This window comes from Pantoea sp. FN0302, assembly GCF_050113775.1.
Lineage (GTDB): Bacteria > Pseudomonadota > Gammaproteobacteria > Enterobacterales > Enterobacteriaceae > Mixta > Mixta alhagi.
Map to the genome: position 1 here is coordinate 171921 of NZ_JBNJSM010000002.1, position 57671 is coordinate 229591.

Annotated in this window: 46 protein-coding genes, 1 tRNA gene and 1 pseudogene (2 of these 48 cut by a window edge); 28 read left to right on the plus strand and 20 right to left on the minus strand. The window is 54.1% G+C overall.

The features are described from left to right. Positions 1 to 33: the 3' end of a xylulokinase gene (gene xylB / locus ACQE32_RS11460; protein WP_426973880.1), read on the plus strand. Its footprint begins 1437 nt before the window's first position; 33 of the gene's 1470 nt are visible here — the last part of the coding sequence; its start codon lies off the left edge, out of view; its stop codon occupies positions 31 to 33. A gap of 3 nt (positions 34 to 36) precedes the next feature. Here the strand turns inward: xylB and ACQE32_RS11465 are convergent, their stop codons facing one another. Next, positions 37 to 1032, minus strand: a complete 996-nt coding sequence (locus tag ACQE32_RS11465) for an acyltransferase (RefSeq protein WP_427021808.1) — start codon at positions 1030 to 1032, stop codon at positions 37 to 39. Positions 1033 to 1256: 224 nt separating this feature from the next. On the opposite strand from ACQE32_RS11465, the gene glyQ reads away from it, so the two are divergent. After that, complete coding sequence (glyQ, locus tag ACQE32_RS11470) at positions 1257 to 2168, plus strand: glycine--tRNA ligase subunit alpha (RefSeq protein WP_085068944.1); 912 nt, start codon at positions 1257 to 1259, stop codon at positions 2166 to 2168. Between the two features lie 9 nt (positions 2169 to 2177). Then, positions 2178 to 4247 (plus strand): glycine--tRNA ligase subunit beta, encoded by a 2070-nt coding sequence (gene glyS / locus ACQE32_RS11475; protein ID WP_426973881.1) that lies wholly within the window; start codon positions 2178 to 2180, stop codon positions 4245 to 4247. A gap of 194 nt (positions 4248 to 4441) precedes the next feature. On the opposite strand, the gene ACQE32_RS11480 is transcribed toward glyS, so the two are convergent. Further along, positions 4442 to 4843, minus strand: a complete 402-nt coding sequence (locus tag ACQE32_RS11480) for a helix-turn-helix domain-containing protein (protein WP_427021809.1) — start codon at positions 4841 to 4843, stop codon at positions 4442 to 4444. Between the two features lie 353 nt (positions 4844 to 5196). On the opposite strand from ACQE32_RS11480, the pseudogene ACQE32_RS11485 reads away from it, so the two are divergent. Continuing rightward, positions 5197 to 5568: pseudogene (locus ACQE32_RS11485) on the plus strand (alpha-xylosidase); the annotation flags it as partial. A 14-nt stretch (positions 5569 to 5582) separates the two neighbouring features. On the opposite strand, the gene ACQE32_RS11490 reads toward ACQE32_RS11485, so the two are convergent. From ACQE32_RS11490 to fdnG, 5 genes are all read right to left on the minus strand, one after another. After that, positions 5583 to 6194 (minus strand): glutathione S-transferase, encoded by a 612-nt coding sequence (locus ACQE32_RS11490; protein WP_426973882.1) that lies wholly within the window; start codon positions 6192 to 6194, stop codon positions 5583 to 5585. Positions 6195 to 6265: 71 nt separating this feature from the next. After that, a complete protein-coding gene (gene fdhE, locus ACQE32_RS11495; protein ID WP_426973883.1) occupies positions 6266 to 7195 on the minus strand; it encodes a formate dehydrogenase accessory protein FdhE in 930 nt (309 codons plus the stop codon). Continuing rightward, on the minus strand, positions 7195 to 7845 hold the full coding sequence (gene fdoI, locus ACQE32_RS11500; RefSeq protein WP_427021810.1) for a formate dehydrogenase cytochrome b556 subunit: 651 nt from the start codon (positions 7843 to 7845) through the stop codon (positions 7195 to 7197). Before fdoI ends, fdhE begins: the two co-directional genes overlap by 1 nt. Then, positions 7845 to 8744: a formate dehydrogenase subunit beta gene (gene fdxH / locus ACQE32_RS11505; RefSeq protein WP_250651367.1), complete on the minus strand. Its 900-nt coding sequence runs from the start codon at positions 8742 to 8744 to the stop codon at positions 7845 to 7847. The genes fdoI and fdxH overlap by 1 nt, the downstream gene beginning before the upstream one ends. 12 nt (positions 8745 to 8756) lie before the next feature. Continuing rightward, on the minus strand, positions 8757 to 11807 hold the full coding sequence (gene fdnG / locus ACQE32_RS11510; protein WP_427021811.1) for a formate dehydrogenase-N subunit alpha: 3051 nt from the start codon (positions 11805 to 11807) through the stop codon (positions 8757 to 8759). Between the two features lie 419 nt (positions 11808 to 12226). On the opposite strand from fdnG, the gene fdhD reads away from it, so the two are divergent. The 3 genes from fdhD to ACQE32_RS11525 all read left to right on the plus strand — a co-directional run bounded on the left by fdhD (position 12227) and on the right by ACQE32_RS11525 (position 15041). Continuing rightward, entirely contained in the window at positions 12227 to 13030 is an 804-nt protein-coding gene (gene fdhD / locus ACQE32_RS11515) for a formate dehydrogenase accessory sulfurtransferase FdhD (protein WP_426974074.1), read from the plus strand. Between the two features lie 246 nt (positions 13031 to 13276). Beyond that, positions 13277 to 13894, plus strand: a complete 618-nt coding sequence (sodA, locus tag ACQE32_RS11520; protein WP_085068927.1) for a superoxide dismutase [Mn] — start codon at positions 13277 to 13279, stop codon at positions 13892 to 13894. A 211-nt stretch (positions 13895 to 14105) separates the two neighbouring features. Continuing rightward, positions 14106 to 15041 carry a VirK/YbjX family protein gene (locus ACQE32_RS11525; protein ID WP_427021812.1) on the plus strand — a complete coding sequence of 312 codons (936 nt, stop codon included), beginning with the start codon at positions 14106 to 14108 and terminating at the stop codon, positions 15039 to 15041. A gap of 34 nt (positions 15042 to 15075) precedes the next feature. On the opposite strand, the gene ACQE32_RS11530 is transcribed toward ACQE32_RS11525, so the two are convergent. From ACQE32_RS11530 to ACQE32_RS11550, 5 genes are all read right to left on the minus strand, one after another. Then, entirely contained in the window at positions 15076 to 15438 is a 363-nt protein-coding gene (locus ACQE32_RS11530; protein WP_085068923.1) for a YibL family ribosome-associated protein, read from the minus strand. A gap of 61 nt (positions 15439 to 15499) precedes the next feature. Continuing rightward, positions 15500 to 16045: a mannitol operon repressor MtlR gene (gene mtlR / locus ACQE32_RS11535; protein ID WP_426973887.1), complete on the minus strand. Its 546-nt coding sequence runs from the start codon at positions 16043 to 16045 to the stop codon at positions 15500 to 15502. 68 nt (positions 16046 to 16113) lie between these two features. Then, positions 16114 to 17262 (minus strand): mannitol-1-phosphate 5-dehydrogenase, encoded by a 1149-nt coding sequence (gene mtlD, locus ACQE32_RS11540; RefSeq protein ID WP_427021813.1) that lies wholly within the window; start codon positions 17260 to 17262, stop codon positions 16114 to 16116. Positions 17263 to 17328: 66 nt separating this feature from the next. Continuing rightward, on the minus strand, positions 17329 to 19248 hold the full coding sequence (locus tag ACQE32_RS11545; RefSeq protein WP_426973889.1) for a PTS mannitol transporter subunit IICBA: 1920 nt from the start codon (positions 19246 to 19248) through the stop codon (positions 17329 to 17331). Between the two features lie 409 nt (positions 19249 to 19657). Then, positions 19658 to 20374 (minus strand): DUF3053 domain-containing protein, encoded by a 717-nt coding sequence (locus ACQE32_RS11550; RefSeq protein ID WP_426973890.1) that lies wholly within the window; start codon positions 20372 to 20374, stop codon positions 19658 to 19660. 415 nt (positions 20375 to 20789) lie between these two features. Between ACQE32_RS11550 and ACQE32_RS11555 the strand changes: the two genes are divergently transcribed. Continuing rightward, a complete protein-coding gene (locus tag ACQE32_RS11555) occupies positions 20790 to 21086 on the plus strand; it encodes an HTH-type transcriptional regulator (RefSeq protein ID WP_426973891.1) in 297 nt (98 codons plus the stop codon). A gap of 52 nt (positions 21087 to 21138) precedes the next feature. Here the strand turns inward: ACQE32_RS11555 and ACQE32_RS11560 are convergent, their stop codons facing one another. Together ACQE32_RS11560 and ACQE32_RS11565 are read right to left on the minus strand one after the other, a co-directional pair. After that, positions 21139 to 24252: a hypothetical protein gene (locus ACQE32_RS11560; RefSeq protein ID WP_427021814.1), complete on the minus strand. Its 3114-nt coding sequence runs from the start codon at positions 24250 to 24252 to the stop codon at positions 21139 to 21141. 249 nt (positions 24253 to 24501) lie between these two features. Further along, on the minus strand, positions 24502 to 25086 hold the full coding sequence (locus tag ACQE32_RS11565; protein ID WP_426973893.1) for an HD domain-containing protein: 585 nt from the start codon (positions 25084 to 25086) through the stop codon (positions 24502 to 24504). Between the two features lie 66 nt (positions 25087 to 25152). Here ACQE32_RS11565 and ACQE32_RS11570 point away from each other — a divergent pair, with 66 nt between their 5' ends. The 11 genes from ACQE32_RS11570 to dppF all read left to right on the plus strand — a co-directional run bounded on the left by ACQE32_RS11570 (position 25153) and on the right by dppF (position 36259). Beyond that, positions 25153 to 25611, plus strand: coding sequence for a MarR family winged helix-turn-helix transcriptional regulator (locus ACQE32_RS11570; RefSeq protein ID WP_426973894.1), 459 nt, complete (start codon positions 25153 to 25155; stop codon positions 25609 to 25611). A 113-nt stretch (positions 25612 to 25724) separates the two neighbouring features. Beyond that, positions 25725 to 26153, plus strand: a complete 429-nt coding sequence (locus ACQE32_RS11575; protein WP_426973895.1) for an organic hydroperoxide resistance protein — start codon at positions 25725 to 25727, stop codon at positions 26151 to 26153. A 288-nt stretch (positions 26154 to 26441) separates the two neighbouring features. Beyond that, positions 26442 to 28133, plus strand: a complete 1692-nt coding sequence (gene eptB / locus ACQE32_RS11580) for a kdo(2)-lipid A phosphoethanolamine 7''-transferase (RefSeq protein WP_426981394.1) — start codon at positions 26442 to 26444, stop codon at positions 28131 to 28133. A gap of 107 nt (positions 28134 to 28240) precedes the next feature. Continuing rightward, positions 28241 to 28317: transfer RNA gene (locus ACQE32_RS11585), tRNA-Pro, on the plus strand. Positions 28318 to 28474: 157 nt separating this feature from the next. Beyond that, positions 28475 to 29401, plus strand: a complete 927-nt coding sequence (locus ACQE32_RS11590) for a peptidoglycan-binding protein (protein ID WP_427021815.1) — start codon at positions 28475 to 28477, stop codon at positions 29399 to 29401. Continuing rightward, a complete protein-coding gene (locus ACQE32_RS11595) occupies positions 29398 to 29835 on the plus strand; it encodes a lysozyme inhibitor LprI family protein (protein ID WP_427021816.1) in 438 nt (145 codons plus the stop codon). Before ACQE32_RS11590 ends, ACQE32_RS11595 begins: the two co-directional genes overlap by 4 nt. Before the next feature lie 653 nt (positions 29836 to 30488). Next, a complete protein-coding gene (gene dppA / locus ACQE32_RS11600; protein WP_427021817.1) occupies positions 30489 to 32099 on the plus strand; it encodes a dipeptide ABC transporter periplasmic-binding protein DppA in 1611 nt (536 codons plus the stop codon). Between the two features lie 235 nt (positions 32100 to 32334). Continuing rightward, on the plus strand, positions 32335 to 33354 hold the full coding sequence (dppB, locus tag ACQE32_RS11605) for a dipeptide ABC transporter permease DppB (RefSeq protein ID WP_085068897.1): 1020 nt from the start codon (positions 32335 to 32337) through the stop codon (positions 33352 to 33354). Between the two features lie 9 nt (positions 33355 to 33363). Beyond that, positions 33364 to 34266, plus strand: a complete 903-nt coding sequence (dppC, locus tag ACQE32_RS11610; protein ID WP_427021818.1) for a dipeptide ABC transporter permease DppC — start codon at positions 33364 to 33366, stop codon at positions 34264 to 34266. Positions 34267 to 34278: 12 nt separating this feature from the next. Further along, positions 34279 to 35265 carry a dipeptide ABC transporter ATP-binding protein gene (gene dppD / locus ACQE32_RS11615; RefSeq protein WP_250651383.1) on the plus strand — a complete coding sequence of 329 codons (987 nt, stop codon included), beginning with the start codon at positions 34279 to 34281 and terminating at the stop codon, positions 35263 to 35265. Next, positions 35255 to 36259, plus strand: a complete 1005-nt coding sequence (gene dppF / locus ACQE32_RS11620; RefSeq protein ID WP_250651384.1) for a dipeptide ABC transporter ATP-binding subunit DppF — start codon at positions 35255 to 35257, stop codon at positions 36257 to 36259. Before dppD ends, dppF begins: the two co-directional genes overlap by 11 nt. A gap of 133 nt (positions 36260 to 36392) precedes the next feature. On the opposite strand, the gene ACQE32_RS11625 is transcribed toward dppF, so the two are convergent. Genes ACQE32_RS11625 through ACQE32_RS11635 form a run of 3 tightly spaced genes read right to left on the minus strand, consistent with a single transcriptional unit; the run spans position 36393 to position 38904 of the window. Next, positions 36393 to 36665: a hypothetical protein gene (locus ACQE32_RS11625; protein WP_426973901.1), complete on the minus strand. Its 273-nt coding sequence runs from the start codon at positions 36663 to 36665 to the stop codon at positions 36393 to 36395. Further along, positions 36662 to 38392: an S-type pyocin domain-containing protein gene (locus tag ACQE32_RS11630; RefSeq protein ID WP_427021893.1), complete on the minus strand. Its 1731-nt coding sequence runs from the start codon at positions 38390 to 38392 to the stop codon at positions 36662 to 36664. Before ACQE32_RS11630 ends, ACQE32_RS11625 begins: the two co-directional genes overlap by 4 nt. After that, complete coding sequence (locus tag ACQE32_RS11635; RefSeq protein WP_427021819.1) at positions 38383 to 38904, minus strand: colicin-like bacteriocin tRNase domain-containing protein; 522 nt, start codon at positions 38902 to 38904, stop codon at positions 38383 to 38385. Before ACQE32_RS11635 ends, ACQE32_RS11630 begins: the two co-directional genes overlap by 10 nt. Positions 38905 to 39355: 451 nt before the next feature. On the opposite strand from ACQE32_RS11635, the gene ACQE32_RS11640 reads away from it, so the two are divergent. Next, positions 39356 to 40399 (plus strand): methyl-accepting chemotaxis protein, encoded by a 1044-nt coding sequence (locus tag ACQE32_RS11640; protein WP_427021820.1) that lies wholly within the window; start codon positions 39356 to 39358, stop codon positions 40397 to 40399. A gap of 149 nt (positions 40400 to 40548) precedes the next feature. Here ACQE32_RS11640 and bcsG read toward each other — a convergent pair whose 3' ends face one another. The 3 genes from bcsG to bcsE are packed head-to-tail and all read right to left on the minus strand — an operon-like array spanning position 40549 to position 43945. Continuing rightward, positions 40549 to 42210, minus strand: coding sequence for a cellulose biosynthesis protein BcsG (gene bcsG, locus ACQE32_RS11645; RefSeq protein ID WP_427021821.1), 1662 nt, complete (start codon positions 42208 to 42210; stop codon positions 40549 to 40551). Beyond that, positions 42210 to 42398 (minus strand): cellulose biosynthesis protein BcsF, encoded by a 189-nt coding sequence (gene bcsF, locus ACQE32_RS11650; RefSeq protein WP_426981380.1) that lies wholly within the window; start codon positions 42396 to 42398, stop codon positions 42210 to 42212. Before bcsF ends, bcsG begins: the two co-directional genes overlap by 1 nt. After that, positions 42395 to 43945, minus strand: coding sequence for a cellulose biosynthesis protein BcsE (gene bcsE, locus ACQE32_RS11655; RefSeq protein ID WP_427021822.1), 1551 nt, complete (start codon positions 43943 to 43945; stop codon positions 42395 to 42397). Before bcsE ends, bcsF begins: the two co-directional genes overlap by 4 nt. A gap of 173 nt (positions 43946 to 44118) precedes the next feature. Between bcsE and bcsR the strand changes: the two genes are divergently transcribed. The 8 genes from bcsR to ACQE32_RS11695 all read left to right on the plus strand — a co-directional run. Beyond that, positions 44119 to 44322, plus strand: coding sequence for a cellulose biosynthesis protein BcsR (gene bcsR / locus ACQE32_RS11660; RefSeq protein ID WP_426973908.1), 204 nt, complete (start codon positions 44119 to 44121; stop codon positions 44320 to 44322). Then, positions 44310 to 45041 carry a cellulose biosynthesis protein BcsQ gene (gene bcsQ, locus ACQE32_RS11665; protein ID WP_427021823.1) on the plus strand — a complete coding sequence of 244 codons (732 nt, stop codon included), beginning with the start codon at positions 44310 to 44312 and terminating at the stop codon, positions 45039 to 45041. The genes bcsR and bcsQ overlap by 13 nt, the downstream gene beginning before the upstream one ends. Beyond that, entirely contained in the window at positions 45038 to 47644 is a 2607-nt protein-coding gene (gene bcsA / locus ACQE32_RS11670) for a UDP-forming cellulose synthase catalytic subunit (RefSeq protein ID WP_426973910.1), read from the plus strand. The genes bcsQ and bcsA overlap by 4 nt, the downstream gene beginning before the upstream one ends. Positions 47645 to 47663: 19 nt before the next feature. Further along, on the plus strand, positions 47664 to 50018 hold the full coding sequence (gene bcsB, locus ACQE32_RS11675; RefSeq protein WP_427021824.1) for a cellulose biosynthesis cyclic di-GMP-binding regulatory protein BcsB: 2355 nt from the start codon (positions 47664 to 47666) through the stop codon (positions 50016 to 50018). A gap of 23 nt (positions 50019 to 50041) precedes the next feature. Further along, positions 50042 to 51133, plus strand: coding sequence for a cellulose synthase complex periplasmic endoglucanase BcsZ (gene bcsZ / locus ACQE32_RS11680; RefSeq protein ID WP_426974075.1), 1092 nt, complete (start codon positions 50042 to 50044; stop codon positions 51131 to 51133). Continuing rightward, on the plus strand, positions 51115 to 54600 hold the full coding sequence (gene bcsC, locus ACQE32_RS11685) for a cellulose synthase complex outer membrane protein BcsC (RefSeq protein ID WP_427021825.1): 3486 nt from the start codon (positions 51115 to 51117) through the stop codon (positions 54598 to 54600). The genes bcsZ and bcsC overlap by 19 nt, the downstream gene beginning before the upstream one ends. Before the next feature lie 130 nt (positions 54601 to 54730). Further along, a complete protein-coding gene (gene hmsP, locus ACQE32_RS11690; protein ID WP_426973913.1) occupies positions 54731 to 56740 on the plus strand; it encodes a biofilm formation regulator HmsP in 2010 nt (669 codons plus the stop codon). Between the two features lie 254 nt (positions 56741 to 56994). Continuing rightward, positions 56995 to 57671, plus strand: partial view of a dicarboxylate/amino acid:cation symporter gene (locus tag ACQE32_RS11695; protein ID WP_426981370.1) — the 5' portion only. It continues 610 nt past the right edge of the window; only the first 677 of its 1287 coding nucleotides appear in the window; the start codon lies at positions 56995 to 56997; its stop codon lies off the right edge, out of view.

The window sequence follows — 57671 nt, forward strand, 5'->3', positions numbered from 1 at the left end:
AGCATGCTGATGGAGACTGAGTCGTTCAGCTAGCGCTTAACTCACCAGGTGACGCCGGTCGAGGCGACGCAGCGCCAGCGCGAGCAGCAGGCTGCCCGCCAGCGTAGTGGTGAAAACCAGCGCAATATCCAGCAGCGGCCACTGTTTATGGTCCAGATAGTGCGTACGCATAAAGTGGATGAACAGCGCATGAAAGCCGTAGATCGGCAGGGAATTGCGCGAAATCAGCGCCAGTCCCGGCAGGGGTCGGTTAAGGCAGTTTTTAAACAGGACAAACAGGCTCAGCGCGCCGATAAACACCAACGGCCCGCAGTAGAGATACCAGAGATCGGAAAATGCGCCGTTAACATGCAGCTCTTTTTTGGTGCCGACCGAGATGCCCGCCACGCACACGATAAACAGCAGCGCCATCAGCCAACTCACGCCGCGCCTGTCACACTGCATGGTGCCAAGCGCACGGCCCAGTAGGGCATAGAGCAGATAGTAGATGCTGTCCCCGCTGATATAGAGGTTTACCGGCAGCCACTGAAAGCGGCCTGCAGCCTGCTCGGCGGTGTTTGGATTCGCCAGTACCGCCACCACCAGAACCATCACGATAACGTAGCGCGCCGTGGCCGGTTTCACCTGAATCAGCGGTGAAAACAGGTAGATAGTGATAATCGCAAAGAAAAACCACAGGTGATAAAACACCGGTTTCTGTAGCAGATGCAGCAGTGAAAGTTTTTCACTGATCGGCGTCAGCCAGCTGATATAGATCAGCGCGACGGCGCTGTAAAACAGCAAACAGAGCACAATGCGCAGAAAATGACGCGGCTGCGCGCTGCGCTCGCCGAAAAACAGGTAGCCGGAAATCATAAAGAACAGCGGTACGCAGACGCGCGAAGCGGAGTTCAGCAGATTTGCGCTATCCCAGGCAGATTCCGCCACCTGGCCGCTGTTGGTGATATACCAGGTAGTGGTATGGATCATGATGACCATCAGGCAGGCCACCGCACGTAAATTATCTATCCAACTGATCTTTTGCGCCGACATTTTTTCCTCATAAAGCGAGCACTTACGTTTATGAGCGTAGCCAGGCCGCCGCGCTTCAACAACTTTCCGCCAGCAGGAATCAGATTCCATCCCGCTGTCGCCTGCGGTTGAACCTTAATGAAACAAAGCGGCGGCCAGACGAGATCACAGGCTGCATAACGCCCGGTCAAAGGGTATACTGACGCACACTTTTTTAACTCACCCGTATCGCGTGCGAATTCAACATGCAAAAGTTTGATACCAAGACCTTTCAGGGCCTGATCCTGACCTTGCAGGATTACTGGGCGCGTCAGGGCTGCACCATTGTTCAACCGCTGGACATGGAAGTAGGCGCTGGCACTTCTCACCCGATGACTTGCCTGCGAGCGCTGGGCCCGGAGCCTATCGCCGCTGCCTATGTGCAGCCTTCTCGCCGTCCTACCGACGGGCGCTACGGGGAAAACCCGAACCGTCTGCAACACTATTATCAGTTCCAGGTGATCATTAAGCCGTCACCAGACAACATCCAGGAACTCTATCTTGGCTCGCTGAAAGAGCTGGGCATCGATCCTGGCGTTCATGACATCCGCTTTGTGGAAGACAACTGGGAAAACCCGACGCTGGGCGCCTGGGGGCTCGGTTGGGAAGTCTGGCTGAACGGTATGGAAGTCACGCAGTTCACTTACTTCCAGCAGGTTGGTGGCCTGGAGTGCAAACCGGTTACCGGTGAAATCACTTACGGCCTGGAGCGCCTGGCGATGTATATCCAGGGCGTCGACAGCGTTTACGATCTGGTCTGGAGCGATGGCCCGCTGGGTAAAACCACCTACGGCGACGTGTTCCATCAGAACGAAGTTGAGCAGTCCACTTATAACTTCGAATATGCCGACGTGGATTTCCTTTTCACCTGCTTTGAGCAGTATGAAAAGGAGGCGCAGATGCTGCTGGCGCTGGAAAAACCGCTGCCGTTACCGGCCTACGAGCGCATTCTGAAAGCGGCGCACAGCTTTAACCTGCTGGATGCCCGCAAAGCGATCTCGGTTACCGAGCGTCAGCGCTATATTCTGCGTATTCGCACCCTGACCAAAGCCGTGGCTGAAGCCTACTACGCCTCCCGTGAGGCGCTGGGCTTCCCGATGTGCAATAACAACAAATAAGAGGCAGCCATGACTGACAAAACTTTTCTGGTGGAAATCGGCACCGAAGAGCTGCCACCAAAAGCGCTACGTAACCTGGCGGAATCTTTTGCCGCTCAGCTAACCGCCGAACTGGATAGCGCGGGCCTCGCCCACGGCGAGGTGAAATGGTATGCCGCACCGCGTCGTCTGGCGCTGAAAGTGGCCAACCTGAGCGCGGCCCAACCGGATCGCGAAATTGAAAAACGCGGCCCGGCCATCGCTGCGGCCTTTGACGCCAGCGGCGCGCCGACCAAAGCGGCTGAAGGCTGGGCACGCGGCTGCGGCATTACCGTGGATCAGGCCGAGCGTCTGAAAACCGATAAGGGCGAGTGGCTGATGTATCGCGCCCAGGTGCAGGGCGAGAGCGCACAGAAGCTGTTGCCGGGCATGATCGCCACGGCGCTGGCGAAGCTGCCGGTACCGAAGCTGATGCGTTGGGGCGACAGCGACGTGCAGTTTGTGCGTCCGGTACATACCGTTACGCTGCTGCTGGGCGACGAGTTGATCCCGGCTACCATTCTGGGCATTGAGTCAGGCCGCACGCTGCGCGGACATCGCTTTATGGGTGAGCCGGAGTTCACCATCGATCACGCTGACCAGTATCCGGAGATTCTGGAAACGCGCGGTAAAGTGATGGCGGATTACGAAGCGCGTAAAGCCAAAATCAAAGCGGACGCCGAAGCGGCGGCGCGTGGGATCGGCGGCAACCCGGATCTGAGCGACAGCCTGCTGGAAGAGGTGGCTTCGCTGGTTGAGTGGCCAGTCGTACTGACGGCGACCTTTGAGGAAAAATTCCTCGCGGTGCCGGCGGAAGCGCTGGTCTACACCATGAAAGGCGACCAGAAATATTTCCCGGTTTACGGCAATGACGGCAAACTGCTGCCGCACTTTATCTTCGTCGCTAACGTTGAATCGAGCGACCCGCAGCAGATTATCGCCGGTAACGAGAAAGTGGTGCGTCCGCGTCTGGCCGATGCCGAATTCTTCTTTAATACCGACCGTAAAAAACGCCTGGAAGATAATCTGCCGCGTCTGGAGACCGTGCTGTTCCAGCAGCAGCTGGGCACGCTGCGTGACAAAACTGACCGTATTCAGGCGCTGGCGGGCTGGATTGCTGCCCAGACTGGTGCGGACGTCAATATGGCGACCCGCGCCGGTCTGCTTTCCAAATGCGACCTGATGACCAATATGGTGTTTGAGTTTACCGACACCCAGGGCGTAATGGGCATGCACTATGCGCGCCATGACGGTGAGGCAGAAGAGGTTGCCGTAGCGCTGAACGAGCAGTATCAGCCGCGTTTCGCCGGTGACGATCTGCCTTCCAGCCCGGTTGCCTGTGCGCTGGCGATTGCCGATAAGATGGATACGCTGGCCGGTATCTTCGGCATTGGACAGCATCCAAAAGGCGATAAAGACCCGTTTGCGCTGCGCCGTGCCGCGCTGGGTGTGCTGCGCATTATCGTTGAGAAGCATCTGCCGCTCGATCTGCAAACCCTGACCGAAGAAGCGGTGCGCCTGTATGGCAGCAAGCTGAGCAACGAGAAGGTTGTGGATGAGGTGATCGACTTTATGCTGGGCCGTTTCCGTACCTGGTATCAGGAAGAGGGCCACAGCGTCGATACGATTCAGGCGGTGCTGGCGCGTCGTCCTACCCGTCCGGCCGATTTCGATGCGCGCATGAAGGCGGTTTCGCACTTCCGCACGCTGGAAGATGCTGCCTCGCTGGCTGCCGCCAACAAGCGTGTCTCTAACATTCTGGCAAAAGCGACTGAACCGCTGAACAGCAGCGTGCAGGCGTCGCTGCTGAAAGAGAATGAAGAGATCAAGCTGGCGACTTTTGTGACTGCGCTGGAGAGCAAGCTGCAACCGTGGTTTGCTGAAGGGCGTTATCAGGATGCGCTGATCGAGCTGGCTCAGCTGCGCGAAGCGGTAGATAACTTCTTTGACAAGGTGATGGTTAACGCCGAGGATCCGGCGGTGCGTATTAACCGCCTGACGCTGCTGGCGAAACTGCGTCAGCTGTTCCTGCAGGTGGCGGATATTTCTCTGCTGCAGTAACCGCTTTCTTGTGATGATTCACGCCGGGCAATCTTTACAGGTTGTCCGGCGTTGTTGTTTTTCGTCCAGCCTAACCTGCCTTTCAGGCGCGAGCTATAGCATAAAGCGATAGCCTTCCAGCGCTTTAACCGTCATCGGCAGGTTCTGTCTTAATAGCGTCTGTAGATATTCATCCGCGTTCACAGGCGGCTTTTTCAGGCCTGGAATGTTTCATTAATAAAGCCCAGCTCCTGACTCTGGTCTGCCAACTCCTGTAGTGCTTTATTACTTTCTTTGGCACGCTTTTCTTTGTATTGCATAAGGTCAGAAAACAGCACGCGGCGATGACGACTCGTTTTATGAAATGGCAACGTTCCACTTTCTGAAAGCTTCACCATGTGAGGTCGGGAAACATTCAGAATATTGGCAGCTTTCTGCGTAGTTAATTCAGCATGAATTGGAACAACCTGAACTGCGTTACCTTCGGCCAGTTCTCCCGGTATGTTCATTAGCAACATCAGGGCGGATGTGGGTAACTCAATATGATGAGCAACGTTATTTGCATCCTGAATTGATATTTTTTGCGTTTCCAGCTTTGTAGCGAGAAATGCAGCCATTTCTCTTTGTCCACGCAAAGCAGCCTCAATTTTTTCGCAGTCGGGAGGATCAAGCTGCCCAGAATTGAGTCCGTCATATTTTTTACTGGGGTTAGAAATGAAGTTCGGAAAATATAATAATAAATTTAGCTATTTATTTTATTTAACTGATGCTTAGCATAAATACAGGCAGCGGCAGCATTAAAAGATTAATCAAAATATACGAAAAGAAAAATATACGAAATAAACGAAACGCATGTGCACCGACAGAGCTTCTTTTTCCGATAACGCCTAATGCCAAACCAATAAGCTATCCGGATCACAGTTATCAAGAAACGTAATTTGATAACCAGAAAACAGAATACAACCTGGCGCAGCGGCATACTTTCTTAAGCCTGCCGCTCTACGATCGCGATACTACGCTGCTGGCGCTGGGCAGTAACGATCAAAAACCAGACTATGACTGGCATAAAGAGACAGCTTACCAGTTGTTTAGACTGGATGATGGGCGTGAAGCACGGTGTGAGGTGCCCGCCGCCGACGGTGCGACGCTGTTTACGCTGAGGGCGCGTCGCGAAGGGGAAACGTTAACGGTGCAGGGCGAAGGCTGCGCGACAAACTGGACGCTTTGTCTGCGTAATATCCATGAAGTTAAAGAGGTGCAGCAGGGGCGCTACACTGTGAGCGAGCAGGGCGCGATAATTACGCCCGCCAGCGCAGAGTCCAGGCGGGTGATTAGGCTGTAATCCGGTACCTCCGTTCAGGCCGCAGGCGGCACCGTGCGGGCAAAGCTTTCACGCTGAAACATTTTTTCCGCCAGTTTCACCAGCGACGGGCGATTAACGCACCAGTTCGGCGCGACGTGACGGAAATTAAGATAGCCGATGGCGCAGGCGGCAGCGATATCAGCAAGATTAAGCTGCTCGCCGTTAAGCCAGGTCTGGTTTGCTGCTTCACGCTCCAGCGCATCCAGCCCGCGCTGAATCTTATGCCGCTGGCGCAGCATCTCTTCTGGCGACTGCTGTTCAATCGGGCGCAGCTGTTCCCGCACAATAACCAGCGCTGCGTCGCAGATCCCGTCAGCTAATGCCTCCAGCTGCCTGACCTTTACCGCCTGAAAAGCATCTTCCGGTAACAATTTTGGCGTCTGTGGCAGGGTTTCCAGCCGCGCGGCGATGATTGACGAGTTATACCAGCACTCACCGTTATCATCGACCAGCGCCGGAACTTTGCCTAACGGATTGTATTGCGGTACGTGGCTCTCTTCGGTCCAGGGCGATTCATTGACAAACTCAAAGGTCAGGCCTTTTTCCAGCATGATAACTGAAATTTTGCGTACATAAGGGCTGGTATAACTGCCGATAAGTTTCATTAAGGTGATCCCCTGCCAGCAAATAGTTGAAATTGCCAGGCCGTCGCCGTCGGCGGCCTGGCCGTTAACGATTAGTCAGTGCCAGGAAACAGAAACGGATTCAGGCTGCTGCGTGCAAAGCCTTCCTGCTCCATACGCGCATCCAGAATCAGCGAGGCGAGATCGTCAGCTACCGGCTCAACCGCCGGATCTTTCTCCTGCCACAGCATTTTCAGATAGGTGCCGCAGTCACCGCAGCTTTCCGCCTTTATTGCCGACTGTTCACTTTCCAGCGACCAGTAGTGCAAATCGCGCGTCTGCTCGCAGTTGGTGCATTTGGCGCGCAGTACATACCATTCGCTTTCACACAGGTTGCAGTGCAGGTAACGCAGTCCGCCGCCCTGGGTGCCCATGTGCACCACGCTGGATACCGGCACGCTGTTGCAGACCGGGCAAAACTGCCGCTGTTCACCATACTCAGCGCGCGCTTTGCCAGGAATTAACGCCGCCATTTGCGCCCAGTAAACCGACAGGGCAGCCCAGATAAAGGGCGCCTTATCGCTGCTTACCTGGGCGAAATCATGCTCCAGCAGGGCAGTCGCCAGCGCATCCAGCTCCGGCGCAGAAGTTTTTTCCAGATTCTCCAGCACCGCCAATGCCTGACCGGTCATCTCCGGCTTCAGTTCGGCAATCAGCGAATGCAGCAAACGTTGCCAGTGGGGATCGCGCGGCAAAGTATGAATATCCAGCGGCGGTTTACCGCTGGCGGCAGTTTCTACCAGGCGCGCATGGAGATCCATATGCAGCGGGTGATCGTAAAGTACGATCTCCTGCGCTTCGGCAATAAACGCGGCAAAGCGCAGATAGTCGCCCAACGGATTTTTTTCTGCCAGCTGGCGCAGACGCGCAGCGCGGCGGCTGTATAAATTTTTCAGCCTGGGGAAAAGTAACGGCGGAATCATATCCGCCGTGGTTTTGTCGCTCTTCTCCAGCTGTTCTTGCGGGATGATGCGAATAGTCATCAGGGACGTTTTTCCTGTTTTGTCGGTTGGCTCTGCTGTTCACGAACAGCGCGATACCAGCGCGGATGGTGCTGCTTCGCCCACAATGGCGTAACCCAGCCTTCCACCATTGCAGTCAGCGTGCCTTTTACCCACAGCGCGGCGTAAACATGCACCATTATCACCACAATCAGGCCCACCGCCGCCAGCGAATGCACCAGTAAGGCCAGCCGGATAAGCGGAATGGGAAAGGCAGCGGCGAAGTAAGGACGCCAGATGACAATACCACTCGCCAGCAGCAGCAACAGACTGATGATAGCAGCCCAGAATACACACTTCTGTCCGAAATTATAGCGGCCGGTATCGCCGACCTCCTCATTCATGGCAACTTTATGGATGTTTTTTGCCCACTCAATGTCGTCACGGTTAACCAGGTTGTGCTTCCAGTAGCGGAAAAACATCAGCATAAAGGCCAGGAACATCGCTACACCGATAAAAGGATGCAGAATGCGCGCCAGCTGCGGCGTGCCCAGCAGGTGTAATAACCAGTTAAACGATGGGAAGAAAAAGCCCAGGCCGCTAACGGCGGCGAACATGAAGCAGAACGCCACAATCCAGTGATTGATGCGTTCCGGCGCGCTGTAGCGCACAATCAGGTCGCGTTTTTTCATTATTTCCGATCCTCTTTGTCCTGCTGTTCACTATCCTCATCGTCTTTGACCCGGTTCGGGCCGATACCCACGTAATGGAAAAGCGAACCGGCAAAGGTGGCTGCAAAACCGATGGCCGCCAGCGGTTTCCAAATCCCTTTCCAGAAGGTCACCGTCGGGCTGATGCAGGGGTTTTCCGGCAGACCGTGATAAAGCTGCGGTTTATCGGCATGGTGCAGCACATACATAACGTGCGTACCGCCGACGCCTGCCGGATCGTAAAGACCAGCATTTTTATAGCCGCGCGTTTTCAGTTCCTCGACGCGCTCTGCCGCCAGCTGCTGCATGTCCGCTTTGCTGCCAAAGTGAATAGCGCCGGTAGGACAGGTTTTCACGCAGGCAGGCTCCTGACCGGCGGTGACGCGATCCACGCAGAGGGTGCATTTATAAACGCGGTTATCCTCTTTATTCATACGCGGCACATTGAAAGGGCAGCCTGCTATGCAGTAGCCGCAGCCGATACAGTGTTCCGATTGAAAATCAACGATGCCGTTTGCGTACTGAATGATAGCGCCCTCCGCCGGGCAGGCTTTCAGGCAGCCAGGATCGGCGCAGTGCATACAGCCATCTTTGCGGATCAGCCACTCCAGCCTGCCGTTCTCTTCTACTTCCGAGAAGCGCATAACCGTCCAGGATTTCGCGGTCATATCGATCGGGTTATCGTACACTCCGACGTTAGTACCGGGTTCATCACGAATATCGTTCCACTCTGAACAGGCGACCTGGCATCCTTTGCAGCCGATGCAGGTTGTTACGTCGATCAGCTTCGCCACTTCCTGTTGATGATCGCGCGCCTGCGGCGGCGGCGTTAAACCGTTGGTCGCGGAGCGGCGGATGATGTCTTGCGATTGATAAGCCATAATCGTTCTCCCTTACACCTTTTCCACGTTAACCAGAAAGCCTTTGTATTCAGGCGTTTGTGAATTGGCATCGCCAACTGACGGCGTCAGGGTATTGGCCAGGAAGCCTTTTTTTGTCGCGCCTTCAAAGCCCCAATGGCAAGGTATGCCGACGGTATCCACCTGCTTATCGTTAATGGTCAAACGACGCAGGCGTTTGGTCACCACCGCTTTGGCTTTGATATAGCCACGCTGTGAGCTGATTTTGATCTCATCGCCAGCCTTAATGCCTTTATCGGCCGCCAGCTCAACGCCGATTTCAACAAACTGCTCAGGCTGAGCGATAGCGTTTAACAGCGCATGCTTGGTCCAGTGGCGGAACAACTCGGTAATCGAGTAGGTGGTTGCTACATAAGGGAATTTATCAGCTTGTCCCAGCGTATCGGCATCGCGCTGGAAAATACGTACTACCGGGCTGTGGACCTGAGTTGGGTGCAACGGGTTGGTGCCGGTAGGGCTTTCCATCGGCTCATAATGCTCTGGGAAAGGGCCATCGGCCAGCTTATCCAGCGCAAACAGATGCCCCATGCCGTCCGGCAGCATAATAAACGGCCCAACCTGTTTTTCTGGCGGCGAGGTTAACGGATAATCGGGCACGTCGTAGCCCTGCCAGCGCTGCCCATTCCATTCAATCAGCTTACGTTCCGGGTCCCAGGCTTTACCCTGTGGATCGGCGGAGGCGCGGTTATACAGAATGCGGCGGTTAGCGGGCCATGCCCATGCCCAGCCGGAGATTGCGCCCAGACCGGAAGGATCGGCATTATCACGCCGCGCCATCTGGTTGCCTTCCGGGGTCCAGCTACCGGTATAGATCCAGCAGGCGCTGGCGGTGGTGCCGTCATTGCGCAGTTCAGCAAAGGAGTTAAGCTGTTGGCCCTTTTTCAGCAGCAGCTTGCCGTTATCATCATAAATATCGGTCAGCGCCTGACCATTGCTTTCACGCGCTACCTCTTCCGGTTCCGGGTTGGCAGGATCGGTATAGTTCCAGTTCATTGCCAGTAACGGTTCCGGCGCGGTGCCGCCTTCCTGACGATAAAGTTCGCGCAGGCGCAGGAAGATGTTGCCCAGAATTTTACCGTCGTGCAGCGCTTCCGCCGGTGGCTCGGCGGCGGCCCAGTGCCACTGTAGCCAGCGGGAAGAGTTCGCTACCGAGCCGTTCTCCTCTGCAAAGCAGGAGGAGGGCAGACGGAACACTTCTGTCTGGATTTTGGCAGGATCGACATCGTTAAATTCACCGTGGTGCTGCCAGAAGCTGGCCGTTTCGGTGCTGAGCGGATCGATAACCACCATATATTTCAGGCGAGATAAGGCCCGGAACGCTTTGTTTTTATTGGGGAAGGCAGCCAGCGGGTTAAAGCCCTGAATGATATAGCCGTTGAATTTCCCCTGTTCCATCATCTCTGCCTGCGCCATGCAGTCATAGCTTTTGTCCCACTTGGGCAGCCAGTCGTAACCCCACTGGTTATCCGCCGTGGCGTTATCGCCGTAAAAGCTTTTCATTAGGCTGACAAAAAACTTATCGGTGTTCTGCCAGTAGTTAACCTGGCCGGGCAGTGGAGAAACGGGCGTCGCCTGCTGCAAATAGTGAGAGAGCGTGGTTTGCTTTTCAGAAGGCAGCGGCAAGTAGCCCGGCAGGCTTTGCGCCAGCAGGCCGAGATCGGTATAGCCCTGGACATTTGAGTGGCCGCGAAGCGCGTTAATACCGCCGCCCGGCATGCCAATGTTACCCAACAGCAGCTGGATAATCGCAGCGGTGCGGATGATTTGCGCGCCGTTGGTGTGGTGCGTCCAGCCCAGCGCGTAGAGAATGGTGGCGGTGCGGTTGGGCACGCTGGTGCTGGCCAGCGTCTGGCAAATGGTGAGAAACGCTTCCTGCGATGTTCCGCACAGGCGGCTGACCATTTTCGGCGTATAGCGGCTGGCATGTTTTTTCAGCAGGTTCAGTACACAGCGTGGATGCGTGAACGTATTGTCACGCCTGGCCTCGCCGTTTGCGTCCAGTTCATAATGCCAGCTGCTTTTATCATATTGCTGCGACGCTTCATCGTAGCCGCTGAACAGGCCCTCTTCAAAGCGGTAGCCTTCGCTGACGATCAGTGAGGCATTGGTATAGGCTTTAACATATTCGTGCTGGATTTGGTTATGCTCCAGCAGATAATTAACCACGCCCATCAGAAAGGCCACGTCGCTGCCCGCGCGCAGTGGAGCATACATATCCGCTACCGCCGCCGAACGGTTAAAGCGCGGATCGACCACGATAACTTTGGCTTTATTATGGGTTTTGGCTTCAATAACCCATTTAAATCCCACCGGATGGGCTTCCGCCGGGTTGCCGCCCATAATCATCACAACATTGGCGTTTTTGATGTCATTCCAGTTATTGGTCATCGCGCCCCGGCCAAAGCTGGGAGCCAGAGCCGATACCGTTGGGCCGTGACAGAGGCGCGCCTGGTTTTCCAGCGCGACGATGCCTAAAGCACGGGCGAATTTATGATCGAGTAGGCCTGTTTCGTTACTGGCGGCGGAGGAGCAGAGCATGCCGGTTGTGGTCCAGCGGTTTACCGTTGTGCCTTGCGCATTCTTTTGCTGGAAGTTAGCATCACGGTCGGCCTTCATCAGCCGGGCAATACGATCGAACGCCTCTTCCCAACTGATACGCTGCCATTTATCGCTGCCTGGCGCGCGGTATTCAGGGTATTTAAGCCGCTGTTCGCTATGGATATAATCCAGAACGCCGGCCCCTTTCGGGCAGAGCGAGCCCCGGCTGACCGGATGATCGGGATCGCCTTCAATATGGTAAATAGAGGAAACGGCGTTTTTAGCACCGTCGCCTCGGCTATAAATCAGCATGCCGCAGCCAACGGAACAATAAGTACAGTTATTTCGGGTTTCCTTTGCCCGAAGCAATTTATATTCTCTCACGTTTGCGAAGGCAGCAGAGGGCGTAAAGCCTAATAATGTTAGAGTTGTCCCTGCCATGCCACCCGCACAGATTTTAAAAAAACTGCGTCTGTTAATATGCATAGTATTATTTTTTGCTCAAAACATTGCCGGAGCCCCAAAAAATAACACTCTTCAGGCTAATTTTTTTGATGAGCGTCAATAAGTAACTATATTGTTATCGTTTTTTAAACGGTTAATTATAAAGAGGTATATCGCTTAAATTGTTCAATTTAAAGGTTTGATTAAATTAATTAACGGTGATGTGAATTTTCCGACCTTTTAAGGGCGTCGCTTTGACGTGGATATTTTAATTAAAGGGATACGGTTACGTTATTCGCATTTTATGTGTAGCGATTTTTTTGCCATGCGCAGGCGGCAGGTTCAGAATTGCGGCACAAAATTTACACGCTGTGCGGCTTAAGGTTACACCTTAGCCTGTGTGGTTGTGGCAATCGGGTAGACGTAAATTGAAATCTGAAGATCAACAAAATGTCGGGACGATAACGCCTCTTACCGGCGTAAGCGAAGTACAGGTATGGCAGCGCGATGCGCTGGCGGAATCACGCGGTGACTGGCTGGCCGAGGAAGTGCCGGTGGCGCTGGTGTATAACGGCATTTCACATGTTGTTATGATGAGCACGCCAAAAGATCTTGAAGCGTTTGCGCTGGGTTTTTCCTTATCGGAAGGCATTATCGCCGCGCCGGAAGAGATTTACGGCATGGATGTAGTGCCCGGCTGTAACGGAATCGAGGTACAAATAGAGCTTTCCAGCCGCCGCTTTATGGCGCTGAAGGCCCAGCGTCGGGCAATGGCCGGGCGCACCGGCTGCGGCGTATGCGGCGTTGAACAGCTTAATGAGATCGGGAAACCGATCCAGCCGCTGCCGTTTACACAGAAGTTTGATTTGCGCTTGCTGGATAATGCATTGCGCCAGCTAAAAGATTTTCAGCCGGTCGGACAGCTGACCGGCTGTACCCATGCGGCGGCATGGATTGGAGATGCCGGCGATCTGACCGGCGGTTGTGAGGATGTAGGTCGTCACGTTGCGCTGGATAAGCTGCTGGGTTACCGCAGCCGTCGGGGATGGGCTCGTGGGGCGGCACTGGTTTCCAGCCGCGCCAGTTATGAAATGGTGCAGAAATCAGCCATGTGCGGCGTGGAAATTTTGTTTGCCGTCTCAGCGGCCACCAAACTGGCGGTGGACGTCGCCGAACGCAGTAATTTGACGCTGGTGGGTTTCAGCAAGCCAGGCCGTGCAACGGTTTATACGCATCCTCAGCGGCTGACATGGTCGCAGGATTAAAATATAAGACAAAGCTCATTCTGCTGAAATGCAGATATAACTGCCCGTAATCTGCACGGCAGTTATATTCCGTTCATATTCGTTGTTCGGTCCACGCACGCGTAAGTGATATCTGTTATAACCTTATAAAGAGAGGGGCATTGATAATCCTTTTCCCGATCATTAATTTAACTATAATGATCCAACTGCTTACGCGGTGCTTACAACTAAAAAGTGCCGCTCCTACAATAAATGGAGATGATGAACATGAGTTATTCACTGCCATCCTTGCCTTACGCATACGACGCACTGGAACCGCATTTCGACAAGCAGACGATGGAAATCCATCACACTAAACATCACCAGACCTACGTTAACAACGCTAACGCAGCGCTGGAAGGCACCGAGTTCGCTGACCTGCCGGTTGATGAGCTGATCACCAAACTGGATCAGGTTCCGGCAGAGAAAAAAACCGTACTGCGCAACAACGCGGGCGGCCACTACAATCACAGCCTGTTCTGGAAAGGTCTGAAAACCGGCACGACTCTGCAGGGCGAGCTGAAAGCTGCGATTGAAAAAGATTTCGGCAGCGTTGAGAAATTCCAGGAAGAGTTTGAAAAAGCAGCGGCAACCCGTTTTGGCTCCGGCTGGGCGTGGCTGGTGAAAAAAGGCGACAAGCTGGCGGTGGTTTCTACTGCTAACCAGGACAGCCCGCTGATGGGCGAAGCTATTTCCGGCGCTTCCGGCTACCCGATTCTGGGCCTGGACGTATGGGAACACGCTTACTACCTGAAATATCAGAACAAACGTCCTGACTACATCAAAGCATTCTGGAATGTAGTGAACTGGGACGAAGCTGCGGCACGTTTTGCTAACGCAAAATAAGCGCAGGCTACGATCGAGTAAAGAACCGGTGGGCTAAGGCCTGCCGGTTTTATTTAGAGAGTATCTTATTAATTTGTGTTTAGTCATATTCTATCCTCCGTATTGTTATTAAATAAACTCTCCTGCTTGCTAAATCTATTAGCGCATTAACGTCCTGTTTATCTTCGCTGCCGTAATATCGCCATATAGTTCATCCATTCTGATAAATATTATGTCAACTATTACTGAGAACCCGACGCCCGGACCGTCGATGGGGTCACTGTTTTTCCAGCTAAGCTTCGGGAAATTTAAGCCAAATAAACTCTGGGAATGCCCACGCTTTCGGCTGAAGTTTTTACTGCGTTCGCTGGCTTATCCCGTAACCACTTTTTCCTATATGGAGCAGATGGCTGAACTGCCGGCCATGCGTCAGGCTCTGCTTATTCAGGGATTGCTGCCAGCGAAGATCCATCGCCCTTACCTTTGCTCGCTATTTAGTGTGAAACAGCGGGCGCAGGCGCTGTTGGCGCATTACCGTACCCTACAGCAGTTGCCGCATACGTTATATCAGCTGTTCCTGTCGCCGGTTGATCAAACCATGGCGCGCCTGCAGGGTAAAAATAATGAGCAGTTTGATATTGTTTGCAGTACCGGGCGTTACGATCGGGAAGGCGAAATAACACTGGTACTGCTCTATAACGCGGTGACCCTTGCCTCGCTCTCTTTTTCGTTTATTGAACAGCAAGGGCAGCGAGCAATATTAATTGGGGGATTACAGGGACCCCGTAAAACGGTAAATGCCGATATGATCCGCGAGGCCACGAAAGCCAGCCACGGCCTGTTCCCTAAACGCGTATTAATGGAAACGCTGTTTTACCTGGCCGGGCGCTGCCAAATTAAACAGATTCAGGCGGTAGGGGATAATACGCATGTTTTTCGCAGCCTGCGCTATCGCCACAGCAAAAAAGAGGTGTTTCACGCCAGTTACAGTGAATTTTGGCTGTCGTTAAATGGGGAGGCGCTGCCGAATGGTCTGTACCAGCTGCCGCTGGCGATGCCGCGTAAACCGCTGGAAGAGATCGCCAGTAAAAAACGCGCGGAGTACCGTCGGCGCTATGAGTTTATGGATGCGCTGGAGCAGCAGCTGGCGCAGGTTGTGGCCGGGTAAGGCATCAGGCCGGGCTTAATCCCGGCCTGCAGACTCAGAAAGCTTTAGGCGCGAAGCCCGTCATCTCTTCCAAACCCATCTCTTTACCCAGCGCGGTCATTGGGTGCACCACCACCAGGCCGCGCACGCTTTTTTTCAGCGCGCCCATATTTGCCTGTTCTTTTTTGGTGATAGCCCGGCTGAAAGGCAATTTTTGCAGCTTCTGTGCTTCTTTGCTCAGCTTCTGGTCACGCACGTCGCGCAGACGTTCGATCTCTTTGACCAGCGCTTCTTTTTCTTTCAGCAGCGCGCCGAGTTTCTCCGCATCGCCCGATTCCAGTAACATCGGCTCTTTACGATTGAGCGCATCCAGCAGATCGCTGAGGCGCTTGATTTCGGCTTTTTCCTGCTCTTTCATGACGATTACCTGTACTGATGAATAACCGATAGGATACACGAAAAGCGTGCGGGACGCGGGGCTACTTTTTAAAGGCCTGCTTCATGCTGATGCGGGAGATCAACTCGGTCAGCGAAAGCACCATGGTTGAACGCAGCACCTGTTGATAACGCTGTTGCTGCATGGCACGCAGCTGCTCGTCATCGGCAGAGAAGTCAGGGCGGGGCGGCCAGGCGCTGACGCAGTGCAGCTCGCTGAAGGGTCCCAGAATCTCATCATCGCTAAAACGGTAGTCGCTGTGGTCATGGTTCAGCTCTTCACGTAGCGCCATCAACAGCTCGCAGTCTTCATACTCCTGGCGACTAATCACGCCCAGGCCGTAAATCAGCTTCAGCCTGACTGACATCTCGCCCAGCGGGCCATTGCCGAATAGCAGCGGCTCGACGGCATATTTCACCGCATAGTCATCCTTGCGAAACACCTGAAGCACCAGCAGATTGACCGCCTCGGTCAACAGCTCGACGGCGGCAATCAGGAAGCTTCTTACCGAGCGTCCGGCATTCAGGCGCTCCAGCACCTGATTTTCAAAAGCCTGCTTCTCTTCCATTGTTGCCTGTACATTTATCATTCTGCGCGCGGGCACAGCCTGGCTGTGCCCTCGTTGCTCGCCGTTAAACCGCATCGGCAGCGTGCGCATTATGGCATTGCAGCATAGGCCTTAACCACCGCGGCAACCACTTCGCTATTAATATCAAGACCGGAAACCTGTGCCAGCGCAGCCTGCGGACCCGCTGATTTCAATAGTGCTTCCAGCTCCTGCGCCTGCGGATCCTGCGCGCTGCGATAATGCATGGCGGCAGCGATGCCTTTCACCAGATTATCGTGCGGTAGCTGATACTCCAGCGTGCCCAGCGTAGGCTTGATCAAACGGTCACCGGCGCTGAGCTTACGCAGCGGCTGACGACCAACGCGCTCTACGTCATCTTTCAGGTAAGGGTTTTCAAAGCGGCCCAGGATCTTGTCGATATAGGCGGCATGTTTCTCCGGGTCAAAACCGTAGCGTTTGATCAATACTGCGCCGCTCTCCTGCATAGCACCTTTAACCACTGCGCGTACCGCTGGATCGAGGATAGCGTCGCGAATGGTTTGATGCCCGGCCAGCTGTCCCAGGTAAGCGGTAATCGCGTGACCGGTGTTCAGGGTAAAGAGCTTACGCTCAACAAACGCCATCAGGTTATCGGTGAGTTCCATGCCCGGGATGGTGGGTAACTCGCCTTTGAACTGGGTTTTATCCACAATCCATTCGCTAAAGGTTTCGACAGTAACCGCCAGCGGATCGTTGCTGCCCGCTTCGCCCGGCGGCACGATACGGTCTACGGCAGAATCGACAAAGCCGACGTGCTGCTCAACCCAGGCGTGAAGATTTTCCGGCAGGGCGGCCAGCACATGCTGTTTTAGCTGGCTGGTGCCACGCACCATATTTTCACAGGCGATAATATTTAACGGGCGGGAATTAGCGCTATCACTGCGTTTGGCCAGGCCGCGCGCGATACTGCCAGCGATGCGCTCCAGAATCTGTGGGCCAACCGCCGTGGTAACGATATCAACCTCGGCAATCAGGGCGATTACCTCATCGCTGGTACTCTTTACCGCGCTAACGCCGGTGACCATCTCTACCTGCGCCTGTTCACCGACAACGTGAACCGGATACTGGTGGCGCGCGTTCAGCGCATCAAGCACGGCCTGGTTCACGTCGGCGAAAATCAGTTCAATACCGGCGTCTGCCAGCAGCTTGCCGATAAATCCACGACCGATATTACCGGCACCGAAATGTAATGCTTTCATCGTTGCTAAACCTTTAAACAAGAAAAGGGTAAGGGGCCGACGTGGCCCCTTAATTTAAGTAAGCGATCAGGCGGGCTGACCGGTTAGCAGATCCAGCACTTCCTGCACGCTGGTGGTGTTGGCCAGACGCTCAATGACGCTTTCATCATCCAGCGCGTTGGTCAGGCTGGTGATAACCTGGATATGCTCGTTGTTACGGGCGGCAATACCAATCACCAGGCGGGCGATATCTTCTTCTTCTTCGCCGAAGCGTACGCCCTGCGGATACTGGCAGAACACCACGCCGGTTTTCAGCACGCGATCTTTCGCTTCAACCGTTCCGTGCGGCACCGCAATGGATTCGCCCAGATAGGTTGGCGTCAGTTTCTCACGTTCCAGCATCGCATCGACATATTCCGGCTCAACATAACCGCCTTTCACCAGCTGCTCACCGGCAAAGCGGATCGCCTCTTCTTTGTTGGCGGCGTGTTGACCAAGGAAAACGTTGCTGGCACCCAGCTTAAACAGATGTTCGTTGCTGGTGTCGTAGCTGTCGCTCAGGGTAGCCGTTACCTTTTCACGATGGCTGGCACTGCGCTGCGCTTCTACCAGACGTGCGGTTAAATCGCTGTACAGACCGCTGTCGAGGAAGTTATTCAACGAAATATGCTGTGCGTGCGGTGCCTGGCGCATGGCGCGCTCGGTCAGGTCGCGGTGGGTGATCACCAGGTCAACATCGCCCGGCAGGGCATTGATGGCGGTATTGGTGACGGAAATCTGCGTCAGCCCGGCATCCTGCACTTTCTTACGCAGCACGCCGGCGCCCATCGCGCTGGAACCCATACCGGCATCGCAGGCAACGATGATTTTACGCACGTGGCTCAGATCGCCGTTCATCGCGGCAGCAGCAGGCGCACCCGCCTGACCTTTAGACTGCGCTTTCATATCCTGCATACGGCGGGTTGCCGCTTCGATATCGTCTTCGTCTTTGACTTTGCTGGTTTTCAGCAGAATTGCGGACACCACAAAGGAGACGGCGAAAGCAGCCAGAATAGCGGCGATGTTGGCGAAGTAGGCCCCTTTTGGCGTCATCGCCAGGACGGCAAGGATCGAACCCGGGGAAGCCGGAGAGACCAGGCCGCCGTTGAGCAGCGTCAGGGTGAAGACGCCGGCCATACCGCCGAGGATCACCGCCAGCAGCAGGCGCGGCGCCATCAGCACATACGGGAAGTAGATTTCGTGGATGCCGCCCAGGAAGTGAATAATGGCCGCTCCGCCAGCAGACTGTTTCGCATTGCCTCGACCAAAGAACATATAGGCCATCAGCACGCCCATGCCCGGACCCGGGTTCGCTTCAATCAGGAAGAATATGGATTTCCCGGCTTCGCTGGCCTGCTGAATGCCCAGCGGCGAGAAGATACCGTGGTTAATGGCGTTATTCAGGAACAGAATTTTCGCCGGTTCCACAAAGATAGAGGTCAACGGCAGCAGGTTGTTCTGCACCATGACATTCACGCCAGCGGCAAGAATACGGGAGAGACCTTCCACCAGCGGACCAATGGCGAGAAACGCCAGAATAGCCAGCAGCATGCCGATAATGCCGGCGGAGAAGTTGTTAACCAACATCTCGAAGCCGCTTTTAATTTTACCCTCTACCGCGCGGTCAAAGGCTTTGATCGCCCAGCCGCCCAGCGGACCGGCAATCATGGCACCAAGGAACATCGGCATATCGGCACCAACGATCACGCCCATGGTGGTGATAGCGCCAACTACGCCGCCGCGATCGCCGCCTACCAGGCGGCCACCGGTATAACCGATCAGCAGTGGTAGCAGGTAGGTAATCATCGGGCCAACCAGTTTCGCTAACGTTTCGTTAGGTAACCAACCGGTAGGAATAAATAGCGCGGTGATGATACCCCAGGCGATAAACGCACCGATATTGGGCATCACCATATTACTCAGAAAGCGACCAAAGCTTTGAACCTTGACCTTGACTGATGAGGACATAAAAACACACCCCTTATTGTTACGCGCTGACAAATAAGAGAGCGCGTGATTTTGTTAAGACGCTTCGGCGGGGAGCCGTCGAATTACTGTATGCAGGCGGACTCTAGCACGCGTTTATGACGCTGCGTAGTGAGCCACCTGATGTGAGAGAGATCACGCTTTTGGGGGAGGGAAAAGGGCGTTTTTCGTGAGTAGGATCACATAAAGAGGCTTCCTGAAAAGCGCTATGCTGAAATAATCACCGCACTCACGCGGGTTTATGTGATTAAGATCACAGTTTATTGCTGTTAGTTTGTTTCTAAATTGTGATATTGATCACAATAAACTTTTGGATAAAAATGCGGCAGATCACACTTTTGCCTGGACCGAAATGCGGGTGCCGAAATGTATAGGGCACCCGCTGTGGTTTTTACCGTAGCCCATTCTGTACGGCGTTTTGCGCCTGCGTCAGCGCCTGCGCTTTCGATGATACGTTGCTCATTAACGTATTGTACTGGCTGGCCTGCTCCTGGGTAGGGAACTGCACACCGTTATCATTAAAGGAAACGCGCGTTCCCTGCTGTTGCAGAAAATCACCTGCCTGCACCACATCCTGACTCAGCGATTGCAGCGCTGGCAGCAGCGGCTGCAGGGTAGCTGCCGGTTGTGTAACGACCTGGGTATAGGCGCGATCGTAAATTGACTTCAGATCGTCAGGCTGTTTCAGCGCGGCTTTGCTGCTGTCCGCCTGGCTTTTCGCGTTTTGCAGCTGCTGCGCCAGCACGCTCAGCGTACCGCTTGCCTGACGCAGCGCATCGCGGCGCGTCAGATAATCCTGCGGAACACGCAGCGCGGACAGCTCGTCCACTACCGGACGCAGACCCTGGTCCACCGCTTTGTTTATCTGTTGTGAAAAGCCATAAATAATGGCGTAATCGCTGGCGTAATTACCAAAGCGCTGTTTTTGATCCTCACTCAGCGCAGGCAAATGTTCGCCGCTGCGCATGACGGTATTCTGTAAAAAATCACTAAAGGCCTTGCGCTGTTCACCCTCTTTATCACCGCAGCCGGTAAGCTGCAGGATGACCAGTACTGCTGCCAACGGCAGCCACAGACGCGTCCAGCCGCGGGAAACTCCGGTCGCCATAGCGTTTACTCCTGTAAATTAACAAACTCGCTGTTTAATAAGGCCGCATCTCGCCGCCTTTTTAAGGTGCCTAAAGCATAGATCAATGCGATTAGGCTGAATATGGGGAAGAATGAATTAATCACGAATTATCGTGAAGTTAGCGATTTCGTGTTTGTGATAACTCTTTTTAAGCAGAATGCAGGCCTGGTAAGGCGCTAACTGGCGGCACGGCTAAAAGCCGCCAGCAAGATCAAAAAATTTTTTAAAATTGGGCGGCAAAACCCCAGGAATCATCTAATAATTAAATTCCCGATTGATGTTGCACAGTTCTGACCCCTTCATTTATGCAACAAACCGGCATTCTGAGCCTGGGCTTCAGGTTCTTATCTCTGTTTTCCTTCACGTTGTTCAAAGTGAGTTTTAGGAGTTTGCTATGGAAGTAAAAGACCCCATGGTTGAGTTACTTAGCAGTCTTGAACAAATTGTATTAACACGGAATGTCGTTGGTGCCCCTGTAGCGCAGCAAGAAAAAACGGTTTCAGTGCCAGAACCACAACGCCTGCGCGAAATGACCGGTATGAAAATTGATGAATTTGCCCGCGTGATGGGCGTGAGCGTCTCTTCAGTGAAAAGCTGGGAAGCGAGACGCACTCGCCCATCAGGTAGCGCCCAAAAGCTGATGCAACTGCTGCACTCCAATCCTTATCTGGGGCGACAGCTGCTTGACTGAATGCACAGAACGTTGAAAACCCGCCTGATGGCGGGTTTTTTATGCCTGACGCTCAGACGGGATGATGAATCAGCGGATCTGTCTGAGGTGCGGTGGGAGGGATGAGATATGATGTTGTATCAAGCTCTGCCCGTTCAGCTATCGCCCAGAGATCGCCGGTTGCCGCTGGCAACACAAAACCAGCAGATGTCAGCGCGTCATCGGGTAATGATGTACTTTCCCTGTGCGATGCGTCCTCCACAAGCCCCTGATCCAGTCCGAGGTCGGCCAGCGTTAAGGTCTTCGCCGATAGCATGGCGTCAGACGTGCCGGTATTGAACGTCAGCGACGTTTCATTGGCGATGGCCCATTCGCCGCTATCGGGATCGTTGAAATAGATGCCCGCCTCTAAGCGATGCTCGCCGTCGGCAATGCCCGCCAGCTCGCCTGCCGGAATGGCCACTTTCCAGTGACCGCTGCTGTCAGTGGTGGTCTCCCAGCGTAAATTATCCAGGGTAACTACAACCTGTTGACCGGTCCAAAAATAAAGGCTGGTGCCGCTGAGCACCTGTACGCTGTCCACTTCGCTCTGGTCGATAATGTCGTCGCCCAGCGGGTTTATCAGCATTTGCGGGGTATAGGCTCTGCTACCTTCATCCTCGGTAAATTCCAGATTTCGGGCAGTAACCACATTGTGTTGCCCCGCCTCGCCCAGCGTGACGCGAACGATTTGTGCATCATAGCTGTCCAGCGCCTGCATATCTTCGGCGGGGATCGTCAGGCTCCAGCGTGGATTAGTGTCATCGCCCGTCAGCGTGGTTTGATAGTGCTTGCTATGGAACTCTATGTTTACGCGCGTGCCCAGCGGCGCGACGCTGGCGTCCAGCACACCGCCGCTAAGGGTCAAACCCTTGTCATAAACCTCGAAAGAGGTGATCAGATTTTGTCCGTCTACCGTATCCAGAGTAGCGCCAAATAGCGGCGCGTCGGTATCGGTATTCAGCGTCAGGGTGCTGGTGTCGCTTAGCTCGCCCCACTGTACCTTTATCGGAACCTCGCCATCGGGCAGGGCGCGAATATCCTGATCCGGGATCCAGACCATCCAGCTACCGTTGGTTACCTGTGCGCTATAGCTTTTGCCGTTTAACGTCAGGTTAATATCGCTCCAGTCGTTGCCGGTAAAAGTACCGGTAATCAGATAATCTGGTCGGATATCGTCGGTACGGATAATGACATCATCGCCCCAAACTGCATCAAGCCGCACATAAGGGCCGTCAGGTGGCACCGCCGGATCGAGATTAATGTAAACCGTATCGTCAGCGCTGTCGCCGTTGGCGTTGTTCCGCACCGTGGCTTCAAAAATAACGCCGCCGGTACGTAGCTCAGGGACTTTATCTGCCGGGATCGTGACCTGCCATTGACCCTGATGTACTTCCCCGGTCCAGGCCCAGTCGCCCAGCTGTAGCCAGACTTCACTGCCGTCGGAGATGTTGGTAGCACTGCCGCTGACCACCAGGCCGCTCAGTTGGTCAAGCGTCAGACGGCTATAATCTTCCAGCGAATCAATCGTCAGGGAGGCAACGTTTTCTGTGGCGTTGCCCGGTTCGATAGTGACCCAGTGCTCGCCAGTCAGCGGGCCGCCGTTGGGGGTTGAACCCGGAACCGTGACTTCTATGCGTAGCGCACCCGCCGGTAAATTTTTCAAATCATCGGCAGAGAGAGAAACGCGCCATTCGCCCGTTTGATCAACAATACCGAAAAAGGCGTTATTGCCCAGCGCATCGGGGAAGCGTAACTCAACCAATTGTCCGGCTGGCACATTTAAACTATCCCCGGTGATGGTCAGCTCCGTCTGTTTTTCGCGTGCGTTGATGATGTCATCGCCGGAGACAGGATTAATCACCACTCTGGTTTCGCTGCCGGTATCGATGCCGCTAAAATAGATGGTTTTGCTGAGTTCAGCGGTTTCGCCCTGTGCATTGGTGATGCTCAGTACCAGCGGTATCTCACCAGTTGGCTGTGATAACAGATCGCCAGGGGCAACCGGCAAACGCCAGTCGCCATTTTCATCTATCCGCGCCTGATAGCGCAGATCGCCAAAGGTGATATTCAGGTAGCTGCCAGCCGCGACGTTAGTGACATGACCGGACAGCACTTCTGTTAGCAGCGCCCACTGGATGTCATCGGCGTCAAAGTTGTTGTAAGGCACATCGAGCGTGATATACGGCATGGTTAATGATTCACCGACGGTAAATTCGCGTACCGTGGTGGCGGTTTCGCGTAGATCTTTTACCCAGGCGATCAGCGTGGCAGGGCCATTATTCAGCTCCGCCAGATCGCTGGCCGGGATCTCCGCCTGCCAGTGATTATTTTTTACCGTTGCGGCATAGATATCGTCTCCGAGCTGTACCCAAACCTCTTTACCGCTGGCTACATTGGCGGTGGTGCCGCTGACGATCAGACTGCTTTGCTGCTCAATTGCCGTCAGCAGATCATCGCCAGTGATACTGTTGACGTTAATCTCTGCCGCATACGAGGTACCTTTTTCGTTGGTTACGGTAAAGGTGCGCTCGTCGCTGCTGTAGCTGTCGCCATAAATACTCGGTGCGCTAACAGTAAGGGTATGCTCGCCGGGCGTCAGGTCTTTCATCATTTCTGGCGTGAGCACGCTGCTCCATGCGCCGTTGGCATCTACCGGCACTTGCCAGCTTTTTCCCTCCAGCGTGATGGTCACCATCTCGCCTTCCGCTACCCGCTCCGTCAGGCCGGAGATCACCTGGCCGTGCATCTTTTCCCGTCCGATCAGTTCATCATTCCCGGCAATAGGGCTAATGGCGATACCCGCCGCGCGGCCATCTAACATATCAACAACCGACACCTTACGGATTTGCTCGGTGGCGTAGCCCTGGTTGTTGGTCACGCTGACCACCAGATCGTGAGTGACGCTGGGATCAACATTAATCAGGTTGGTAATCGTTGAGGGCGACAGGGGAATACGCCATTCGCCATTTTTATCCACCAGACCCTGATAAGTCTGGCCGTTAAGGGTAACCTGAACGTAATTGCCGCTTTCTACATTGCGCGCGGTGCCAGAGAGATTGGCGAAGGCGTAATAGTCAGCGGGGGAGGTGGCAGAGAAGCCGTCTTCAAACAGAGGATTAATAGTAAGGCAGGGTTTTTTGCTCATGATTATCGTCTCGTATGCAGGGTTGAGGAGGAACGAGCGATATCAGATATAATCAAGCATCTGCCAGCAAGCACGCTTTTTTGCTGGCATAAACGTCTGATATAACGGCTTAAGTCAAAAAATAATTCCGTTGATAATCACAAGGGTCACTCTGCACTGGTTGTTTTTTAATCAGAAAAGTGACCGCACTTTATTTATCACTGGAACCACTGACGCAGCGCGATTATCAGAATTGCCTCAGCATGATGGTCAGAGCACATATTTTGCCGCCTGACGAGTAAACCAGGCTTCCGGCACGTTGTAAGGCTTTTCGCGCAGCTGCGCCATGCCTTGTTCTATTGTCACCTTCGCCTGCTGCCAAAGCGTGGCGTCACCCTGCTGTAGCAAGCCGATCTGCACCTGTTTTTCCACCAGATAAATGCGTGCGAAATCGGGGTCGTACTGCACGATAGCGCGCGTGTTATCAATGATATCTGCCAGCTTAATGGTTTGTGCGTCCGGCGCGGCGTCGGCAGTATGACGAAAATGCGCCACTTTACGCGCTGCCCGATTTTTTGCCTGCGGCTGGCTGCTGTCGGTCAACATGCCGACCAGCGTAGCGACCTCAGCGCCAAATTGCCGTTCAATATCCGCAAGCGTAGTGCCGGTATCTTCCACAGTGTCATGCAGCCAGGCGGCGGCCAGCATATGTTCATTATCCGTAACGCTGCGCACCAGCTCTACTACCGCCGCTGGATGAACAATATAGGGTTCATCGGTATATTTGCGGCGTTGTCCGGCTGCGGCGTGCACTTCGGTGGCATAGCGTCTTGCCTGTTCTTCCAGTGATTGCATCTTACCCTCCTGGCCTGGTTTAAATATCGCTTGCAATTATGTAGTGTACTATTTAACTTGTCACGCATGAGTAAACATCAAGATGACAAAAAAGCTTCGGGTGCGCTACTGTCGCTGGATAGCCAGCTCTGTTTTGCGCTCTATTCCGCCAATCTGGCGATGCACAAGCTTTACCGGCAGCTGCTGACGCAGCTTGATATTACCTATCCACAATATCTGGTGATGCTGGTGCTATGGGAGCGGGATGATATTACGGTTTCCGACATTGGCGAGCGCCTGTTTCTGGATTCCGCCACGCTGACGCCGCTGCTAAAAAGGCTGGAAGCGGCAGGGCTGGTACTGCGCCAGCGTTCGAGACAGGATGAACGCCAGGTGGTGGTCACCTTAACCGAAGCGGGGCGGGCGCTGCGCGCAAAAGCATTAAGCATTCCTGAAGCGGTAGTCTGTGCTGCGGAGTGTGATGTCGCGACGCTACAGGATATGAAAGCACAGTTGAACAGGCTGCGCGATAGTCTCATCCGTTAGCCGTCTACTTTTCAGCCACTGACAACGGTAGTGGAAGCAACTAAGATCTATAATGCCGGGCTTATTAAATAGCTCGCGATTTAATAGCGAATAAACCAACCAGAGGGTTATCTATGTCATTAGAAAAAGTCGTTTATCAGGCAAAAGCAAAGGCAACGGGCGGACGTGACGGTCGCGCTACCTCTTCTGACGGCGTGCTGGACGTAAAACTGGGCGTACCCAAAGAGATGGGCGGCGCAGGCGGCGAAGCGACTAACCCGGAACAGCTGTTTGCGGCAGGTTACTCCGCCTGTTTCCTCGGCGCGATGAAGTTTGTGGCCGCGCGCGATAAAATCAATATGCCGAAAGAGGCTTTTATCGAAGGCGAAGTAGGTATTGGCCCGTTGCCGACCGGTTTTGGTATTGAAGTCACGCTGAATATCCATCTGCCGGGTATGGATCAGGCAGAAGCGCAAAAGCTGGTGGACGCCGCGCATATCGTTTGCCCTTACTCGAATGCGACCCGCAATAACATCGATGTCACTCTAAATATCATCAACTAATACAGCCTGGCGAACGCCACTTTTTGCGCGTTCGCTCTTTTATTTGCCGCTAATTCCCGTCTATTAAGGGTGTGCTTTCTGGTTACGATAGCGAAATTTCGCTGATCCTGTCGGCTAATTGTGGTTAACTGGCAGCGCTTCACCGGAAAAGGTTCCTTTTTCCGTTCAGAATCCTCTTGTTCATCACACAAAATGAATATTGCGATTACCGGTAAGAACTCTGGCGCAACGAAGCGGTCTGAAGAATGCTCGTAAAGTAACTGCTACGCCGGGAATATAGAAGGTCGAATGAATTATATAAAATCACTTACTCAGCAAAAACTCTCTCTTTTGCTGTCACTCTACATTGGTATTTTACTGAATCTCCCCATATTTTATCGTCGGTTTGATCCTTTCCTCAGCAAGTCTACTTTTTCTGACTGGCTGTCAGCGGCGGCAGAAGTCGTTGCTATCGTTTTGCTCACTTTCTTCCTGATGCGTTTGCTGTCGCTGGGCGGAAAACTTTTTTACCGTATCCTGGCTACCATGCTGGTGCTGTTTTCCGTGGCCGCCGGTTACTATATGGCCTTTTTTAATGTGGTGATTGGCTACGGTATCATCGCTTCGGTGATGACCACCGATACCGATCTCTCTAAAGAAGTGGTGGGCTATCAGTTTGTTCTGTGGATGGTGCTGGTCAGCGCGTTACCGCTGCTGATGATCTGGCGTAACCGGCTGCGCCTGACATTAATCGAACAGCTTAAAACGCCCGGTCAGCGGATCAGGCCGATAGCGATTATGCTGCTGGCGGTCGCGCTGGTCTGGCTGCCGATTCGCTATTTTGACAAGCTGCAAAAAGCCAACGAAGAGATCACTAACATCGATCTGCCCAGCTATGGCGGCGTGGTGGCGCACTCTTATTTACCCTCTAACTGGCTGTCGGCGCTGGGTCTGTTTGCCTGGACGCGCATCGACGAAACCGTTGACGGGCAAGAGCTGCTCGATCCGGCGAAAAAATTCACCTACGTGGCCCCGCCCGGTATTGATGATACTTACGTGGTGTTTGTGATTGGCGAAACCACCCGCTGGGATCACATGGGGCTGCTGGGCTATGAGCGCGACACCACCCCTAAGCTTTCCCATGAAAAAAATCTGGTGGCTTTTCGCGGTGAGTCCTGCGATACCGCTACCAAGCTCTCGCTGCGCTGCATGTTTGTTCGTGAAGGCGGCACCATGGATAACCCTGGTCGGACGCTGAAAGAAGAGAATATCTTCGCCGTATTGAAATCGCTGGGCTTCAGTTCAGAGCTGTTCGCCATGCAGAGCGAAGTCTGGTTTTACGATAATACCCATGTCGATAACTTCGCTTTTCGCGAGCAGATTGGCTCAGAACCGCGTAACCAGGGCAAGGCAGTGGACGATATGCTGCTGATCCCGGAGCTGAAAGCCTCGCTCGATCGTCATCCCAACGGCAAACATCTGGTGGTGCTGCATACCAAAGGTTCGCACTATCTCTATTCGCAGCGCTATCCGCGTAGCTACGCACGCTATACGCCAGAATGTATGGGCGTGGATGAGGAGTGCAGCAAAGCCCAGCTAATTAACGCCTTTGATAATTCTGTGCTTTATACCGATACCGTGCTGGACAGCGTTTATGATCAGCTGCGTGATAAGAAAGCGATTGTGTTTTACGCTTCCGATCACGGGGAGTCGATCAGCGACAATATGCATCTGCATGGTACGCCGCGCGAGATGGCACCGCCGGAGCAGTTCCGCGTACCAATGATTGTCTGGGCCTCTGATAAATATCTGGCCGATGCGCACAATAAGCAGGCTTTTGAACGTTTGCAGGCACAGCAGCGCATTGGGAAAACCCATCGTCACGTTGAGTTCTTCGATACCATTCTTGGCTGTCTGGGTTATACCTCGCCGGATGGCGGGATCAAGGCGGCGAATAACTGGTGTCAGGCTCCTGCGACCGTAACGAGCAGCAAAAGTTAACCCGCAGGGCGCACCCCGCCTGAGTGAATGCTTTTCATGCAGTTGATGCGCGCTGCATGAAAAAGTCATTGACGCCTGACGGCGACCTCAGTAAGATGCGCCCCCATCGGCGAGTAGCGCAGCCTGGTAGCGCAACACGTTCGGGACGTGTGGGTCGGAGGTTCAAATCCTCTCTCGCCGACCAAATTCCCAGCCCCAGTCAGCAATGACTGGGGTTTTTGCGTTTCAGGGCAGCGATCTTTATAAGACCTGGCTCAAAACCACGGCTTTTTTTTCCCCGTCACGTTTCTGGTTTCCTCGCTCTGCGATAACGCCTTTTTGTGTTCTGAAAAAGGATTTCAATGAGCAGGAAATATCATGACCCCATGGTGCTGCATCCCAATCGCCTGTTTACATCAGTTGGAACCTGCGGCACCAATCAACCCAGTGAAGTGAAAAAGCTACAGCGTATGGTGATGAATGCCGGTTACCGGCTCGCCACTGGACGCAGGCTGGCTATTGATGGCGTTTGCGGCCAGCAGACTTTAGAAGCGATCCGCTGGTATCAGCGCCTGCTGAATCTTTCACCTTCCGGATTGGTTACGCCTGTTTCCATCTACTTTATGGATGCGTTAAAAGCGATGTCGCCCGATAACCAGCCGCATCATCCAGGCGGTTTACTGCGGGTGAGTCAGGGACAGTTCACCTTTGATAACGAAGGGCTGGACTACAGCACCGCAACGGTGCCTTACCGGGCGACGCCAACCCCCTGGTTTTCACGTGTGCTGCACTGGCCGGGAGGCTTTTCTGGTGTCACGTTAGGGCGGGGGTTTGATATGAAGCTACGTAGCGCAGGGGAAATCTACAGCATATTGCGTCAGGCTGGCCTGGAAGAGCATAAGGCGGTGATCTGTTCCCGCGCGGCGGGCCTGAGCGGCAGGGCGGCGCAGCAGTTTGTCACGGTGTTTGGCCCAATGGTTGGAGAAATTACCCATCAGCAGCAGATTCAGCTGTTTGAGATCGCCGGGCATACAAAGATTGATTATGCCCGCGGCGTTTATCTCAGGCATTCGACAAATGTCACACCGCGCTTATCCTGGGAGCGGATAGATAAGAAAATAAAGGACATATTTATTGATACTCTTTACCAGGGTAATAAAAATGCCAAAGTTATGGCAAAATTAATCGCGCAGGGAAGCAGCAGAGAAAAAATAATTCAGCATCTTAAAGACAATAACTATTATCAAATGGATGCAAGAAACCGGGCCAGGGTAGAATATTTAAAATGAAAAAATCATGTGTTTTAATTTTTCAGCTGTTTTTTATATCCATCGCTTATGGTTCAAGTATGCTAGATGGCAATATGCTAAAGCCCTGTTTTCGTCCAGATGAGGACAGCCTCGAATGCATTATTACTATTACGGAAAGATCGGAAAGCGCTTTAAATCTGGCTTACAATAAAAAGCTTAAGGAAATAAAAACGGCAGATGAAATGCGCTGGTGGCTAGGCAGTAAACTACAAAAAACGCGAATGGCCAATAATTTTATCATCAGTCAGCGGCTATGGCTGGATTACAGGAAGAGCTACTGCGAAACCATTGCCGCCCCTGAAGAAAACACGCATGCTTATGGTGAGGCGCAGGCACGTTGCCAGATTAATATGAATCAGCGTCGAATTGATGAAATCAACATGCTTTATCATCCGGAATTAGAGAACCGATAGTTTTATGCCATTTCCCGGACCATTATCTAAAGTTATGACGCGCGCTCAGGCCATAACTTCCTCTTTTGCCCCTCAGGCGCCACCAGCGCAGGAAAACCAGCATTAATCGCGCTTTTATCCTTTCGCTCACCGTCACATCTGGCTTCTGTGCTTAATTCGCTCTACGCATAACTTATGGCCGAAGATTGCATATTGCCGTTTTCTTGTGCCGATATCGCAGCATTTTTAGCTAGCTCTTTGACTGAACAGCTCGCTAATCGTTCAGTTATGCAGCGTTCAACGATAAATTTTAATCGTTTTTTTGCGGTTAAACCTACTGGCTGGCGCATTTTTCACCCGACGTTTATAGGGTTAAACGGCTTTGCAATAAACTTTCCAACTGGTTTTGTTATCGGATGGTTTTTTTTATGTTTGCTTGCTGTTTCTCACACTCTGTGTAAATACCTCATATCTGTATTGACGTTCTTTCATTCTGTTGACAAATTGATGTTTCACTGGAGTAAGGGAAGCAGATTCTTCTGATAGATTTCATGCTATCAGAACCACCCGCCACCCCTTATCTCCTGTTGCCTTCGGCAACTCGCACCGGCCGCACAAAAAAAACACAGGCCGGGCATACGCGCACAACACACATCACATATTGGAGCATAAGCATGAGTATTTCCTTGGCTAAATCAGGGGTGCTAAAGGTCGGCCTGAGCCTGATGGCGATGACGGTTGCCGTTAGCGTTCAGGCAAAGACTCTGGTTTATTGTTCAGAAGGATCGCCAGAAGGTTTTAACCCGCAGCTGTTCACCTCCGGTACCACTTATGATGCCAGCTCCCGCCAGGTTTATAACCGTCTGGTGGAGTTCACTATCGGTACTACCGAGCTGCATCCGGCGCTGGCCGAAAAGTGGGACATTAGCGAAGATGGCAAAACCTATACTTTCCACCTGCGTAAAGGCGTGAAGTGGCACACCACTAAAGATTTCAAACCCACCCGCGATTTTAATGCAGATGACGTGATATTCACCTTTGAGCGTCAGCTTGATAAAAACAACAAATATCACGGCGTCTCTGGCGGTAACTACGAATACTTCGAAGGCATGGACATGCCCAACCTGATCAGCAAAGTTGAGAAGGTTGATGACTATACCGTGCGCTTTACGCTGACCCGTCAGGAAGCACCTTTCCTGGCCGACCTTGGGATGGATTTCGCCTCTATTCTCTCAGCAGAATATGCTGACAAGATGATGCAGGTGGGTACGCCGGAAAAAGTCGACCTCAATCCTGTTGGTACCGGCCCGTTCCAGCTGCTGCAGTATCAAAAAGACTCACGCATCCTGTACAAAGCCAACGCCGAATACTGGGGCACCAGGCCGAAAGTCGATCGTTTAGTGTTTTCTATTACGCCGGATGCTTCGGTGCGCTACGCCAAACTGCAAAAAGGCGAGTGCCATGTTATGCCTTACCCGAACCCGGCGGATATTGCCCGCATGAAGCAGGATAAGAACATCAACCTGATGGAGCAGCCAGGTCTGAACGTTGGCTATCTCTCGTTTAACGTCGAGAAAAAACCGCTGGATAACCTGAAAGTGCGTCAGGCGTTGACCATGGCGGTAAACAAAAACGCAATCATTGAGGCCGTTTATCAGGGTGCCGGTCAGCCAGCGAAAAACCTGATCCCGCCGACCATGTGGGGCTATAACGATGCGGTGCAGGATTACTCCTACGATCCGGTTAAAGCCAAAGCGCTGCTGAAAGAAGCGGGCATGGCCGATGGTTTTGCTATCGACCTGTGGGCGATGCCGGTCCAGCGTCCTTACAACCCGAACGCGCGCCGTATGGCTGAAATGATCCAGTCCGACTGGGCGAAAATCGGCGTGAAAGCCAAAATCGTGACCTATGAGTGGGGCGAATATCTGAAGCGCGCCAAAGATGGTGAGCACCAGACGGTGATGATGGGCTGGACCGGCGACAACGGGGATCCAGATAACTTCTTCGCCACGCTGTTCAGCTGCGCGGCGGCAAAAGATGGTTCTAACTACTCGCGCTGGTGCGATAAGTCGTTTGAGGACCTGATTCAGCCAGCCCGCGCCACGGACGATCATGAAAAGCGTATTCAGCTTTACAAGCAGGCTCAGGTGGTAATGCACGATCAGGCGCCTGCGCTGATTATCGCCCACTCCACGGTCTATGAGCCGGTAAGTAAAAAAGTGTCCAACTACGTGGTAGATCCACTGGGCGGCCACTACTTCGTAAACGTCGATATCGCTGAATAATCTACCGGGCCGGCAGCGTCTGGCCCGATAAATTACGTTGCTGTCGCTGCCGGTGATTTTACGGGTCGCGATGGCCCGACGGCGATGTCTGCGGGCTGAAGCGTTTTCATCCTCTTTCCCGGACGAAAAAAATGGCTAAGGCGCAATCTATTGCGTCGCGGCTGGCTTCACGCCAGCGCAGGATGTGAGCAAAAACCCGCCCTAAGCGGTGGGATAAAAATAGAGAAACCGGATTATGCTGCAGTTCATATTCCGACGTTTGGGTCTGGTGATCCCAACGTTTATCGGTATTACCCTGTTAACGTTCGCTTTTGTACACTTGATCCCCGGCGATCCGGTACTGATCATGGCCGGCGAACGCGGGATCTCCCCTGAACGTCACGCACAGCTTATGGCCCAACTGGGGCTGGATCAGCCGCTGTGGAAACAATATCTCACCTACATCAATGGCGTGCTGCACGGCGACCTCGGCATCTCCCTGAAAAGCCGTACGCCGGTATGGGATGAATTTGTGCCGCGCTTCAAGGCTACGCTGGAGCTGGGCATTTGCGCCATGCTGTTTGCCGTCGCTATTGGTATCCCGGTTGGCGTGCTGGCAGCGGTAAAACGCGGCTCCATATTCGACCATACCGCTGTGGGCATCTCGCTGACCGGCTATTCGATGCCGATTTTTTGGTGGGGCATCATGCTGATTATGCTGGTATCGGTGCAGCTTGACCTGACGCCGGTATCAGGACGATTAGGCGATGCGGTGTTCCTGGATGATACGCAGCCGCTGACCGGCTTTGTTCTGATCGATACGTTGATTTGGGGCGAGCCGGGCGATTTCCATGACGCGGTGATGCATATGATCCTGCCCGCTATCGTGCTGGGCACCATCCCGCTTGCGGTAATTGTACGCATGACTCGCTCATCAATGCTGGAAGTGCTGGGCGAAGATTATATTCGTACCGCCCGCGCCAAAGGGCTGACGCGGATGCGGGTAATTATCGTCCACGCGCTGCGCAACGCGATGCTGCCGGTGGTTACCGTTATCGGCCTGCAAATCGGTACGCTGCTGGCGGGCGCGATCCTGACCGAGACTATCTTCTCCTGGCCGGGCCTGGGGCGCTGGCTGATTGAGGCCTTACAGCGCCGCGATTATCCGGTGGTGCAGGGCGGCGTATTGATGGTCGCCACGCTAATTATTCTGGTTAACCTGCTGGTTGATCTGCTCTATGGCGTGGTAAATCCGCGCATTCGACATAAAAAATAAGGGGGCGCTATGTCTGTTGTAAATCCGGGCGGCGTCAGCGCTGCACCCGTGCCGATGACCCCTTTTCAGGAGTTCTGGCACTATTTTAAACGCAATAAGGGCGCGGTCGTCGGCCTGGTCTATATCGTGATTATGGTGACACTTGCGGTATTTGCCGATCTGCTGGCGCCGCACGGTCCGGCGGAGCAGTTCCGCGATGCGCTGTTACATCCGCCGGTATGGCAGGAAGGCGGCAGCTGGCAATACATTCTCGGTACTGATGACGTGGGCCGCGATGTACTGTCGCGCCTGATGTACGGCGCGCGGCTGTCGCTGCTGGTGGGCTGTCTGGTGGTGCTGCTGTCGCTGATCCTTGGGGTGATCCTCGGTCTGCTGGCGGGCTACGTTGGCGGAGCGGTGGATGCCACCATTATGCGTCTGGTCGATATTATGCTGGCGCTGCCAAGTCTGCTGCTGGCGCTGGTGCTGGTGGCGATTTTCGGCCCGTCGATTGTTAACGCTTCGCTGGCGCTGACCTTTGTTGCGCTGCCGCACTATATTCGCCTGACCCGCGCTGCGGTGCTGGTGGAAATCAACCGCGACTATGTCACCGCTTCCCGCGTAGCCGGGGCCGGTGCCATTCGTCAGATGTTCATTAACATTCTGCCTAACTGCCTGGCGCCGCTGATTGTGCAGGCGTCGCTGGGCTTCTCCAACGCGATCCTGGATATGGCCGCGCTGGGCTTTCTCGGTATGGGCGCGCAGCCGCCGACGCCGGAGTGGGGCACCATGCTCTCCGACGTTCTGCAGTATGCGCAGAGTGCCTGGTGGGTGGTCACCTTTCCTGGACTGGTGATCCTGCTGACGGTGCTGGCATTTAACCTGATGGGCGATGGCTTGCGTGATGCGCTCGACCCGAAACTCAAGCAGTAAAGAGGCACCGAGATGGCATTATTAAATATAGAAAAATTGTCGGTGCATTTCGGCGAAGAGAAAGCACCGTTCCGTGCGGTTGACCGCATTAGTTACCAGGTTGAACAGGGCCAGGTTGTGGGTATCGTAGGGGAATCCGGCTCCGGCAAATCGGTCAGCTCGCTGGCGATTATGGGGCTGATCGATTATCCCGGCCGCGTAATGGCGGATAAGCTGGAATTCAACCAGCGCGACCTGAAGCGCATCTCTGAAAAAGAGCGGCGTCAACTGGTGGGGTCGGAAGTGGCGATGATTTTCCAGGATCCGATGACCAGCCTGAACCCGTGCTATACCGTCGGCTATCAGATTATGGAAGCGATAAAAGTTCACCAGGGCGGCAACCGTCGTACCCGGCGACAACGCGCTATCGATCTGTTGAATCAGGTCGGTATCCCCGATCCAGAATCGCGGCTGGACGTCTATCCGCACCAGCTTTCCGGCGGTATGAGCCAGCGCGTAATGATCGCTATGGCTATCGCCTGTCGGCCACGTCTGCTGATTGCCGATGAGCCAACGACCGCGCTTGACGTTACCATTCAGGCGCAGATTATTGAGCTGCTGCTGGAGCTGCAAAAGCAGGAGAACATGGCGCTGATCCTGATTACGCACGATCTGGCGCTGGTGGCGGAAGCCGCGCAGCACATTATTGTGATGTATGCCGGACAGGTGGTGGAAACGGGCAAGGCGAGCGATATTTTCAAAGCGCCGCGTCATCCTTATACCCAGGCGCTGTTGCGCGCGCTGCCGGAATTTGCGGCCGATAAAGCACGTCTGGCTTCGCTGCCGGGCGTGGTGCCGGGCAAATACGATCGGCCCAGCGGCTGCCTGCTGAACCCGCGCTGCCCTTATGCCACCGACCATTGCCGTGTGGAAGAACCTGAACTGCGTGATATTCCGGGGCGTCAGTCCAAGTGTCACTATCCGCTGGATGATGCCGGGAGACCAACCTATGCGTCCTGAAACTCAAGAGCAGCAATACCTGCTGCAGGCTATCGACCTGAAAAAGCACTACCCGGTGAAGAAGGGGCTGTTCGGCGAGCCACGGCTGGTGAAAGCGCTGGACGGCGTTTCCTTTAACCTTGAACGCGGGAAAACGCTGGCGGTGGTGGGCGAGTCAGGCTGTGGCAAATCCACCCTGGGCCGCCTGCTGACAATGATTGAAACGCCGACTGAAGGGCAACTGTTCTGGCATGGGCAGGATCTGCTGAAGCACGATCCGCAGGCGCAGTCGCTGCGTCGGCAAAAAATCCAGATTGTGTTTCAAAACCCGTACGGCTCGCTGAACCCGCGTAAGAAAGTGAGCCAGATACTGGAAGAGCCGCTGCTGATCAATACGTCACTCAGTAAAGCGGAACGCCGGGAAAAAACGCTGGAAATGATGGCCAAGGTGGGGCTAAAGACCGAACATTATGACCGCTATCCGCATATGTTTTCCGGCGGGCAGCGTCAGCGTATCGCTATTGCACGCGGCCTGATGCTGGATCCTGATGTGCTGATCGCCGACGAACCGGTCTCGGCGCTGGATGTTTCGGTGCGCGCGCAGGTGCTGAACCTGATGATGGATTTGCAGCAGGAGATGGGGCTCTCTTACGTCTTTATTTCGCATGATTTATCGGTAGTGGAACATATTGCCGATGAGGTGATGGTGATGTATCTGGGTCGCTGCGTGGAGAAAGGCACCAAAGAGGCAATTTTCACCAATCCGCGTCATCCTTATACGCAGGCGCTGCTTTCCGCGACGCCGCGTCTGAATCCGGACGACCGCCGCGAACGTATCAAGCTGACCGGCGAGCTGCCCAGCCCGCTGAGCCCGCCGCCCGGCTGCGCCTTTAACGCGCGCTGCCGTCGCCGTTTCGGCACCTGCGTCCAGTTACAGCCGCAGTTGAAGCAGTATGGCGATCAGCAGATTGCCTGTTTCGCCGTGGATCAGGATGAGCAGCAGAAAGTGAGTTAAGCTTTAGGCGCGGCGGGCAAGCTTGTATCCGTTCCGCCGCAGCTTTATGACGTGGCCTGAAGTCTACATTCATCTTTAAGCCTGGCAATAGACGATTGGCGGGCTTTTTTAGTTAAGGCAGCAAGATTATCGATTATTCGATACCATATTTCTTCTGTTTAACGAAGTCAGGCTGTTTCCAGTTGGGGCCTTTTTTGATAAGCATCTTATCTCCCCACTCCACAATGCCTGCTTTATGTAGTCTTTCAAATGTTTTCAACAGCTCGCCATTACCTACGACATCAAACCGGTAACGTACAAAAAAATTATCTAATTGAGGATATCCGATCCCTTTTGTTGAACTGGCAAAGAAAGATACCACATCGCTAACGCTCTCTTTTTCAATCATCGTTTTAAAATCAATCATAGTCCTTCCCTCCAGGCTTGCTCCTCTGAAGCTTTAACGGCCTCAGGCGTATATAAAGGCTCATGCCTCTCATTAATTTTGTAGTCTTCTAAGGTAGCTGTATGAGTATTGTTCCAGACTTCTGCCTGATTGCTGGGTATTGCTTCATCTTTAATCCCTAAGTTACGATATCGCTCAAGCTCCCTAATCTCATGGGTATAAAAGCGTTTATCGATATCTGTAGCCTGCAGCTCACCCTTCAGGATTTTCTCCAGTCGTTCAATCATTACTTTATTTGCAGCAGATTCAGCAAACCGCCCTGTATGCAGCTTTACTTCTTCTATTCCTTCACGATCAATGACGGCAGTACGCCAATCCAGATCTTTAATCGGGCCGCCTGCCTTTTCAGTATGAAACTCGCGTCCGCTATGTTTACCTTTAGCATTCGTTTCACCATAAGGATTGCTAAGCACTACATATACAGGCTCTACGCCTGTACCGCTGGCATCGGGGCGCCAGTAGATAAAATCCTGAGGTTCTACAATATCCGCTATTGGCGTCGTGATCACCTGAGCATAGGGTATCGGCTGAATTTCACCGGATAGATGGCGAGGGAAATCAAAAAGTGAGTTTCCATGTATATCACCGGTATGTGAGGGTGATGGCGTATTTACCGGAACGGGATTAATTAATATCGTGCGTGACGGGGAGCCCTTTCCGGCGGGAACGATAATGCGATCCAGCCCTGTTTTTTCATCGCGTTCAACTTTAAGCACCGGTACCGTTTTTGACAGACCGCCATCCCCTGTTTTTAGTAATTTCAGCACAGGATGGTAATGTTCCTCTGCCAGCGAGGCGCGCACCGGTAGCTCCACACTATTAACGCCTGGCTGGAGAGGAGGGTTTGTCCCTGTTAAGGCGTCTAACGGCAGCGAAAGTGCCAGAGGAACTTTGTCGCTACCTTTGCCAGCATTTGCTGGCCAGAGCCCTGCAATAATAACGGCTGCACTTAGGCTGGATGAACTAAGCAACGCTGCGGCACCCTGAAGCCACGCGCTTTGCAGGCTTTTAACTAACTGAGGCGCTTTGAAAAGCTGATTAATGTAGTAACTGCCCCCGATAGTGATTTCTTTAGCTATGGTGGTTGCCGTGGCGGAGGAACCAATCCATGTGCCGTAGCCCGCAATAGTAAATTCTATGGTACCTGGCAGGCCGCCCAGAATAAGGGCATTAGAAGCAGGCATTGCCGCTTCTATTTTGGCCATTGCTTCAGCGGCCGTTTTCGCTTTGGCTTCCGCCTGCGCTCTGGCTTTTGCTTCAGCGGCAGCTTTCGCTTTAGCTTCCGCCTGTGCTCTGGCTTTTGCTTCAGCGGCAGCTTTCGCTTTAGCTTCCGCCCTGGCTTTTGCTTCAGTGGTGCCTTTGGCTGTCGCCGCCTGGTTTTCAGCAGCCTGACGCTGTCGCACTTTTTCTGCTGTAATTACGCAAGTCATAGCAATATACAGGGGTGCCTGCTTACTGCCCGGTGGAAAACAGGCAATAAAATCATGTGTATTACTACCAACCGTCGCCCCGGCTGGGCGCAATTTTCCACTCTTGACTGATGTTTTCCAGGGGAGTTTCTGCTCTTTTACTCCTTTGGCCGGAAAGCTGAGGTAGAACTCCAGAAAGTTAAATTCCCCAGGCATCATGCCGCAGAAAAAAGCCGTCGAACCGCCATACTTTGTGGCTCTTACCGGGATTAGCGGTATATGAAATAAGCTTTTTTTGTCCCGACGGCGGCAAGGTGCTGTTTCCCGCCATGTACTTCATCCAGAATGCGCATATTAACGCCTACGCTTTTAGGCAGGGAAGAGCCCGCCGCAGGAAGGGAGGCATCCGTCATCACGCTGGCTGGCACAATAGTAATAACCGGCACTTCCGAATTCCACATTGATGGTTCGGCGTACGCTGGCTCAAATACCCAAAAATCCGCGCTCATCAGGCTATCTCCCTGCGGTGAGGCATAGCCCTGCTTAACCTGAGTAATGGAGGCCAGCGTCTCCTTTCGCATTTGTTGCGGAACATCGATTTGCATGCCATCAACAGCAGGTAACCAACCATTACCGGTAAGCGGATCGAAGCCGGTACTGGTAATCTGATTGAAAATCTCCTCAGGAGATGGCTTGTTTGTTTTCGGCCAGACAATCATAGTATTCCCGCCTATCACGCCATCGGTAGGAATACTATCTTTAGTCAAACCGTCATTTTTGTTGTTTCCCATCATCTACTCCTTGTAAAACAGGGTGAAATGTCACTGTATTTATATACAGGTGATTCCGTCCTAAACTTATTGAATTCCTTTCAATAATTTATTGTGTTTATTTCCATCTGTTGGGTTAGATTTAATTAACAGGATTATCGTTATTGATAATAATTTTTTTAGTTTAACTTTATGAAGTTAAAAGGCGTTGATGTGTTACCTCTTAGCTAATCTGGCGAGATACATATTTCTTCTTTAATATGCATTTCGCTAACTCTTACAAGAAATCTCTCAAATTAAGTTCTTTAGCTTTGATGACCTTTTTATACAAAGCAGACACTATACTTACCAGGCCAGATATCATAATGATAAGAACGTTCTTATGGTCGAACTTAAGACTTCATAAAAGGAAATGGCCGGGGTATAAAAGGTGTAACGCCTACAAATTAATAGATGAATAATAAGGGTTAATATGGAAATTACTGCTGGATTGTTTAAATCAAGGAAGAAACCAGCTGATGAAAATGAAGTGGTGCTGAAAGAAATAATAGCAACACATCATAATTCGCTTTATGAAAGCATTATTTGTCAAAACCTCCTGTCAGGAATTAATAACGTTGAGGTTATTCGCAACTCGTTGCTTACCTCCAGCGATCAGCTGAAAAAAGAGGAGGAAATTATTGAAAAACTTAATGAAAAGAACCTACAGGCACGAAATTTTATTCATGCGCTGTTGGATAAGATGTGCGAGTTTGAAAAGCATGCTGAAAATGGCAATGAGGTCAGTCGGGCGCTACAGGCATCGGTAGAGGATATCAGGGAATGCGTAAGCGATATTAACCGTCTGGCTAACCAAACCGATCTGCTGGCGATCAATTCAGCGATAGAGGCTGCCCGGGTGGGCACCATGGGGCGTGGTTTTACTGTGCTTTCAAAGGAAGTAAAATGCCTTGCGGAAGAGGTAAAAAACCAGTCAGCCAAAATAGAAAAAATTACTAACGATATTAAAAAGTCGGCCGATCAGGTTGCTGATAACTGTACAACCGTAATTAAGGCCCACGTAATTGTTAGACAAGAGGTTAATGAAGCCTGCGAAGCCTTAGAAGAGGTGATCAAACGTTCAACGCGTATGCAATCCGTTATGCGCTTTATTTCCCGGCAACAATTTCTGAATACGGTGAAACTTGATCATATTGTCTGGAAGCAACAGGTCTATTCCCTGCTGTTCAATAAAGATAAGAGAGGCAAAGTTAACACCCATCATGAATGCCGGTTGGGCAAATGGTATTACGAAGGGGAAGGACTTGTGCTGTTTGCCGGAAATGAGAAATTTCGTCAGCTTGAACGGCCTCACGCTGAAGTTCATAACAGTGGACGTGCAGCGTTAACCGCATTTTGCCAGAATGATGTTAAAGCAATGGCCGACTTTCTGGAAAAAATGGAGCAGGCCAGCTCGCAGGTAATCCTGATTATCGATGGCCTGATCGAGCAAATTGCTCCGGGCGATATTGCCTGAGTCTCACGGCCATTAAAAAAGCCCGCATCATTTAGCGTACGCTGACGGTTAACGATCCAGTCAGCGTAGTGAAACGATACGGACTTCTTATCTCCCGATGTTAAAACGTGGCGGACGCCGGTATATAACGCGCCCGCCAGAACCGGGATTTATTGCGGATAGGGCACCCAGTCGCCGCCGTTCAGGCGTATCCACGGCTTGCCCTGATACATCATCACAATCGCATTATCATTTTCTGAAACAACCGGCGTCTGCGGCAGATTTTCCGTCAGCACCGACATATTTACATTCGCCGCATTAAATACCTGTCCGTCAACCACGCGTGAAATCAGTTCAGAAATCGCCAGCAGGCTGGTCGGGGTATCTACGGTTAACGCCTGTCCCTGATGCGGTGCCTTCATGCCGACAAAACGAATGCCTACCGGAACGTGGGTAATGCCTGGGCTGGGAATATCACGCAGACCGGACATCTGCATCTTATCGCCTACCACGGCGGCCCCATGCTCCGGCACCACCATCACCAGAACCTGGCGTCCCGATTTTTCCAGGTTCGTCAGGAAAGCATCCAGCTGATCGAACAATACCTGCGCACGCGGCTTATAGGGTGCGGTGCCGGTGCTGCCGAGCGCGCGCGTCCCGTCATGCAGCGGGATCAGGTTGTAAAAGGTCGCGGTGCGTGCATCGCTGCTTTGAATACGATCGTCCAGCCAGCGCTGCATCAGCTGCGCATCGTTATAAACCGGCGAACCGTCAAACGAGGTCAGTTCCGGCGCAATCCCGGCCTGCGACATTAACGGTGCCTGAAGATCGCCATCCACACGCAGCTCCTTCAGGTAATTACCGAATACGCCGCTATGGTCCATCATTAACTGTTCTTTAAAGCCCAGCTTTGCCAGGTTATCAAACAGGTAGCACTGCCGATCCGCAGGTTTATAAAGATCGCTATGGGAAGTCTGACCGCAGCTGGCGCGCAGCAGTCGAATACCGGCCGGGCCGCTGTAGCCGGTTGCCGAGTTGTAATTGCTGAACAGAATATCAAAATGCTTCCACAGCGGATGGTCACGCAGCTGAACCGCATCAATATCTGACCAGGCGAGCGAACAGATATTAATAATCAGGATGTCAAACGGCTGCGAGTCAGGCGACAGCGTCGCCGGGAATTGCGTAACGCGCTGTTTCTCCGTTTGATAAAAGCGGTTCAGATAAGCGGTCAGGTTGGCGCTGGTCGGCGGGGCGGATTCATCCAGCGCGTTTTTATCCGCAGCGGCGTTATTGGCTGGTGTTTTATTGTTCAACACCACATCCGGCGTGGCCGCCTTATTTGGCAACAGTGAAACAGCCGGGCCGGCAAGATTAATGAGGTTTATCCAGATCAGCAGCAGCGTCACCAGCACCGTGATCCGTAACCACTGAGAAATAAACAGATACAGCACCAGCATCACAAAGGCGGCACCGACCATCTGCCAGTTAATAAACCGATTCACCAGGTCAAGCAGATAAGCGCCGGAAAAGCTTGCCAGCTGCCCGCCCTGGCTGATAATGCTTTCCGGGCCGGGGAGCCAGGTATCGTGCCAGAACAGCGCAAAGCCGAGCGGTAATGAGATCCAGCTACGCAGACGGTGCAGCCGCAGCGAGGGAAGGGGAAACAACAGCCAGGCGAGGAATACCAGGTTCGTCAAGGCATGAAAATTAAGATAGCCGAACCACAGCAGCGCAAACTTAATTAAAAAATAGAAATTCCAGCCGCCCAGCCCGCGCCAGCTACGCCAGAAAGCAGCCGTGGAAGACGGCGTCTTTTTACTCTCAGTCATTATTTATCTTTATCCGTTTTGTTAGGCCGACGTTGCCAGGTACCTTCATATTTTAATGAGCGTGGCGACAACAGCCGCTGCGTGACGCTGCGCCAGCGGGCGGGAAGCCAACGGGTATACAGTGGTCTCAGCAGCAGCGCGATCAGCACCAGCAGAATTGAAATCTGCACGCCATCAATAAGTGTCATTCGCGCACAACCCCCGATCTATTAAAGCTGAGTACCACCGGCTGCGGTGTCTGACGTTCAACCGGCTGCGGCGGCGTTACTTCCGGCAGCGCCACCTTCGTCGCTGGCGGCATATCTTTCCACGCCTCCGGCACCAGCGTTTTCATCTGCCTGACTTCCGAAAGGATCTGTAAATCTTCAAACCAGACCAGACGGTTGGAAAACAGCTCATCGTGCGGCAGACGGAAAATAAACTTCAGCGCGGTATCAAGATCGTTATAGCGGCATGAGGAGAGAAACAGATAGAGTCGATCGCCGCGTACCGTTACCAGATCGCCATAACGACGCGGCTTACACAATGTGAGCGCTTGCTCAGGTCTTAACTCAGGCACCGGGCGCAATGCTACCAGCAGCCCTTTGCCATTTTCCGGCAGTAGCGTATTGCTGACCAGCTGCGTAACCGACTGGCAAAAGGTATCCAGCGATAGAAATCCGCGCTGCTGCAGCGGCTGTAGCGACTGCAACAGTGCATCAAGATTGGCAGGCACATGGCGGTTATAACGCTGTCCCTGAAGGCTTTCCAGCGTGGTCAAAAAGCGCGACATCGGTGCGCCAAAGGGCACGATGGCGTTAACGCCGCAGGCCAGCAGCAGCCGCTCATCGCTGTAACGCAGGCTGGTTTGCATTTCACGCACCATAATCTTCAGCCCGGCTCCGCGCATGCGCCGCAGAGTGTGGATATGCTGCGAGAGTATGCGGATCTCCTCGTTATGATTTAGCGAGAAAATCACCGTAGCGGAATCCGCCTGCTGGGCGCGTGAGGCAACCATATCGTTACTGTCAAACAGCTGCCAGTGGCTGGAGAGGGGCGGCGCGCCCTCCAGAACCTGGCGTTCTGCAATACAGATGGCTTCATCATTCAGCGTCAACGGCGTATTCTGGTCATTTTCACGCATTGCCGCAAAGCCGGCGTCACGTGCGGTTAAGCGTAGCGCCCGATCCGCCATCAAACGTTGATCGTGACACCACCAGCTAACACGGTAATTCCAGCTGTCCTGCTGATATTCCAGATGCGCCAGGCCGTTTAATTGCCGAAAGGTGCTCAGTAAAGTCTGTCGTAAACTATTTACACCGGAGCCGGAAGTAATAATTAACAGGCAGCAATCCCGAGCGGCCAGTGTACGGTTGATTTTTTTTATCCATGCGATTAATTCCACAGGTGATAGTTTTTCTATGAAAGAAAAATTAGTGAAAAATAATATCAATCGCGGCTTCGCTGAAAGCGTGCGGGCTAAATCTTCCGGTAAATCTAACAGCGCACGACGTTTTTCCGGCAAAGAATAAAAAGGAATACGCTCTGGCCCATTGGGCAGCGCGGGTTCCAGTAATGATTGCGGCTTTTCACCAGCGCTAATTAGCGTCAGCGCCTGCTGAGCGCCAATAACCTGACGCGCCAGCAACCGGGCATCATCAGGCCGGTTAACGGTAAGCCAGTAGCAGCCCGGCGGCTGCATTTCTATTAATTCATTCTGAACCTGCTCAATGCCGAGCGTAAAAGAGAGTGCCATAGAAGTTTCGCAAATTGGTTCAACAGAAGCTATTTTATTATAGACAGGGATTTATTTCGCCTGGATAATTTAAACAAATATAATAAAGTGCCAGCTCATACGCTTATGTCTTTATCCTTACTGTGGGTAAGGAAACTCAACGCTATTCAATGTCTTTCTAAATGGCAAGGTAAATGAAAAAACCGCAAGAAATTTCTGTTATGTCTGACAATTTCAGGCTAAATGATGACATTAGTAAGCTTGGCGAAGCTTTTTCTTTTTCTGCATTTCGCTATGTTGATATTGCGCGTGAAGAACGACTGGCGTCTATTCTTGCACGCTGGCCATTATTAAATGAGCTATCCGCGCAACAAAAGGAAAATGCATGCCGGTCTTAGCGCTACAGGGCGTGCGGGGAGGCGCGGGCACCACTTCCGTGACGGCGGCTCTGGCCTGGGCGTTACAGCAGCTGGGCGAGCCGACCATCGTGATGGACTGGTCGCCCAGCAATCAGCTGCGCCAGCATTTTAATACGCCGCAGAGCGAGACTCGCGGCTGGATGCGCGCCATGCTGGACGGTGAAGACCCACAGCATGTGGCGTTACGCTACCCCAACGGCCCTGACTTTATCCCGTTTGGCCAGCTAACCTGCGCAGAACGCACGCGCTTTTACACCGATCCAGCGCCGTTCGTACATGCATGGCTGCCTTACCTTGCCGCGTTAAAAACCCATTACCGCTGGGTTTTACTCGATTTGCCGGGCGGCGAGCAGCCCTGGCTGCAGCCGGTTTATGCCCAGGCTAAACAGCTGATTCAGCTGCTGGTAGCCGACGGCAACGTTCATTTGCGGCTGCATCAGCCCGTTGATGAGCTGCAGCCGCTTTATCTGCTCAACCAGTTTAACGCCAACAGCAAAGTTCAGCAGGATCTGCATCAGCTGTGGATCAGCACGCTGCGCAATCTGATTCCGCTGATGATCCATCGTGATGAAGCGCTGTTTGAAGCACTGCTGAATAAACAGCCGCTGGGAGAATACCGGCCGCTGGCGCTGGCCAGCGAAGAGATCACCACGCTGGCGAGCTGGCTAATGCTGCATATCCGCGAGGAGAGCGTATGAATCCGTTACGCTGGCTAATTGCGGCGCCAGCCTGGCAGGCACTGAGCGCGCGTTATAACGGCTATCTTCAGGCTGGCACCTCAAGGCTGGCGGCCAGCATTCACTGCTTCTGGCTGGTGCTGGGCTGGTCGCTGCTGCGTTTTGAAAGCGCTGGCTGGCAGCGGATTATTGCGCAGCGCCGCACGCTCTACCCGCATATTTCCCCGGAGCGCCCGCGCCCGCTGGACATCGTGCGCTTTTTTACACAGAGCCTGTGGTTGTTGCTTTTCCTGCCGCAGGATGGCAGCGCTGTTAGTCAACGCAAAAGGTTTAACGCGTTTCGCCACCTGTTCAGCTGGCGTCAGGGCTTTCATCAGTGGCTTGATCGCCTGCCGCAGCGTATTCAACATGGCGATCGGCTGGAACAGCGGCTCAGCCGCTTGCCGCCAGCGCTGCGCAAATTAGTCTTTGTTTTATCGAGCATTGCTGCTGCCCTGCTGGCGCTGCTCTGTATCTCTCAGCCGCTTGATCTGTTTACACAGTTTATCTTTGTGGCGATGCTGTGGGGGCTGGCGATGGTGGTGCGCCGTGTGCCGGGTCGGCTGGCGACCATGATGCTGATCGTGCTGTCGCTGACGGTTTCCTGCCGCTATCTCTGGTGGCGTTATACCTCCACGCTGAACTGGGACGATCCGCTCAGCCTGACGTTCGGTCTGCTGCTTATCGGCGCGGAAACTTACGCCTGGGTGGTGCTGGTGCTGGGCTATTTCCAGACGCTGTGGCCGCTGCATCGTCAGCCGGTCTCGCTGCCGGAAGATCCGCGCCTGTGGCCAACAGTTGACCTGCTGGTGCCCACTTATAACGAGCCGATGAGCGTGGTAAAACCCACAATTTACGCCGCGCTGGGCATCGACTGGCCGAAAGATAAGGTCAATATCTACATTCTTGATGACGGTAACCGCCAGGAGTTTCGCGATTTTGCGGCCAGCGTTGGCGTGCGTTATGTGGCGCGCCCGACGCATGAGCACGCCAAGGCGGGCAATATTAATAATGCGCTGCGTACCGAATGTCAGAGCGAATTTGTCACTATTTTTGACTGTGACCATGTGCCGACGCGCTCTTTCCTGCAAATGACGCTGGGCTGGTTTATCAAAGATAAAAAGCTGGCGATGCTGCAAACGCCGCATCACTTTTTCTCTCCCGATCCTTTTGAGCGCAACCTGGGCCGTTTTCGTCGCACGCCGAACGAGGGCACGCTGTTTTATGGTCTGGTACAGGATGGCAACGATACCTGGGACGCCACTTTCTTTTGCGGCTCCTGTGCGGTATTGCGCCGCAGCGCGCTGGATGAGATCGGCGGCATCGCGGTAGAAACCGTGACGGAAGATGCGCACACCTCGCTGCGTTTACATCGTCGCGGCCATACTTCCGCCTATATACGCATCCCCCAGGCGGCTGGCCTGGCAACGGAAAGTCTTTCTGCGCATATCGGTCAGCGTATTCGCTGGGCACGCGGCATGGTGCAAATTTTCCGTCTCGATAACCCCCTCATGGGCCGTGGCCTGAAGCTGGTACAGCGACTTTGCTATGCCAACGCCATGCTGCACTTCCTGTCGGGCATTCCGCGCCTGATTTTTTTGCTGGCGCCGCTCGCCTTCCTGCTGGCGCATGCCTATATCATTTTTGCCCCGGCATTAGCGATCGCCATTTATGTGCTGCCGCATATGCTGCATACCAGCCTGACCAACTCGCGCATTCAGGGCCGCTACCGTCACTCTTTCTGGAGTGAGGTCTATGAAACGGTGCTGGCCTGGTACATTGCCCGGCCCACCACCGTGGCGCTGTTTAATCCGCACAAGGGCAAATTTAACGTGACGGCGAAGGGCGGCCTGGTGGAAGAACAGCATCTCGACTGGGTGATTACCAAGCCTTATATGGCTCTGGTGCTGCTTAATCTGGCAGGCGTTTTCATGGCGGTCTGGCGTATCGCTTACGGCCCGGAAAATGAGGTATTGACGGTACTGGTTAGCCTGCTGTGGGTGTTCTACAACATGATTATTCTTGGCGGGGCGGTGGCTGTTTCGGTCGAAGCGCGTCAGATTCGTGAGGCGCATCGCGTGGAGATGGCGATGCCCGCTGCGATTGCCCGTCAGGATGGTCATATGCTGCCCTGTACGCTGCGCGACTATTCGGACGGCGGCGTAGGCGTCGAACTGCGCGAAACGGATGCGCTGAAAGATGGCGAAGAGATCTCTCTGCTGCTGCGACGTGGTCAGCAGGAGTTCAGCTTCCCGGCAAAGGTGCAGCGCGTATTTGGCCGCCGGGCCGGTATCCGTCTGACTAACCTTTCCACGGCGGAACATATTGAATTTATCCAGTGTACCTTTGCCCGCGCTGATACCTGGGCGCTGTGGCAGGACGGCTTCCCGGAAGATAAACCGATTCAAAGCCTGACCGACATAATGATTTTGGGCTTTAAAGGCTATATCCGCCTGGCTGAGTATGGGCCGGCGCGATTACGCCAGTTGTTCTTAATGCTGACTGCCTTCCTTTCCTGGCTGGCGTCGTTTTTTCCCAAAGGCGTAGGAAGCGCAACGGCAGGCGTTGCCGGTGTGAAACAATGACTCAACTGATGATGCGACAATGACGAGAAAAATAAGCTGGTTTACCGCAATGCTGATGGGGCTGCTCCCGCTAGCCCATGCTGCCCCTGAACCCCATCCTGCGCAGCAGGCGATGGGTATTGCTCAGGTAGAGGAAGCTGCTGCGCCCGCTCAGATTCAGCCTGCCGATGCGCAACCCGCTGACGCTCAGCCCGTGGCCACGGTTGTTACGCCGTCAGTTGCCGGTGCGCCGGTGCGTAACAGTGAGTTAAAGTTCACTAACGTTGCGCCGCCGCCGGGCAGTTTGGCGCTACGGGGCATCCGTACGGATGGACAAATCGAGTTTGGCGTACGCAGCGATGAATTGGTAACGCAGGCGGTGCTGCATCTGACCTGGCGCCCTTCACCGGCGCTGCTGCCAACCTTATCGCATTTCAAGATTTACCTGAATGATGAGCTGGTGGGGCTGGTAACCATCACGCCGGAACAGCTGGGTAAAGAGAGCCAGACGACAGTTAACATCGATCCACGCTTCATCAGCGATTTTAACCGTGTGCGCTTCGAGCTGGTCGGGCATTACACTAACATCTGTGAAAATCCTGCCAACAGCGCCATCTGGCTCGATATTGGTAAAGAGAGTCGGCTCGATTTAACGCTGCAAAAACTGCCGCTGAAAAACGACCTTTCTGACTTCCCGGAACCTTTTTTCGATAGCCGTGATAATCGTCCGTTGCAGCTGCCAATGATATTTGCCAGCGCGCCGAATTCTGATGAGCAACACGCGGCGGCGCTGCTCGCCTCATGGTTTGGGGTACGGGCGCAGTGGCGCGGCCAGTCATTTCCGGTGCTCTATAATCAGCTGCCGCAACAGCAGCATGCGGTGGTTTTCGCCACCAACGCGCACCGGCCCGACTTCCTGAAGGATTATCCGGCAGTTGATAAACCCACCGTGGAAATCATCAGTCAGCCCGACAACCCCTATCAGAAGATGCTGCTGGTTCTGGGGCGCAACAATGAGGATCTGCTCACGGCGGTAAAAGGTATCGCCCAGGGCGATGTGCTGCTGCGCGGTCAGTCCGCTACCGTTGAACAGGTGAAACAGCTGACGGCTCGCCAGCCTTATGATGCGCCAAACTGGGTGCGTACCGATCGCGCCACCCGGTTCTCTGAGCTGCAACAGTATGAAAACCAGCTGCAGGCAGACGGCATTCAGCCCTCTCCGATTAGCCTGACGCTAAACCTGCCGCCGGACCTGTTTCTGGTGCGTGCGCGCGGTATCAAAATGGATCTGGCCTACCGTTATACCTCGCCGTTGCAAAACGACGGCTCGCGGCTGGCGGTTAACCTGAATAACCAGTTTATGCAGGATTACCCGCTGCAGGTAAAAGACGATAGCGGCAAACAGCTGCTGCATATTCCGCTGATTCAGGGATTACAGGATAACGGCACTTCGCTCACTATTCCGGCGCTGCGTCTGGGAGTGATTAACCAGCTGCGTTTCGATTTCGATTACGCTGCCACCGTGATCGGCGGCAGCAGCGATGGACGCTGTGAGACGGTGTCGCCGGTAACGAATCATGTGGTAGTGGATGGTAATTCCACTATCGATCTCTCCGGCTATCGTCACTATATCGCGATGCCTTCGCTGCGTGCTTTCGCCAACGCTGGTTTCCCGTTCAGCCGCATGGCCGATTTATCGCAGACGCTGGTTCTGGTGAACGCCCAGCCGCAGGCTGAACAGGTAAGCGCTCTGCTGAATGCCGTAGGCAATATCGGCGCGCAAACCGGTTTTCCGGCGCTAAACGTGCAGATCAGCGACGACTGGTCAAAAGCCAAATCAACGGATGCAGATATCTTGCTGATTGGCACAGTACCTGATGATTTACGCGAAGATAGCCGCATAAATCTGCTGGTCGAGCGGGCAAAAAGCTGGGTGAATAAGCCGATGCGCCAGGCGGTACTGGATAATGTTGATACGCCGGCAGGCGATCGCACCGCCGCCAGCCGCACCACCATTGTTTCCGACGGACCGATGGCGGCGATCATTGGCTTCCAGTCTCCCTTCCACGATCAGCGCAGCGTCGTGGCGCTGCTGGCGGACAGCCCACGCGCTTACCAGCTGTTAAATAACGCCCTGCTTGATAGCGGTAAACGCGCCGCGATCTACGGCTCCGCCGCCATTATCCGCGAATCTGGCATTAACAGCCTGCGCGTAGGCGACAGTTACTTTGTCGGGCATCTGCCGTGGTGGGAACGTCTCTGGCACGCGCTGGCGTCCCATCCGCTGCTGATGGGGCTGTTTGCGGTGGTTGTCGTACTGTTGGTGGCCCTGATGGTTTGGCGGCTGATGCGGCTGGTGACGCGTCGTCGACTGGGTAATGAGGATGATGAGTGATTGCGCTAATACTGCGTTACACAATGCTGGCGCTGATGTTACTGGCCGCAGGGCGCGCCAGTGCGGAATGCGCCACCTGGCCTGAGTGGGAGCAGTTTAAACACCACTACATCAGCGATCAGGGACGGGTGATCGATCCCTGGGAGGGGAAAAATATCACCACCTCTGAAGGACAGAGCTACGCGCTGTTTTTCGCGCTGGTGGCCAACGATCGGCCAACGTTCGATCTGCTGCTGCGCTGGACGGAAAACAACCTGGCGGCGGGCGATCTAACGCAGCGTTTACCTGCCTGGCTGTGGGGGCAGGAGAGTAAAAGCGGTAAATGGCAGGTGCTGGATGAGAATCCCGCTTCCGACGCCGATGTGTGGATCGGCTGGACGCTGTTGCAGGCAAGCCAGTTATGGCACAGCCGCAGCTATCAGGTCACCGGCACGCTGTTGTTAAACCGGGTTGCGAAAGAGGAAGTCGCCACTCTGAAAGGCTTTGGCCTGATGCTGATGCCGGGCAAAGCAGGTTTTATCCAGTCGGATAGCTGGATGATTAATCCCAGCTATCTGCCGCTGCAGCTGTTAACACGTCTTAGCGCGTTAAAAGGCCCCTGGCCGGAGATCAACCGCAACGCGCTGCGTCTGTTGCAGCAGACCGCCCCGAAAGGCTTTGCGCCGGACTGGTATGTCTGGCAGAGCGGCAGCGGCTGGCGTCCTGATAAAACAAAAGGGCCGATCGGCAGCTATGACGCTATCCGGGTCTATCTGTGGGCCGGCATGCTGAGCGATAAGGATCCGCGCAAAGCGCCGCTGCTGGCGCATTTTGCGCCGATGGCACGCCTGACGGAAGCATCAGGCGCGCCGCCGGAGCGCGTGAATGTGCTGACCGGTGAGCCAGCGAATCATGGCAACGTGGGCTTTTCGGCGGCGCTGCTACCGTTCCTGGAAGGCTCAAGTGCGCTAACAGCACAGCAACAGCGCCTGGAGCAAAGTCCACCCGGCAGCGACGCCTACTACAGTGGCGTTCTTAACCTGTTTGGCAGTGGCTGGAGTGATAAACGCTACCGTTTCAACCTGCAGGGTGACCTGCTACCGGCGTGGGATCCGCAATGCGCAACGTCAGATTAAGCTGCCTGAGCCTTTTACTGCCGGGCATGCTCGGCATCAACAGTTTGCCTGCCTGGGCGGTCGAAGCGGCGCGCGAAGTGTCGCCGGTTGAATGGCTGCTGGAACAGGTGCGCACCGGGGAAGCGACCAACAAATATGAGTTGGTGTCGCAGGCGCTTTATCGCCTGGATAAAATCGATCCTGATAACCCGGAAGTGATTGCCGCCCATCTGCGGCTGGCGTTACGTCAGGGCGATCAGGGTAAAGCGCAGCAGTATATGGCGCAGTTAAAGCAGATTGCGCCCGACGCACGGGCAACAAAAGAAGCGCAGTCCGGCATGCTGCTGATTAACGCCGAGGGGCGTCAGCAGCTGCAGCAGGCGCGTTTGCTGGCAACTTCCGGTCGTTTAGCGGAGGCGCGGGCGGCCTGGGATACGCTGTTTAACGGCACCTTCCCCGACGTGAACCTGGCGCTGGAGTACTGGAGCCTGGTCTCCCGTATCGACGGCCAGCAGTCGGTGGCGCTGGCTAATCTGCAGGCGCTGGATCAGCGCTATCCGGGCAACGTCGGCGTGCGTATGCAGCTGGCGCGGCTACAGTACCAGAATAATAACTCCACCCAGGCGACCGAAAAGCTGAAAACGCTGGCGGCGAATCCGGCCGGACGCGATCAGGCTGCCGAACTGTGGCTGAGCAATATTCAGGCGCAGCCGGTCACCGCAGAGAGCGTGGCGCAGTTGCAACAATATCTGGCAACCTTTACCAGCGGCGAGGCGCGTGAAAACGGCGAACAGGAGCTGGCGCGTCGGCAAAAAATGTTGGCTGATCCCGCCTTCCAGCTGCGTTCGCGCGGGCTGGCGCTGGTGGATAAAGGCGCAGGCGCAGAGGCGATACCGGCCCTGCAGGCGGCGCTGAAGCTAAACCCAAACGACGCCGAGCTGTTGGGCGCAATGGGGCAGGCGCAGGCGCGTGCCAATAATCGCGCCGCCGCTGCCCGCTATTTTGAGCAGGCGTTGAAGGCAGGTCAGCAAAGTACCAGCGTGGGCATGTGGCAGAGTTTGCTGCAAACCAACCGCTACTGGCTGACGATCGAAAACGGTGATAAGGCGCTGGCGCAAGGCGATATTGCCGGAGCCGAGCGCCAGTATCAGCAGGCGCGCACGCTGGATAATAGCGATAGCTATGCGCTGGTCGGTTTAGGCGATGTGGCGCTGGCACGTAAAAACAGTGCGGAGGCGGAGCGGCTGTTCCATCAGGCATGGAAAATGGATCGCACCAACAGTACGGCGGTGCGGCGGCTGGCAGCAATTTATCAGCAGCAGTCGCCGCAAAAAGCGATCGCCTTTATCAATGGGCTAAGCAGCGAACAGCAGCGGGCGCTTGGCAGCACGCTGAACAGCCTGCGTAGCGATATGCTGCGCGCCGAGGCGGATACGCTGGCCCAGCAGGGCAACTGGGCACAGGCGACGGAAAAATATCGCGCGGCGCAGCAAAACGCGCCGGACGATGTCTGGCTCAACTATCGGCTGGCCAACGCGCTGGTTAATACCGGCGAGCCGCAGCGCGCTGATAGCCTGATGACCACCATGGCGCAGCGTCTGCCAGCCGATCCCACGCAAGTTTATGCCCACAGCCTTTATCTCTCCGGCAGCGATCGGGATGACGAAGCGCTGATCCAGCTTAACAGCCTGCCGCAGGCGCGTTGGGATCAGAATATGCGCGAACTGGCAGAACGCCTGCAGCAGAATAAAGTTTATGCGCAGGCTGAGGCGCAGCGGGCAGCGGGCAATAATAGCGCGGCGGTCGCGCTGCTTAATGAACTGCCCGCCTCGCCACGGCGCGATATTACGCTGGCTGACTGGGCGTTGGCGGAAGGCTATCCGCAGCAGGCGCTGGCAGGTTACCAACAGGTGCTGGCGCAGGATAAAACCAGTCAGGACGCCGCGCTGGGGCAGATAGAAGCGCTGGTGGCGCTGAATCGCAAGGCCGAGGCGCGTAGCGCGCTGAACGCGATGCCTGTCGGAGCGGCGGAGGCGAGCCTTAATGTCGGACGACGGCTGGCGAATGCCTGGCAAAGCGTGGACGATGCCGCGCGTGCGCGTCAGCTATATCAGCAGTTGAAACCGCGCGCGCAGCAGGAAGCGCCTTCGCAAGGCAGCGCGCTGGTGTTTCGCGATGCGGCGCGGCTGGAGCAGCAGCCTGAACGGGCTTTACGGGATTATCAGCAGGCGATGGTGGCCAGTGGCATTACGCCGACGCTGCCGAAAGATAACCTCGCTTTTACCCGGTTAATGCGTAATAACCCGAGCGATGACTGGCTGAAGCGCGGTATTCGCAGCGATGCCGCCGAGCTTTACCAGCGCCAGGATACCACGCTGAAGCTGGAGCAGGACTATTCGCGTAATAAAGGCACCGGCGGGATTTCCGATCTCACCGCGCATACCACTATGTTGCAGCTGGAGACGCCGCTGGCCGCTGGAAAAAGCTTTGTGCGCGTCGATCGCGTTGACGTTTCGGCAGGCACGTTTTCCACTGAAAACGGCCAACATACCGAAGTGTTCGGCACCTGTGCCGATAACGGCACCGCAGGCTGTAGCGGCAATCTGAAACAGCGTGCGGAAGGGGTGGCCGTAGGCGCAGGCTGGCAAAACGATCGCTGGTCGGCGGATATCGGCACGTCGCCGATGGGCTTTGAAGTTGTGAACTGGGTGGGCGGCGTCAGCTGGAACACCGATGTTAAGGATGTGGGCCTGACTTTTACCGCCTCGCGGCGACCGATTTCCAGCTCGCTGCTGGCCTATGCCGGCGCGCGCGATCCCAGCCCGCAGGGCGGAAAAAGTTGGGGCGGCGTGGTGGCGACTGGCGGCGCAGTCGGCCTGAGCTACGATCGCGGTGGATCGCATGGCGTTTGGGCCGATCTTAGTGCGCATCAAATCACCGGTAAAAATGTTGCCGATAACAGTCGCGAGCGTTTGATGGCAGGCTACTATTATAAGTTGATAAACGAGGATAACCGGCGCGCCACCATTGGCCTGAACAGCATGCTGTGGCATTACCAAAAGGATCTTAGCGATTATGCTTTTGGGCAGGGAGGCTATTACAGCCCGCAACAATATTTTTCCCTGGCGGTGCCGTTAAACTGGCGGCAGCGCACTGAGAACTGGTCATTTGAGGTTGGCGGCTCGGTTTCCTGGTCGCGTTCAAAAACCCATTCGCAGCAGCGCTATCCGGTTTATCCTGGTTTTGAAACGACGGCGAATGAAACCGTCGCAGGAAGTTCCGGCAGCGGCTTCGGCTATACGCTGCGTGCGGCGGTAGAGCGACGTCTGACGGCGCACTGGACGCTGGGCGTGGCAGTGGATATTCAGCAGGCGAAAGATTATACGCCCAGCCACGGTCTGATTTACGCTCGCTATTCGCTGAGCGGTTGGGAAGGCGACCTCGACCTGCCGCCGCAGCCTTTAGCTCCTTACGCTGACTTCAAGTAGCGTCCTGCCTGGAAAAACCCTAAAACGGTTTCCTGCCGTCACCATCATTGCTTAAAAAACAGCAACCATGAGATATACTCCTGGTTGCTTTTATCGTTATTGCCCGCTTCCCGGGGCCTGGAGAATAGCTTTGCGCGTTAGTCGGTCACTTACGATCAAGCAGATGGCAACGGTATCTGGCGTTGCGGTAGTGACTATCTGTATTTTTATCGTTATTCAACTTTTTCATTTTGTGCAGCAGCGCAGGACAGACTACGCCCAGCAGATGGAAAACATCGCGCATACGGTGCGTCAGCCGCTGTCCGAAGCGGTGCTGCGTGCCAATATCCCGCAGGCTGAACGCATCCTGCAATCTTTAAAACCCGCCGGTATTCTTTCACGCGCCGAAGTGGTGCTGCCTAATGCTTTTCAGGCGTTGCATACTGATTTTGAGAATGAAAAAGCGGTGCCGCGCCTGATTGCCCGGCTGTTTGAACTGCCGGTACAGATCACCGTACCGCTGTATTCGGTGGAGAGCGCCGCCTCGCCGAAGCCACTGGCCTATCTGGTGCTGCAGGCCGATTCATGGCGCGTGTACCAGTTTATCCTCAGCACCATGGCCACAATGCTGACCACTTATCTGCTGCTGGCGCTGATCCTCTCCATTGCGATCAGCTGGTGTATTAACCGGATAGTGATCCATCCGCTGCGCGATATTGCTCATGCGCTGCAGGATTTGCCGCCGCAGGATATCCTGACTCATAAACTGCCGCTGCCAAAGCTGCACCATGACGATGAAATCGGCATGCTAATTCGCAGCTATAACCGTAACCTGCAGGTGCTGGAGTCGGTGCATGATGAGATGAGCCGCCTGACCACGCATTATGTTTTAACCGACCTTCCCAACCGCACGCTGTTTCTGGCGCTGCTGGAGCAGCACTTAAAAGCCGCCGTCTACAGCGGGCCGTTTACCGTAATGGTGGTGCGCATAGAGACGCTGCTGGAAGCCAACGGCGTGCTGACGGAAGAGCAGCGCGATACGCTAACTTTGACGCTGCTGGAAAAAATTCGCGGCGTTATTGAAGAGCGAACCGTGCTGGGTCAGCTTGGCGTCAGCGATTTTGCGCTGCTGGTAAAAAAGGCGAACAACCCGTTTCGTGCCTACCGTCTGGCACGTAATCTGATGAATCGTCTGCATCAGCCGGTCAGCCTGCATGAGGTGCAGCTACGCCCGACGCTCAGCATTGGTATTGCTCAGCGCGACGCCAGCAATATGAACGCGCCAGAACTGTTGGGGCGCGCGGTTTCCGCCATGATGTCTGCCCGTCACCAGGGCAAAAATCAGATTCTGTTTTTCGATCCGTTGCTCACCGAGCGGGCGCAGCGGCGGCTGACGCAGGAACACGATATTTTGCAGGGGCTGGAGCAGGAGCAGTTTGCACTGTTTTTACAGCCGCAGATTAATATGGCCAGCGGGGAGCTGGTCGGCGCAGAGGCGTTGCTGCGCATGCGCCAGCCAGACGGCAGCTATAGCCTGCCGGAAGAGCTGATCACCAATGCTGAGGAAATTGGCGTTATCGGCGCGCTTGGGCGCTGGGCGCTGGAAGAGGCGTGCCGGGTACTGGCAGCCTGGCAGAAGCGTGGTATTCAGCTGCCGCTGAGCGTAAATATTTCCGCTATGCAGCTACGCGAACCGGGCACTGTCTGGCATCTGCAGGAGCTGTTAGAGCGCCACCGTATTCAACACGGCAGTCTGGTGCTGGAGTTAACCGAAACCGCGCAGATTGGCGATACCGCTCAGGCAAAAAGCCTGCTTGGCGCGCTGCAGGAGGTGGGCGTGGCGGTAGCGCTGGATGATTTCGGCACCGGCTATGCGAATCTGAGCTATCTGCATCAGTTCCGCTCGCTGCCAATCAGCAAGCTAAAAATGGATCGCAGTTTTGTGTCGGCGCTGCCCAATGACGATACGATGGTCAGGATTGTGGCGGCTATCTCGGAAATCACCGCGCTGGATGTGGTGGCGGAAGGCGTTGAAACGGCTTCGCAACGCGACTGGCTGCTGGCGCGCGGCATTACTATTGGGCAGGGCTATCTGTTTGACGGGCCGCTGTCGCTGAAAGATTTCGAGAAATGGCTGGCAACACTCTCTCCTCAAAACTAGTGGTAAAGGGCCGCGCTCCCGCTCATAACGCGTGAAGGGTATAGCGAGGCCTGCAAAACCCCAGCATTTAATTCTGAATATCTGGTTATAGATCTTTTAACTGAAGCGTTTCAGTTCATAAATTTTGATTATGGCCCGTTCGGGTGGTGACAGAACATATCAATCTTGTTAATGCGGTGTTATTTTTTCGCGCTATGTATTGATGATAAAAACAGCTAACGCCTCGTCCCCACGCCGTCAACGGATACGCTTTTATGAAAACTTCTCTGTTTAAGAGCCTGTATTTCCAGGTATTAACCGCGATTGCCGTCGGTATCCTGCTTGGGCATTTTTACCCGGAACTGGGTGCCCAGATGAAACCACTGGGTGATGCTTTCGTCAAATTGATCAAAATGATTATCGCGCCGGTGATTTTCTGTACGGTCGTCACCGGTATTGCCGGTATGGAAAGCATGAAAGCGGTTGGCCGCACCGGCGCGGTGGCGCTGCTCTATTTTGAAGTGGTCAGCACGATTGCGCTGATCATCGGCCTGGTAGTGGTAAATGTGATCCAGCCGGGTGCCGGTATGAATGTCGATCCCGCTACGCTGGATGCCAAAGCAGTGGCGGTTTATGCCCAGCAGGCAGAGCAGCAGGGCATTGTGGCCTTCTTGCTGGATGTGATCCCCGGCAGCGTCATTGGCGCTTTTGCCAGCGGCAATATCCTGCAGGTTCTGCTGTTCGCTATTCTGTTTGGCTTTGCGCTGCATCGCCTGGGCGATAAAGGCACGCTGATTTTTAACGTGATTGAGAGCTTCTCGAAAGTCATCTTTGGCATCATCAATATGATTATGCGCCTTGCTCCGATTGGCGCTTTCGGTGCCATGGCCTTTACCATCGGTAAATATGGCGTTGGATCGCTGGTGCAGCTGGGTCAGCTGATTATCTGCTT

Bases quoted from the DNA above. Each gene is read 5' to 3' on its own strand.
- fdhE (WP_426973883.1), bottom strand. From the start codon at position 7,195: ATGACTATTCGCATCATCCCGCAAGAACAGCTGGAGAAGAGCGACAAA.
- bcsC (WP_427021825.1), top strand. From the start codon at position 51,115: ATGCGCAACGTCAGATTAAGCTGCCTGAGCCTTTTACTGCCGGGCATG.
- fdoI (WP_427021810.1), bottom strand. From the start codon at position 7,845: ATGAAAAAACGCGACCTGATTGTGCGCTACAGCGCGCCGGAACGCATC.
- ACQE32_RS11595 (WP_427021816.1), top strand. From the start codon at position 29,398: ATGAAAAAATCATGTGTTTTAATTTTTCAGCTGTTTTTTATATCCATC.
- mtlR (WP_426973887.1), bottom strand. From the start codon at position 16,045: ATGATAAATGTACAGGCAACAATGGAAGAGAAGCAGGCTTTTGAAAAT.
- ACQE32_RS11525 (WP_427021812.1), top strand. From the start codon at position 14,106: ATGTCAACTATTACTGAGAACCCGACGCCCGGACCGTCGATGGGGTCA.
- ACQE32_RS11550 (WP_426973890.1), bottom strand. From the start codon at position 20,374: ATGGCGACCGGAGTTTCCCGCGGCTGGACGCGTCTGTGGCTGCCGTTG.
- ACQE32_RS11635 (WP_427021819.1), bottom strand. From the start codon at position 38,904: ATGGGAAACAACAAAAATGACGGTTTGACTAAAGATAGTATTCCTACC.
- bcsB (WP_427021824.1), top strand. From the start codon at position 47,664: ATGACGAGAAAAATAAGCTGGTTTACCGCAATGCTGATGGGGCTGCTC.
- dppB (WP_085068897.1), top strand. From the start codon at position 32,335: ATGCTGCAGTTCATATTCCGACGTTTGGGTCTGGTGATCCCAACGTTT.
- sodA (WP_085068927.1), top strand. From the start codon at position 13,277: ATGAGTTATTCACTGCCATCCTTGCCTTACGCATACGACGCACTGGAA.
- ACQE32_RS11640 (WP_427021820.1), top strand. From the start codon at position 39,356: ATGGAAATTACTGCTGGATTGTTTAAATCAAGGAAGAAACCAGCTGAT.
- ACQE32_RS11490 (WP_426973882.1), bottom strand. From the start codon at position 6,194: ATGAAACTTATCGGCAGTTATACCAGCCCTTATGTACGCAAAATTTCA.
- bcsA (WP_426973910.1), top strand. From the start codon at position 45,038: ATGAATCCGTTACGCTGGCTAATTGCGGCGCCAGCCTGGCAGGCACTG.
- bcsF (WP_426981380.1), bottom strand. From the start codon at position 42,398: ATGACACTTATTGATGGCGTGCAGATTTCAATTCTGCTGGTGCTGATC.
- bcsZ (WP_426974075.1), top strand. From the start codon at position 50,042: ATGCTGGCGCTGATGTTACTGGCCGCAGGGCGCGCCAGTGCGGAATGC.
- ACQE32_RS11480 (WP_427021809.1), bottom strand. From the start codon at position 4,843: ATGGCTGCATTTCTCGCTACAAAGCTGGAAACGCAAAAAATATCAATT.
- bcsQ (WP_427021823.1), top strand. From the start codon at position 44,310: ATGCCGGTCTTAGCGCTACAGGGCGTGCGGGGAGGCGCGGGCACCACT.
- ACQE32_RS11570 (WP_426973894.1), top strand. From the start codon at position 25,153: ATGAGTAAACATCAAGATGACAAAAAAGCTTCGGGTGCGCTACTGTCG.
- ACQE32_RS11555 (WP_426973891.1), top strand. From the start codon at position 20,790: ATGGAAGTAAAAGACCCCATGGTTGAGTTACTTAGCAGTCTTGAACAA.
- ACQE32_RS11575 (WP_426973895.1), top strand. From the start codon at position 25,725: ATGTCATTAGAAAAAGTCGTTTATCAGGCAAAAGCAAAGGCAACGGGC.
- bcsE (WP_427021822.1), bottom strand. From the start codon at position 43,945: ATGGCACTCTCTTTTACGCTCGGCATTGAGCAGGTTCAGAATGAATTA.
- dppA (WP_427021817.1), top strand. From the start codon at position 30,489: ATGAGTATTTCCTTGGCTAAATCAGGGGTGCTAAAGGTCGGCCTGAGC.
- eptB (WP_426981394.1), top strand. From the start codon at position 26,442: ATGAATTATATAAAATCACTTACTCAGCAAAAACTCTCTCTTTTGCTG.
- ACQE32_RS11625 (WP_426973901.1), bottom strand. From the start codon at position 36,665: ATGATTGATTTTAAAACGATGATTGAAAAAGAGAGCGTTAGCGATGTG.
- glyQ (WP_085068944.1), top strand. From the start codon at position 1,257: ATGCAAAAGTTTGATACCAAGACCTTTCAGGGCCTGATCCTGACCTTG.
- fdnG (WP_427021811.1), bottom strand. From the start codon at position 11,807: ATGCATATTAACAGACGCAGTTTTTTTAAAATCTGTGCGGGTGGCATG.
- fdxH (WP_250651367.1), bottom strand. From the start codon at position 8,744: ATGGCTTATCAATCGCAAGACATCATCCGCCGCTCCGCGACCAACGGT.
- ACQE32_RS11565 (WP_426973893.1), bottom strand. From the start codon at position 25,086: ATGCAATCACTGGAAGAACAGGCAAGACGCTATGCCACCGAAGTGCAC.
- ACQE32_RS11560 (WP_427021814.1), bottom strand. From the start codon at position 24,252: ATGAGCAAAAAACCCTGCCTTACTATTAATCCTCTGTTTGAAGACGGC.
- dppD (WP_250651383.1), top strand. From the start codon at position 34,279: ATGGCATTATTAAATATAGAAAAATTGTCGGTGCATTTCGGCGAAGAG.
- dppC (WP_427021818.1), top strand. From the start codon at position 33,364: ATGTCTGTTGTAAATCCGGGCGGCGTCAGCGCTGCACCCGTGCCGATG.
- bcsG (WP_427021821.1), bottom strand. From the start codon at position 42,210: ATGACTGAGAGTAAAAAGACGCCGTCTTCCACGGCTGCTTTCTGGCGT.
- mtlD (WP_427021813.1), bottom strand. From the start codon at position 17,262: ATGAAAGCATTACATTTCGGTGCCGGTAATATCGGTCGTGGATTTATC.
- ACQE32_RS11590 (WP_427021815.1), top strand. From the start codon at position 28,475: ATGAGCAGGAAATATCATGACCCCATGGTGCTGCATCCCAATCGCCTG.
- bcsR (WP_426973908.1), top strand. From the start codon at position 44,119: ATGAAAAAACCGCAAGAAATTTCTGTTATGTCTGACAATTTCAGGCTA.
- ACQE32_RS11530 (WP_085068923.1), bottom strand. From the start codon at position 15,438: ATGAAAGAGCAGGAAAAAGCCGAAATCAAGCGCCTCAGCGATCTGCTG.
- glyS (WP_426973881.1), top strand. From the start codon at position 2,178: ATGACTGACAAAACTTTTCTGGTGGAAATCGGCACCGAAGAGCTGCCA.
- dppF (WP_250651384.1), top strand. From the start codon at position 35,255: ATGCGTCCTGAAACTCAAGAGCAGCAATACCTGCTGCAGGCTATCGAC.
- ACQE32_RS11465 (WP_427021808.1), bottom strand. From the start codon at position 1,032: ATGTCGGCGCAAAAGATCAGTTGGATAGATAATTTACGTGCGGTGGCC.
- ACQE32_RS11545 (WP_426973889.1), bottom strand. From the start codon at position 19,248: ATGTCCTCATCAGTCAAGGTCAAGGTTCAAAGCTTTGGTCGCTTTCTG.